General features: G+C 72.8%; 38 protein-coding genes, 6 tRNA genes and 1 riboswitch (1 of these 45 running past the window's edge). Of the genes, 20 read left to right on the top strand and 24 right to left on the bottom strand.

Translation table 11 applies throughout. The annotated features are described in order from the left end of the window. Positions 1-427 precede the first annotated feature (427 nt). Positions 428-985, bottom strand: coding sequence for a MarR family winged helix-turn-helix transcriptional regulator (locus ACFYW1_RS32225; RefSeq protein ID WP_389001236.1), 558 nt, complete (start codon positions 983-985; stop codon positions 428-430). A gap of 154 nt (positions 986-1,139) precedes the next feature. On the opposite strand from ACFYW1_RS32225, the gene ACFYW1_RS32230 reads away from it, so the two are divergent. Then, positions 1,140-2,429 carry an MFS transporter gene (locus ACFYW1_RS32230; RefSeq protein ID WP_389001433.1) on the top strand — a complete coding sequence of 430 codons (1,290 nt, stop codon included), beginning with the start codon at positions 1,140-1,142 and terminating at the stop codon, positions 2,427-2,429. A gap of 115 nt (positions 2,430-2,544) precedes the next feature. Here ACFYW1_RS32230 and ACFYW1_RS32235 read toward each other — a convergent pair whose 3' ends face one another. Beyond that, complete coding sequence (locus ACFYW1_RS32235) at positions 2,545-4,296, bottom strand: SpoIIE family protein phosphatase (RefSeq protein WP_389001239.1); 1,752 nt, start codon at positions 4,294-4,296, stop codon at positions 2,545-2,547. Between the two features lie 186 nt (positions 4,297-4,482). Continuing rightward, positions 4,483-5,961 (bottom strand): NAD(P)/FAD-dependent oxidoreductase, encoded by a 1,479-nt coding sequence (locus ACFYW1_RS32240; RefSeq protein ID WP_389001242.1) that lies wholly within the window; start codon positions 5,959-5,961, stop codon positions 4,483-4,485. A gap of 339 nt (positions 5,962-6,300) precedes the next feature. On the opposite strand from ACFYW1_RS32240, the gene ACFYW1_RS32245 reads away from it, so the two are divergent. Together ACFYW1_RS32245 and ACFYW1_RS32250 are read left to right on the top strand one after the other, a co-directional pair. Next, positions 6,301-7,188 (top strand): TetR/AcrR family transcriptional regulator, encoded by an 888-nt coding sequence (locus ACFYW1_RS32245; RefSeq protein ID WP_389001245.1) that lies wholly within the window; start codon positions 6,301-6,303, stop codon positions 7,186-7,188. Between the two features lie 885 nt (positions 7,189-8,073). Next, the gene (locus ACFYW1_RS32250) at positions 8,074-10,044 is read left to right on the top strand and encodes a sigma-70 family RNA polymerase sigma factor (RefSeq protein ID WP_389001248.1); all 1,971 of its coding nucleotides are present in this window, start codon (positions 8,074-8,076) and stop codon (positions 10,042-10,044) included. On the opposite strand, the gene ACFYW1_RS32255 is transcribed toward ACFYW1_RS32250, so the two are convergent. Next, positions 10,031-13,510, bottom strand: coding sequence for a BTAD domain-containing putative transcriptional regulator (locus ACFYW1_RS32255; RefSeq protein WP_389001251.1), 3,480 nt, complete (start codon positions 13,508-13,510; stop codon positions 10,031-10,033). The genes ACFYW1_RS32250 and ACFYW1_RS32255 overlap by 14 nt on opposite strands. A gap of 127 nt (positions 13,511-13,637) precedes the next feature. Further along, complete coding sequence (locus ACFYW1_RS32260) at positions 13,638-15,749, bottom strand: asparagine synthase-related protein (protein ID WP_389001254.1); 2,112 nt, start codon at positions 15,747-15,749, stop codon at positions 13,638-13,640. A 1,372-nt stretch (positions 15,750-17,121) separates the two neighbouring features. Between ACFYW1_RS32260 and ACFYW1_RS32265 the strand changes: the two genes are divergently transcribed. From ACFYW1_RS32265 to ACFYW1_RS32280, 4 genes are all read left to right on the top strand, one after another. Beyond that, positions 17,122-18,927: a sporulation protein gene (locus tag ACFYW1_RS32265; RefSeq protein ID WP_389001257.1), complete on the top strand. Its 1,806-nt coding sequence runs from the start codon at positions 17,122-17,124 to the stop codon at positions 18,925-18,927. Positions 18,928-19,090: 163 nt separating this feature from the next. Continuing rightward, positions 19,091-20,347, top strand: coding sequence for an L-2-hydroxyglutarate oxidase (lhgO, locus tag ACFYW1_RS32270; protein WP_389001260.1), 1,257 nt, complete (start codon positions 19,091-19,093; stop codon positions 20,345-20,347). 4 nt (positions 20,348-20,351) lie between these two features. Next, positions 20,352-21,272: a tRNA (guanosine(46)-N7)-methyltransferase TrmB gene (gene trmB / locus ACFYW1_RS32275; protein ID WP_389001437.1), complete on the top strand. Its 921-nt coding sequence runs from the start codon at positions 20,352-20,354 to the stop codon at positions 21,270-21,272. Between the two features lie 198 nt (positions 21,273-21,470). Beyond that, positions 21,471-22,985 carry a PrsW family intramembrane metalloprotease gene (locus tag ACFYW1_RS32280; protein ID WP_389001440.1) on the top strand — a complete coding sequence of 505 codons (1,515 nt, stop codon included), beginning with the start codon at positions 21,471-21,473 and terminating at the stop codon, positions 22,983-22,985. A gap of 94 nt (positions 22,986-23,079) precedes the next feature. Here ACFYW1_RS32280 and ACFYW1_RS32285 read toward each other — a convergent pair whose 3' ends face one another. The 4 genes from ACFYW1_RS32285 to ACFYW1_RS32300 form a co-directional block, all read right to left on the bottom strand. Continuing rightward, positions 23,080-24,024: an aldo/keto reductase gene (locus ACFYW1_RS32285; RefSeq protein WP_389001263.1), complete on the bottom strand. Its 945-nt coding sequence runs from the start codon at positions 24,022-24,024 to the stop codon at positions 23,080-23,082. Between the two features lie 175 nt (positions 24,025-24,199). Then, positions 24,200-25,282, bottom strand: coding sequence for a M23 family metallopeptidase (locus tag ACFYW1_RS32290; protein WP_389001443.1), 1,083 nt, complete (start codon positions 25,280-25,282; stop codon positions 24,200-24,202). A gap of 122 nt (positions 25,283-25,404) precedes the next feature. After that, a riboswitch (cyclic di-AMP (ydaO/yuaA leader) is annotated at positions 25,405-25,557 on the bottom strand. A 272-nt stretch (positions 25,558-25,829) separates the two neighbouring features. Next, positions 25,830-26,990, bottom strand: coding sequence for a PP2C family protein-serine/threonine phosphatase (locus tag ACFYW1_RS32295; RefSeq protein WP_389001446.1), 1,161 nt, complete (start codon positions 26,988-26,990; stop codon positions 25,830-25,832). Positions 26,991-27,179: 189 nt separating this feature from the next. Beyond that, a tRNA-Met gene (locus ACFYW1_RS32300) sits at positions 27,180-27,253 on the bottom strand. A gap of 237 nt (positions 27,254-27,490) precedes the next feature. On the opposite strand from ACFYW1_RS32300, the gene ACFYW1_RS32305 reads away from it, so the two are divergent. The 3 genes from ACFYW1_RS32305 to ACFYW1_RS32315 all read left to right on the top strand — a co-directional run bounded on the left by ACFYW1_RS32305 (position 27,491) and on the right by ACFYW1_RS32315 (position 30,251). Then, on the top strand, positions 27,491-27,901 hold the full coding sequence (locus ACFYW1_RS32305) for an SHOCT domain-containing protein (protein ID WP_389001266.1): 411 nt from the start codon (positions 27,491-27,493) through the stop codon (positions 27,899-27,901). A gap of 234 nt (positions 27,902-28,135) precedes the next feature. Continuing rightward, positions 28,136-29,602 (top strand): FAD-binding oxidoreductase, encoded by a 1,467-nt coding sequence (locus ACFYW1_RS32310; RefSeq protein WP_389001269.1) that lies wholly within the window; start codon positions 28,136-28,138, stop codon positions 29,600-29,602. A 97-nt stretch (positions 29,603-29,699) separates the two neighbouring features. Then, positions 29,700-30,251: a heme-binding protein gene (locus ACFYW1_RS32315; protein ID WP_389001272.1), complete on the top strand. Its 552-nt coding sequence runs from the start codon at positions 29,700-29,702 to the stop codon at positions 30,249-30,251. A gap of 118 nt (positions 30,252-30,369) precedes the next feature. On the opposite strand, the gene ACFYW1_RS32320 is transcribed toward ACFYW1_RS32315, so the two are convergent. Next, complete coding sequence (locus ACFYW1_RS32320; protein ID WP_389001275.1) at positions 30,370-32,178, bottom strand: helix-turn-helix domain-containing protein; 1,809 nt, start codon at positions 32,176-32,178, stop codon at positions 30,370-30,372. A gap of 242 nt (positions 32,179-32,420) precedes the next feature. Here ACFYW1_RS32320 and ACFYW1_RS32325 point away from each other — a divergent pair, with 242 nt between their 5' ends. After that, positions 32,421-33,392, top strand: coding sequence for an ArsR/SmtB family transcription factor (locus tag ACFYW1_RS32325; RefSeq protein ID WP_389001278.1), 972 nt, complete (start codon positions 32,421-32,423; stop codon positions 33,390-33,392). A 98-nt stretch (positions 33,393-33,490) separates the two neighbouring features. Here ACFYW1_RS32325 and ACFYW1_RS32330 read toward each other — a convergent pair. The 5 genes from ACFYW1_RS32330 to ACFYW1_RS32350 all read right to left on the bottom strand — a co-directional run bounded on the left by ACFYW1_RS32330 (position 33,491) and on the right by ACFYW1_RS32350 (position 39,692). Then, positions 33,491-33,563 (bottom strand) — tRNA-Lys (locus ACFYW1_RS32330). A gap of 147 nt (positions 33,564-33,710) precedes the next feature. Next, a complete protein-coding gene (locus tag ACFYW1_RS32335; RefSeq protein WP_389001281.1) occupies positions 33,711-35,849 on the bottom strand; it encodes an FG-GAP repeat domain-containing protein in 2,139 nt (712 codons plus the stop codon). Positions 35,850-36,106: 257 nt separating this feature from the next. Then, entirely contained in the window at positions 36,107-38,281 is a 2,175-nt protein-coding gene (locus tag ACFYW1_RS32340; RefSeq protein ID WP_389001284.1) for a DEAD/DEAH box helicase, read from the bottom strand. A 239-nt stretch (positions 38,282-38,520) separates the two neighbouring features. Then, the gene (locus ACFYW1_RS32345; RefSeq protein ID WP_389001287.1) at positions 38,521-39,045 is read right to left on the bottom strand and encodes a hypothetical protein; all 525 of its coding nucleotides are present in this window, start codon (positions 39,043-39,045) and stop codon (positions 38,521-38,523) included. 296 nt (positions 39,046-39,341) lie between these two features. After that, on the bottom strand, positions 39,342-39,692 hold the full coding sequence (locus ACFYW1_RS32350; RefSeq protein ID WP_187438680.1) for a metallopeptidase family protein: 351 nt from the start codon (positions 39,690-39,692) through the stop codon (positions 39,342-39,344). A gap of 279 nt (positions 39,693-39,971) precedes the next feature. Here ACFYW1_RS32350 and ACFYW1_RS32355 point away from each other — a divergent pair. The 3 genes from ACFYW1_RS32355 to ACFYW1_RS32365 all read left to right on the top strand — a co-directional run bounded on the left by ACFYW1_RS32355 (position 39,972) and on the right by ACFYW1_RS32365 (position 40,256). Continuing rightward, positions 39,972-40,044: transfer RNA gene (locus ACFYW1_RS32355), tRNA-Glu, on the top strand. A gap of 38 nt (positions 40,045-40,082) precedes the next feature. Next, positions 40,083-40,157 (top strand) — tRNA-Asp (locus tag ACFYW1_RS32360). 22 nt (positions 40,158-40,179) lie between these two features. Beyond that, positions 40,180-40,256: transfer RNA gene (locus ACFYW1_RS32365), tRNA-Phe, on the top strand. Positions 40,257-40,294: 38 nt separating this feature from the next. On the opposite strand, the gene ACFYW1_RS32370 is transcribed toward ACFYW1_RS32365, so the two are convergent. The 3 genes from ACFYW1_RS32370 to ACFYW1_RS32380 form a co-directional block, all read right to left on the bottom strand. Beyond that, positions 40,295-41,146 (bottom strand): cytochrome c biogenesis CcdA family protein, encoded by an 852-nt coding sequence (locus ACFYW1_RS32370; protein WP_389001291.1) that lies wholly within the window; start codon positions 41,144-41,146, stop codon positions 40,295-40,297. Continuing rightward, the gene (locus ACFYW1_RS32375; RefSeq protein WP_389001294.1) at positions 41,143-41,994 is read right to left on the bottom strand and encodes a DsbA family protein; all 852 of its coding nucleotides are present in this window, start codon (positions 41,992-41,994) and stop codon (positions 41,143-41,145) included. The genes ACFYW1_RS32370 and ACFYW1_RS32375 overlap by 4 nt, the downstream gene beginning before the upstream one ends. Before the next feature lie 68 nt (positions 41,995-42,062). Then, positions 42,063-42,473: a hypothetical protein gene (locus ACFYW1_RS32380; protein ID WP_389001297.1), complete on the bottom strand. Its 411-nt coding sequence runs from the start codon at positions 42,471-42,473 to the stop codon at positions 42,063-42,065. A 244-nt stretch (positions 42,474-42,717) separates the two neighbouring features. Between ACFYW1_RS32380 and hrpA the strand changes: the two genes are divergently transcribed. From hrpA to ACFYW1_RS32395, 3 genes are all read left to right on the top strand, one after another. Then, complete coding sequence (hrpA, locus tag ACFYW1_RS32385) at positions 42,718-46,638, top strand: ATP-dependent RNA helicase HrpA (protein WP_389001300.1); 3,921 nt, start codon at positions 42,718-42,720, stop codon at positions 46,636-46,638. Positions 46,639-46,765: 127 nt separating this feature from the next. Then, positions 46,766-46,840, top strand: a tRNA-Asp gene (locus ACFYW1_RS32390). Positions 46,841-47,583: 743 nt separating this feature from the next. Beyond that, positions 47,584-47,712, top strand: coding sequence for a hypothetical protein (locus ACFYW1_RS32395; RefSeq protein WP_389001303.1), 129 nt, complete (start codon positions 47,584-47,586; stop codon positions 47,710-47,712). A gap of 122 nt (positions 47,713-47,834) precedes the next feature. Here ACFYW1_RS32395 and bldC read toward each other — a convergent pair whose 3' ends face one another. Together bldC and ACFYW1_RS32405 are read right to left on the bottom strand one after the other, a co-directional pair. Next, positions 47,835-48,041 carry a developmental transcriptional regulator BldC gene (gene bldC, locus ACFYW1_RS32400; RefSeq protein WP_003949541.1) on the bottom strand — a complete coding sequence of 69 codons (207 nt, stop codon included), beginning with the start codon at positions 48,039-48,041 and terminating at the stop codon, positions 47,835-47,837. A 551-nt stretch (positions 48,042-48,592) separates the two neighbouring features. After that, complete coding sequence (locus tag ACFYW1_RS32405; protein WP_389001306.1) at positions 48,593-49,435, bottom strand: hypothetical protein; 843 nt, start codon at positions 49,433-49,435, stop codon at positions 48,593-48,595. Positions 49,436-49,610: 175 nt separating this feature from the next. Here ACFYW1_RS32405 and ACFYW1_RS32410 point away from each other — a divergent pair, with 175 nt between their 5' ends. Next, a complete protein-coding gene (locus tag ACFYW1_RS32410; RefSeq protein ID WP_389001309.1) occupies positions 49,611-50,702 on the top strand; it encodes a Leu/Phe/Val dehydrogenase in 1,092 nt (363 codons plus the stop codon). A gap of 316 nt (positions 50,703-51,018) precedes the next feature. Continuing rightward, complete coding sequence (locus tag ACFYW1_RS32415) at positions 51,019-51,273, top strand: DUF3073 domain-containing protein (RefSeq protein ID WP_356930207.1); 255 nt, start codon at positions 51,019-51,021, stop codon at positions 51,271-51,273. A gap of 244 nt (positions 51,274-51,517) precedes the next feature. Here the strand turns inward: ACFYW1_RS32415 and purM are convergent, their stop codons facing one another. The 4 genes from purM to ACFYW1_RS32435 form a co-directional block, all read right to left on the bottom strand. Next, positions 51,518-52,591, bottom strand: coding sequence for a phosphoribosylformylglycinamidine cyclo-ligase (purM, locus tag ACFYW1_RS32420; RefSeq protein ID WP_389001313.1), 1,074 nt, complete (start codon positions 52,589-52,591; stop codon positions 51,518-51,520). Between the two features lie 60 nt (positions 52,592-52,651). Beyond that, complete coding sequence (purF, locus tag ACFYW1_RS32425; RefSeq protein WP_389001316.1) at positions 52,652-54,178, bottom strand: amidophosphoribosyltransferase; 1,527 nt, start codon at positions 54,176-54,178, stop codon at positions 52,652-52,654. A gap of 492 nt (positions 54,179-54,670) precedes the next feature. Then, a complete protein-coding gene (locus ACFYW1_RS32430; RefSeq protein ID WP_389001319.1) occupies positions 54,671-55,471 on the bottom strand; it encodes a sterol carrier family protein in 801 nt (266 codons plus the stop codon). A 101-nt stretch (positions 55,472-55,572) separates the two neighbouring features. After that, the gene (locus ACFYW1_RS32435) at positions 55,573-56,211 is read right to left on the bottom strand and encodes a TetR/AcrR family transcriptional regulator (protein WP_389001322.1); all 639 of its coding nucleotides are present in this window, start codon (positions 56,209-56,211) and stop codon (positions 55,573-55,575) included. Positions 56,212-56,331: 120 nt separating this feature from the next. Here ACFYW1_RS32435 and ACFYW1_RS32440 point away from each other — a divergent pair, with 120 nt between their 5' ends. Then, positions 56,332-57,671: the 5' portion of an MFS transporter gene (locus ACFYW1_RS32440; RefSeq protein ID WP_389001325.1), read on the top strand. It continues 181 nt past the right edge of the window; 1,340 of the gene's 1,521 nt are visible here — the first part of the coding sequence; it begins with the start codon at positions 56,332-56,334; its stop codon lies off the right edge, out of view.

Consider the following 57,671-nt stretch of genomic DNA (forward strand, 5'->3'; position numbering starts at 1 on the left):
AGATCCTTCCGGACCCGATTCCCGGTCAGCGGGATTCGCCTTCCAGGTCCTCCGCTTCCGCGTTTTCCCTTTCCGGCCCTTCCGACTCTACCAGATCCTTTCGGGCCTGATTCCCAGTCAGCGGGTTTTGTCTTCCCGGCCGTTGGGCCGTTCCGACGTCCAAAACTCTAGCGGATTTTCCCGGCGACTCATAATCGAGTCCTCGAAATGAATTTCGGCATGCCGAAATTGCCCCGAGTGGGAGATCGTGCAGAGTTTTGGTTGCCGCGTTCGCGGCGGGATCGGCTGTCGCAGAACCGTTCCGGCCCCGTGACAACTCGAAGTACCTTACGGACCGGTGGAGGGCGTGTCAACCCGCCAGGTCAAGCCCTTTTCTCAGGTGCCGGACACCGGTTCGGGCCGGGCCGGGACCGGGCCCGGCCCACGGTCAGTCCAGGTCGGTGAGGCGGCCGCCGGCGTCCGGCTGGGCGTGCTCCACCCGACGCAGGAGGCGGGTGAGCATGTCGCCGAGGACTCCGCGTTCGTCGCCCGTGAGGTCCTGGAGCAGGTCCTCCTCGAAGTCGGTGGCCATGCGCATCGCCTCCAGCCACTTCGTACGGCCCTCGTCGGTCAGCTCGACGATCACGCGCACCCGGTTGTTCTCGTCCCGGTCGCGGGTGACCAGCCCCTCGCCCGCCATGCGGTCGATGCGGTGGGTCATCGCCGCGGGGGTGAGCCCGAGGCGCTTGGCGAGCTCCCCCGGCCCCAGGCGATAGGGGGTGCCGGACAGGACCAGGGTCTTGAGGACCTCCCACTCGGCGTTGCTGATGCCGAGGGCGGCGAGCTGGCGCCCGTACGCCACGTTCATCCGGCGGTTCAGCCGGCCCAGGGCCGAGACGACCTGCTCGACCTGGGGGTCCAGGTCGCGGAACTCGCGCTGGTAGGCGGCGATCTGCTCGTCGAGGCTCGGCTCCTGCGGGCCGGGCTGCTCGGTGGTGTCAGACATGGCGGGCAGTATGGCACGCCCTCCCATACCTTCGAAGTCCTTCGGTTTGAATTGTTGAGCCTCTAACTTTAGTGCTAAAGTCTTCGGGTTCGAGTCGTTCGGATGGCTCGACGAACCATTTCGAGACCTGAGGTAGGTGAGTGTGACCAGGGAGATGGGGGCAGCACTGCGGCGGATCCAGCTGGGGAGCGCGCTGAGCGCGTTCGGGCTGGGCTTCACCGTCCCGTATCTGTACGTCTACGTGGCGCAGGTGAGGGATCTGGGAGCCGGCACGGCGGGAGTCGTGCTGGCGGTCTTCGCCATGGCAGCGCTCGCCGTACTGCCGTTCACCGGGCGTGTCATCGACCGGCGCGGGCCGCTGCCCGTGCTCGTCGTCGCCTCGGCCGTCGCCTCCCTGGGCGCCGTCGCACTCGGCCTGTCGTCGGGGGTGACCGCCTCCGTGCTGTCCGCCGCCGTTCTCGGCGCGGGCACCGCGGTCATGCAGCCGGCCCTGGCCACCATGCTCGTGTGGTGCTCCAGCGCCACCTCCCGTACCCGCGCCTTCGCCATGCAGTTCTTCCTGCAGAACCTCGGGCTGGGCGTCGGCGGGCTCGTCGGCGGGCAGATCGTCGACACGAACCGGCCGGAGACCTTCACCCTGCTGTTCCTCATCGAGGCCGTGATGTTCGTCGTGCTCGGCGTCATCGCCGCCACGATCCGGCTGTCACGGGCGCCGTCCTTCCCGGACGCCCGGCCCACCGACGGGTCCAAGGCCCCCGGCGGGCTGCGGGCGCTGCTCTCGCACCGGGCCATGGTGCAGCTGTGCGTGCTGGGCTTCGTGCTGTTCTTCGCCTGCTACGGCCAGTTCGAGTCCGGGCTCGCGGCGTACGGCACCGAGGCCGCGGGCATCCAGCCCTCGACGCTCGGCATCGCCCTGGCCGCCAACACCGCCGTCATCGTCGTGGCGCAGTTCGTCGTGCTGCGGCTCGTGGAGCGCCGCAGGCGCAGCCGGGTCATCGCCGCGGTCGGTCTGATCTGGGCGTTCGCCTGGATCGTGGCGGGGTACGCGGGTCTCGGGCACGGCAGCCAGACGATGGCGACGGCCGCGATGATCTCCACGTACGCGCTGTTCGGACTCGGTGAGGCGATGCTGTCGCCGACCGTGGCGCCGCTGGTCGCCGATCTGGCGCCGGAGTCGATGGTCGGGCAGTACAACTCCGCGTTCGCCCTGTGCAAGCAGCTCGCGCTGGCGGTCGGCCCGGCCGTGGGCGGTCCGATGGGGGCGACGCTGCACGGCCCGTACATCGTGACGTTCGTACTGTTCTCGCTGGGCATCACGGTGCTGGCGCTGCGGCTCGGCCGGCGGCTCACCCCCGTGCAGGACCAGCCGTCGCTCGCGACGACGCCGTCCCGGGTGGTGGCCGTGTCGCTGCCGGACGCCGAACCGGTGCCCGCCGCCCGCTGAGACGGCGGAAACGGGGCCGGCGAAGAACGGCATCGAAGGCGAACAGGGGACCTGCTTCCGGCAGGTCCCCTGTTCGCCTTCCGTCGTCCCGCCGCCGGAACCACGGCGGCGATGGTCACTGCGGCAGGGCGAATTCGCACCAGACCGACTTGCCGCCGCCCGGTGTGCGGCGGCTGCCCCAGGACGTGGCGATCGTCGCGACGATGGAGATGCCGCGGCCCGCCTCGTCCGCCGGGTCGGCGCGGCGGCGGCGCGGCAGGTGGTCGTCCCCGTCGGTGACCTCGATGATCAGGCGGCGGTCGGTGCGGCGCAGCCCCAGGCGCATCGGCGGGGTGCCGTGCTTGAGGGAGTTCGCGACGAGCTCGCCGGCGGCCAGGACGCCCAGGTCGCAGAGCTCGACCGGGAAGCGCCAGGACGTCAGGACCCCGGTCGCGAAGGCGCGGGCGCGCGGGGCGGCCTCGATGCCGCCGAGGAGGTCGAGCGAGGCGTTGTGGAACAGCTCCGCGTCCGCCCCCTCGCGGGCGGGGTGCTGGACCACCAGTACGGCCACGTCGTCGTCGTGCTCCGCGGTCACGCCGAGGGAGCGGATCAGCCGGTCGCAGACCACCTGTGGGGAACCCTTGGCGCCGGACAGGGCGCGCCCCAGGGCGGCGACGCCCTCGTCGATGTCCTCGCTGCGCCGCTCGACCAGGCCGTCCGTGTAGAGGACCGCGGTGGAGCCGGGCGGCAGCGCGATCGTGCCCGAGGTGTGGATCCAGCCGCCGGTGCCGAGCGGCGGTCCCGTCGGGTCCTCGGCGCGGTGGACTGTGCCGTCCTCGTCGCAGACCAGGATCGGGAGGTGGCCGGCGGAGGCGTAGACGAGGTGCCCCTCGTTCGGGTCGTGGACCGCGTAGGCGCAGGTGGCGATCTGGCTGGCGTCGATCTCGGCGGCCAGGCCGTCGAGGAGCTGGAGCACCTCGTGCGGCGGGAGGTCGAGCCGGGCGTAGGCGCGCACGGCCGTGCGGAGCTGGCCCATGACCGCGGCGGCACGCACCCCGCGGCCCATCACGTCCCCGATGACCAGGGCGGTGCGGCCGGCGCCGAGGGTGATGACGTCGTACCAGTCGCCGCCGACCGCGGCGTCCGTGCCGCCGGGCTGGTAGGTCGCGGCGATACGGAGGTCGTCGGGCTGTTCCAGCTCCTGCGGGAGCAGGGAACGCTGGAGGGTGACGGCCGTCTCGCGGTGCCGGCGCTCGCTCGCGCGGAGCCGCTCGGCCGCTTCGGCGTGGTCGGTGACGTCGGCTGCGTACACGAGCACTCCGCCTTCGCCGCCCCTGTTCCTGCCGTCCTTGCCGTTCCTGGGAGTCCTGTTCTGCTTGCGGTCCGTGCCGTCGGTGCCGTGCACCGGGGTGCAGGTCACGGTGTACGAGTTGCCGCTGCGGACCTTGCGGGACTTGACCGTGCGGGGGGTGCCGCTGCGCAGGACCTGGTCCATCAGCGGCAGCAGGCTGAGCTCGTCGAGCTCGGGCATGGCCTCGGCCGCGGTGGCGCCGATCGGGCGGGGGCCGAAGGCGGCGGTGTAGGCGTCGTTGACGTACGCGATGCGGTGGTCGGGGCCGTGGACCAGGGCGACCAGGGCGGGCAGCCGACCGAGGATGTCCCGGGCGGAGAGGTCCTCCAGGGCGGGGCCGCCCGCGGGGGACCCGCCGTGCGGGTCGGGGCCCGGTCCGTCGTGCGTGTCGCTGTGCGGGTCGCCGTCCGGCGGGTGCGGCCCGGTCTCGGGCTGTGCGTACTCGGCACGGGCCGAGGGCACGGAACTGCGCTCGTCCCGTGCGGCGGCACGGCGCTGCGTTCCGGGTAGGCGGGCGCTCCAGCGCGTGAAGTTCACGGAATTTCTGGCCTCGTGTGTCGGTCTGGTCCGCTCGCGCGGGCTGCTCACTGTCGGTCACTGCCGGCCGGGTCACTCTGTGCAGATGTGGGCCCACCTATGGTCACACGTCCAGTGTGACGGACCGTACTGACAGTTGTCGGCACGGTCCGTCCCGGGCGGGTGCCCGATCGGTTCGACGGGCCGTCAGCCGCCGTTCCTCCGCAGGTCGTCGGGGCCCTGGGGGTCGTCGGGCCCCGGCGGGTCGCCGCGTCCCGGCGGGCCGTCGCCGTTCGGCGGGCCGTCCGGCCGGGGCCGTCTGCCGCCGGCGGCGAGCTCGAACTCCGCGCGCGGGTGCTCCAGCGAGCCGAGGGAGACGATCTCGCGCTTGAAGAGCCCGGCGAGCGTCCACTCGGCGAGGACGCGGGCCTTCCGGTTGAACGTCGGGACGCGGCTGAGGTGGTACGTGCGGTGCATCAGCCAGGCCGGATAGCCCTTGAGCTTGCGGCCGTAGACGTGGGCGACGCCCTTGTGGAGGCCGAGCGAGGCGACGGAGCCCACGTAGGCGTGCCGGTATTCCCTGAGGGGTTCGCCGGCCAGCGACGCGAGGACGTTCCCGGCGAGGACCTTGGCCTGGCGCACCGCGTGCTGGGCGTTGGGGGCGGTCTCCCGGCCCGGTTCCGCGGCGGTCAGGTCGGGGACGGCCGCGGCGTCCCCCGCCGCCCAGGCGTGCTCGACGCCCTCGACGGCGAGTTGCGCCGTGCACCTGAGCCTGCCGCGCCCGTCGAGGGGCAGGTTGGTGGCGGCGAGGACCGGCGCGGGTCTGACGCCCGCCGTCCACACGAGGGTGCGGGTCGGGAAGCGGGAGCCGTCGCTCAGCACGGCGACCCGGTCCTCGCAGGTCACCAGCCGGGTGTCGAGGCGTACGTCGATGTTGCGGCCGCGCAGCTCGCGGATCGCGTAGAGGCCCATCTCGTCGCCGACCTCGGGGAGGATGCGGCCGGACGCCTCGACGAGGATCCACTTCAGGTCCTCGGCCTTGATGTTGTGGTAGTACCGCGAGGCGTAGCGGGCCATGTCCTCCAGCTCGGCGAGGGCCTCGACGCCGGCGTAGCCGCCGCCGACGACGACGAAGGTGAGGGCGGCGTCGCGGACGGCCGGGTCGCGGGTGGACGAGGCGATGTCCATCTGCTCGATGACGTGGTTGCGCAGCCCGATGGCCTCCTCGATGGTCTTGAAGCCGATGCCGTGCTCGGCCAGGCCGGGGACCGGGAGGGTGCGCGAGACGGAGCCGGGGGCCAGGACGAGTTCGTCGTACGGGATCTCCACGGCGCCGGTGCCGTCCTCCGCGGTGGCGAGGGTGGTGACGGTCGCGGTGCGCTTGGCGTGGTCGATGCGCTGCGCCTCGCCGATCACGATGCGGCAGTCCGCCAGGACGCGGCGGAGCGGTACGACGACGTGGCGCGGCGAGATCGAGCCCGCAGCCGCCTCGGGCAGGAACGGCTGGTACGTCATGTAGGGCTCGGGGGTGACGACCACGATCTCGGCCGCACCGCTTCTGATCCGCTGCTTCAGCTTCCGCTGGAGACGCAGCGCCGTGTACATCCCGACGTAACCGCCGCCGACGACGAGGATGCGCGCACCCGGCGGGGGTCCTGGGGGCGTTCCCCCGGATTCTGAGGCCATCACCACCCCATGACGCAACGTGCTCATGGGTTTGTCCACAGCCTCGACAAATTGTGTGACCGGAGCTTCTCCCGGAGGGTTGCGGCCGGGCACCGGGGATGTACGGAAGTTGCGCAGGTCAGGGGTTGCGGTGGGGGTGTCGGACCGGGGGTGAATCAGTGACCAACCGGTCCTTGCTCCGATCGGGGGGCGCTCCATGCGGAACTACCCCCTTCTGAATTGACCCGGGCTCAACTATGTTCGTATGTCGCCGGGGTGTCGGGTTGAGACCATGATCCACTCTCCGGCTCAAACGGCGGGAAGTCTCCGGGGGGAGACGTCATAACCGGGGGAACAGTTATGCAGATTCAGGATTCTCATTGGCAGAATGCTGCGGTTACGCCCCATTCGTCCGAAGGGAACGGACGAAACGGCGCGGTGGGAGCGGTTGCGGTGGCGACAGCCGCCCCGGCCGGTACGGCCACCGCGGTCGGGGTGAACGGAACGGCTGCGGCGCACGGTCGCTCGGCTCCGCTCCGGGTGGACGCGCAGCGCAATCTGGAGCATGTCCTGCGAGCCGCCCGCGAGGTGTTCGGTGAGCTGGGGTACGGGGCTCCGATGGAGGATGTGGCGCGTCGCGCCAGGGTCGGGGTCGGCACGGTGTACCGCCGCTTCCCGAGCAAGGACGTGCTGGTCCGGCGGATAGCGGAGGAGGAGACCTCCCGGCTGACGGATCAGGCGCGCAGCGCGCTCGGCCAGGAGGACGAGCCGTGGTCGGCGCTGTCGCGCTTCCTGCGGACGTCCGTGGCCTCGGGCGCGGGGCGGCTGCTGCCGCCCCAGGTGCTGCGGGTCGGGGTCGATGTCGATTCCGAGGTCGACGGCACGGCGCAGGCCGGGGAGACCGCGGCCGTACCGGGTCCGGTCGACGGGCTGGACGAGGCCCGGGTTCCTCAGCAGCGTCAGGCCGACGGTCAGTCCGAGGCCCGTTCCGCCGAGGGGCACCCCGCCCCGGAGGCCGGGTTCGAGGACGACGACTCCGGGGCCGGGGAGCTGCTGGAGGTCGTGGGCCGACTGGTGGACCGGGCCCGGGCCGCCGGTGAGCTGCGCCGTGACGTGACGGTCGCGGACGTTCTGCTGGTCATAGCGACGGCAGCGCCTTCGCTGCCGGACGCGGCCCAGCAGGCAGCGGCTTCGAGCCGGCTGCTGGACATCCTGCTGGAGGGACTGCGCTCCCGGCCGGCCGCCTGAGCGGAGCACGACCGCCCGGACGGAACGGCGTACGCGGATGACCGGGGTGCCGGGCCCCGGGCCGTACCGGATCGCCGGATCGCCGGGGTGTCGGGGTGTCGACGTAGTGAGGTGCTGGAGTCCGGAGTACTGAACGGGTGCGTGCCCGGCGATGCGTCGCCGGGCACGGCGCCCGGGGTCCGTCCGTGCGGCCGGGGGTCCGTCCCGGCCGCACGGGGACCCGAAGAAAGCGGCCCGAAGGGACCCCGCAGGGGCCGGAGGGCCCGAGGGGGCCGGAGGGCCCGAGGGGGCCGGAGGGCCCGAGGGGTTCGAGGAGCCCGATGTGCACGGCTGCGTTCGGGGTGACGCGTGAGGACACCGTGCAGGCGAGGGGCGAACCCTGTGAGCATGATGAACGCGGTGGGCGCACGGCGTTCAGGGCGAATGGTTGATGTGGCCCGATTTGATGGGGTCTCGATCAACGGCCCGTCGTCGCCCTCTCAAACAACTAATCACCCTTTCGGGCACATCGGGCCCTTTTCCGGGATTCGCACCCTTCGTTCTGCATGGAATGCGGCCGACTGCCGCCGAGAGGTATCGCCCGTGCCGCAACGGAGCCGTGTCGCAGCCCCGTTCCGGCCCGTTCCGGCCTGCTGAAGCCCGGCGGAAGCGTCTCGGGAACCTTCGTGCCGACGGGGCCGGCGGGGAAACCGTTGCGCTCCGTCCGCAGCCCGCTCGCACGGGAAAGCGACCGCCGAGTATTCCCCGAACGGATGGCCGTCGGTACCTGCATTCGAAAAAACGCCCCGGATGAGTGGTTGCGGGGACTGAGGGTTCGGCGTGATTGCGCCATGTGGCACGCTTGCCCGATGTTCGGGTCCGACAGCGCATACGGGGGCTACCGCGATGAGCGGTGACGGGCAGCAGGAAGAGTCGTTCGACGACGTCTCCGCCATAGGCGGTGTCGCGGAAGCCGGTGGGCGGTCCCCCCGGCAGGTACCGAGTCAGGGCGGACCGGGACGGTCGGGCGGTGATGCCGAGGGCGGCACCGTGCTGCCGGGTCCGTGGCCGGCACCGGTGGAGACCGACGGTGAGGCGGCGCCCGAGGCGTCGGTGCCGATGCAGCGGGAGGGCGGCAGCGCCGACACCTCCGACGGGGCCCCGTCCGACGCCGATCTGATCCGGCGGATGCGGGGCGGTGACGACCTCGCGTACGAGGAGCTGTTCCGGCGGCACTCGGACGCGGTGCGGCGCTACGCGCGAAGCTGCTGCCGGGACACCCATACGGCCGACGACCTGACGGCCGAGGTCTTCGCCCGCACGCTGCAGGCGGTACGGCGGGGCAAGGGGCCCGAGGAGGCCGTGCGGGCCTACCTCATGACGGCCGTCAGGCATGTCGGGGCGGCCTGGACCAAGACCGCGAAGCGGGAGCACCTGGTCGACGACTTCGCGGTGTTCGCCGCGCAGGCCGTTCAGTCCTCCCAGGTGTCGGACGCGGACACGCTCGACCTCGGCGCCGACGTACGGGCGATGCACGAGGCCGAGCAGTCGATGGCGATGCAGGCGTTCCGCAGCCTTCCGGAGCGCTGGCAGGCCGTGCTGTGGCACACCACCGTCGAGGAGGAGTCGCCCAGCGAGATCGCACCGCTCTTCGGGCTGACCGCCAACGCCACGGCGGTGCTGGCCAGCCGGGCCCGCGAGGGCCTCAAGCAGGCATACCTCCAGGCGCACGTGAGCCAGGCGCTCACCGCGGGCGGCGACTGCGCGCGCTACGCCGACCGGCTCGGCGCGTATGCCCGGGGCGGACTGCGCATGCGGGCCGAACGCGGGCTGCGGGGACATCTGGACGAGTGCGTGAAGTGCCGGCTCGCCGCGGGTGAGCTCGCCCATGTCAACGCCGGGATTCCCGCGCTGCTGCCGGTCGCTGTCATCGGTTGGTTCGCCGCCGGTTACGCGCTCAAGGCCGCCGGGATCGTCGCCGGGGGCGCGGTGGGTGCCGCCGGAGCGGGTGCCGCCGCGGCGGCGACCGGGGGAGGTTCCACCGGGGGTGCGGCCGGTGGCGCCGCCGCCTCGGAGGGGCTCGGTGCGCCGGCGAAGGCCGGCATCGTGGCGGCGGTCGTCGTGGCCGCCGCGGCCGGGCTGGTCTGGGCCATGGCCGGCGACGACCAGCCGAAGCCCGAGGCCCGGCACCAGCCGAAGCCCGCGGTCGTGGCTCCCCCGGCGCCGACCCCGCCGCCGAAGCCGACGCCGCCCCCGAAACCCGCGCCCCCGGCGCCCCCCGCCCCGCCGGCTCCGAAGCCGACGCCCACCCCCACACCCACCCCGACGCCCACTCCGACCCCGCCCCCGAAACCGGCGCCGAAGCCCACCCCTCCGGCGCCGAAGCCGCCCGCCCCGGAGCCGAGGCCCACCCCGACGCCGACGCCACCGCCGCCCGCGCCGGAGGTGTACCAGGTCAACGAGCTGAACTACTCGGTCCTGGGCGACCACACCGAGCCGGAGGTGGTGATGGGCGAGAGCAGCTGGGTCTGGCAGCGGTCCGACGTGTCGATCGGGGGCACCACGTACGCGCACGGGGTGACCGTGCACAGCAAGTCCTCGGTCACCATCCAGCTGAACAAGCAGTGCACGCGTTACGAGGCGATGGTCGGGATCGACGACATGATGATGGGCCTCGGGGCGGTGCGCTTCTCCGTCTTCAACGGTGACGGGGCGCGGCTGTGGCAGTCCCCGGTGATGAACGGCGGCGATCCGGCGGTGCCCGTACGGGTCGGCATCACGGGTCAGAAGAGCATCCGGCTCGTCGTCGAACGCGCCCGGAACGGCGGCGGCGTGGCGCTCGCCGACTGGGCGGATTCGAGAATCAGCTGCCGGTGAGCCGGTCCGGGGTCCCGGGGACGCCCGGGGCTCCTGGGGCTTCCGGGACTCCCGGGGCCGGTGCGGGCCGAGCCGTCGCGGGCCGAGCCGTCGTGGGTTGTTCCGGGGCGGGAAGGTCAGCGGTGATGCGGGTCAGCAGGTCGATGACGTCGTCCACGGTCAGTGCGCGGCCCTCGGCTCGCTCCGACTCGTACCGCCGGGGCCCGAGTTCCTCGCGCGCCCGCCGGGCGGCCCCGTCCACCTCGGCCTGCTCGGCCCTCGACCTCGGGACGGCGGGGCGCCAGCTGTCGGCCGCCGCCAGGATCCGTGCAGCGGTCCCGGACAGGCCCAGTTCCGGCAGCATGGCCGCCGCGCCCTCCGCCAGCTGACCGGTGATGATCTCGGAGCACCGCGCGTCCCTCGCCCCGCGCAGGGCGGCCGTCAGCCCCCGGGCGCCGGCGGCCGGGCCGCGGCCGGGACCCGGCTCGCGCGCCGTGATCCGGGCGGCCAGGCCCTGCACGATCGCGGTGAAGTGCGAGGGCGGGATGCCGTGCCCGGTCTCCCCCTCCACCTCGGTGACCAGCCGTCGCGCCTCCGCGAGGTCGCCCCGGTCGAAGGCCGCGGTGGCGCGCAGGAAACAGCCGTAGGCGTGGGCGTCGTGAACCTGGTAACGGTCCGCCTCGCTCTCCGACTCGGCCATGTGCCGTTCGAAGGCCGCCGTGTCACCGGTGCGGTGGGCGATCTCCGCGAGGCGCGCCAGGATGAACGGCGCCTCGGCGTGCGCCCCCACCTCACGGGCGAGCAGCAGTGCCTCCTCGTACGCCTCGCGCGCCTGCGCGTACTGTCCGCGCATCGCGCCCGCCTCCGCGGTGGCGCTCGCGACCTGCGCGAGGATCCAGCGGTCGCCGACGCGGCGGCTCAGCTCGCGCAGTTCCGCGAGGTCGTCGTCGACCCCGGGCATGCCGCCGGGCATGTCGACGATCATGTGGGTGCGGAACATCAGCGCGACGCAGTACTCCCAGTCGCCGCCGTGGACACGGGTGTTGGCGACCACCTGCTCGATCCTGGCCTGCGCCTCCTCCGTGGGACGGTTCCCGAACAGGGTCATCGGCCAGAGCAGTCCCGGGAAGCGGGCCGACTCCGGTCCCGGGACCATGAAGGCATCGGCCACCCGGGTCATCAGGGCCTGGTACCGCTCGTCGCCGTGGATGTCGTCGGCCGTGCGGCTCTCGATGGCGAGGAAGTACAGCAGCATCTCCAGATGCATGCGCGGCCAGTGGCGGGGGTCGCCGGCACCGTCCGGTTCCGGTCCCAGCGCCATGGCCCGCTCGGTCCAGGCGAGGCCCTCGGCGCGGAAGTCGCGCAGCCACCAGAACCACCCCATGCCGAGGACCAGGCGGATGGCCTCCGGTTCGAGGGCGCGGGTGACGACGGTGCGGTGGAGGGCGGCCCGGATGTTGTCGAGATCGGCCTCCAGCCGCTCGATCCAGAGCAGCTGGTCGCCGGAGCGCAGCCGGGGGTCGGCCTCCTCGACCAGGGCGACGAAGTACGCGGTGTGCGCGTCCTCGGCGGCGGCGCGCACGTCCGGGGTCTCGGCGGCGCGTTCGACGGCGTACTCGTGGATGGTCTCCAGGAGGCGGTAGCGCATGTCGCCGGAGCCGGTCGGGGTGGCGACGACGAGTGACTTGTCGACGAGGGCGCCGATCAGGTCGGCGACCGGGGTCCGGTCCCGGCCGGTCGTGACGACGGCCTCCGCGGCCACCAGCTCCCAGCCGCCCGCGAAGACGGAGACCTGGCGCAGGGCGGTGCGTTCGGCCTCGTCGAGGAGGTCCCAGGACCAGTCGACGACGGCCCGCAGGGTCTGCTGCCGCGGCAGCACGGTGCGGCTCCCGCCGGTCAGCAGGCGGAACCGGTCGTCGAGCCGGTCCGCGATCTGCCGGGGGCTGAGCATCCGCAGCCTGGCCGCGGCGAGTTCGATGGCGAGCGGCTGGCCGTCGAGCCGCCGGCAGATCTCGGCGACGGCGTCCGGATCGTGCGCCGCCTCCTGCGCGGGGTCGAAGTCGGGGCGTACGGCGCGGGCGCGTTCGGCGAACAGCCGGTGGGCGGGATCGGCCGGGAGCGGACCGACCGGGCGCACGGATTCGCCGGGGACGCCGAGGGGTTCCCGGCTGGTGGCGAGGACGCGCAGCCGCGGACAGTGGGTGAGCAGGGTCTCGGCGAGGGCGGCGGCCGCGCCGACGACGTGCTCGCAGTTGTCCAGGATGAGCAGGACCGGGCGGACGCGGGAGCAGTGCGCCAGGTGCTCGACGAGGAGGTCGGTCGGGTCGGTGCGGGACGGCTGGACGTCGCGGTTGTCGCGCAGGAGGGCGGTCTCGCGCAGCCCGAGAGCGGAGAGCACGGCTCCGGGTACGTCGGCGGGGTCCTCCACCGAGGCGAGTTCGGCTATCCACGCCTCCGTGAAGGACGACCCGGTCCGGTCCCCGCGGGCCGCCGCCTCCTCGGCGAGCCGGGTCTTCCCGGAGCCGCCGGGGCCGGTGAGGGTGACCAGGCGGGAACGGGTCAGGTCCGCTCCGATGGACCGCAGTTCGGGTTCCCGGCCGACGAACGAGTTGAGCCGGGGACGGAGGTTGCCCCGCACGGCGGACGGTCCTGTTGTCGTGGCCGGTCCTGCCGGTGCGGGAGTGGTACGGGGTGGGGCGGGAGCGGCACGGGGCGGGGCGAGCAACTCGCGGTGGAGTGCGGTCAGTTCCGGTCCGGGGTCGGTCCCGAGGCCGTCGGCGAGGGTACGGCGGGCGTCCTCGTAGGCGGCCAGCGCGTCGGCCCGGCGGCCCTCGGCCCGAAGGGCGCGGATCAGCTGGGACCGGAAGCGCTCGTCGTACGGATGGGCCGCGGCCAGTTCCTCCAGTTCCGGTACGAGGGTGCGCGGGCCGGAGCCGGGGCCGGTCCACGCGTCCGTACCCGTGCCCGTGGCCGTGTCTTCCGCGGCGCTCCGCAGGTCCGCCTCGATGCGGCGTTCCAGCGCGGTCAGGCGGTGGGCCTCCGGGCGCAGGCCGTGCCCGTGGTCCCGGCCCGGCAGATCGGCCAGGGCGGGGCCGCGCCACAGGGCGAGCGCGGTGCGGAGCGTGCGGGCGGCCGTCACGGGGTCGCCCGCGTCGAGTTCCCCGGCCCCCTGCCGGGCCAGCCGCTCGAACACGTGCAGGTCGACCTCGCCGGGCCCGGCCTCCAGGCGGTAACCGCCCTGGGTGCTCGCGATCGCGTCCCGGCCCAGCGCGCGGCGCAGCCGGCCCACGAGCGCCTGGAGCGCGGCGGGCGCGTCGTGCGGCGGCTCGTCGGCCCAGACGTCGTCGACCAGATCGGCGACGGGGACGGGGCGCCCCGCGCGCAGGGCGAGGGCCGCGAGGAGCGCGCGCAGGCGCGGGCCGCCCACGGGCAGGGCACCGCCGTTCTCGTCTCGCGCCTCGGTGACGCCCAGGATCAGGTACCGCACCCGGCCATTGTGTCCCGCGGCCCGGCCGTCGGCCGTCGGCCCACCGACCACCGCCCCTCACCGGGTCATCGGCTCACCGGTCGTCGTCGGCCCCACCCGCCGCCCGGCCCGGTCCGAACGAAGGACCCTAGCGCTGCAACGTCCGCCTGGCCGGGACGACTCCGCCCGCGACCGCGCGCTGGCGGGGCGCCGCCGTGCCCGTCCAGCAGGTGCCGCGGCGCGACACCAGGCGGCGGAGCCAGAGTTCGGTGGACGCCAGATGGGCGAGACCCTCCAGCGGGAGCGGTTCGCCGTCGGCGGCCGCGCGCAGGGCCTTCCGTACGACGCGGGCCTCGACCAGGCCCGCGTCGGCGAGCAGCGGGGCGTCGAAGAGGGCGATCAGTTCGGGCAGCGCGGCGCGCAGACCGGTGCGGGCGGTCGCGTTCGAGGTGGCGAGCGAGGGGGTGCCCCAGCCCGGCGGCAGTTCGTGGATGCCCGCGCCCGCGAGGACCCGGCGCAGGACCGCGGCGCGGGCGCCCGGCTGGACCCGGAGCGATTCGGGGAGCGCGCGGGCGGCGCGTACGACCTGGTTGTCGAGGAACGGGGCGTGCAGACGCTGGCTGCGGTTCTCCGCGGCCTGCTCCAGGATGCGGTGGTCGGCGGCGTACCGGGCCAGGGCCGCCCTGGCCCGTGCCTCGCCGGGGCGTTGGACGGAGACGGGGCGGATCGCCGCCTCCTGGAGCCGGACCGCCACCTCGGCGAGCGCCTCCCCCGTGAGCCAGCGGGCGGCGGGCCCGGGCCGTGACCAGGCGAGGGCGGCGAGCGAGGCGTCGGCGGGGGTGTCGAGGTCGGGGGCGTTCCGGTTGGCGTCCGGCAGCCGGTCGGCCGCCGCTTCCAGGCCGCTGCGGTACGAGGTGCGGGAGAGCCGGCGGGCCGCGCGGTAGACGGTCAGCGGGACGAACAGGGACTGGGCGCTCGGGCCCTCCGCCTTGGCGAGCGCGGCCACCGGGCGCAGCAGATGGCGTCGGCGACGGTCCATCAGCAGGTCCGCGAGGCGGGCCGGGTGGGCGTCGATGACCTGCCGGGCGCCGCCGCCGACGAAGTGGTCGGCGCTGCCCGCGGCGAGGCGGCGGCGGTGGCGCTCGGCGACGACCAGGGTCGGGGCGGGTTCGTCGGTGAGCGGGCCGCCGCCCAGATCGGCGTAGGGCAGGGCCTCCTCCCCGGCCGCGACGACGACGTGGTGCAGGCGGGGGTCGGCGGCGATGACCCGGGCGCGTTCGAGTTCGTCCTCGTGGCCGTGCGCGGTCAGGTCGTTGAGCGTGACGGCGAGCAGCCGCTCCCCCGCGCCCGTGCCGTGGCCGAGGAGGGTGCCGGGCAGGCCGGGCAGGCCCGCGGCGAGCAGGGCGAGGGTGGCGGAGGCGCTGCCTCCGGAGAGGTCGGCGCCGATGCCGGGCACCGGGGCGCCCCGGGCGGCACGCCGGTCGGCGGGGCCCATGCCGGGGACCGGGCCGGGGTCGGGCGGCAGGGTCTCGGGGGCGTGGCGGGGAGCGAGGAGCCTGGCGCGCACGGCGTCGACCAGGGCGTCGCGCACCCCCTCGACGGCGCTGACCGGGTCGAGCTGGGGCGCGGCGACGGCGAGGGAGGCCACCGCCTCGTACCCGGTGACCTCGCGCGAGCCCTCGCGGAGGATGAGCGCGTGGCCCGGCGGGATGCGCTTCACCCCCATGTACGGGGTGCCGTCGCGCAGCGCCTCCGGGGTCTCGGGGCAGGCGAGCAGGGCGGCCAGGTGGCCGATGTCGAGCTGGGCCTCGATGAGGTCGGCGAGCGGGAGGGCGGCGGTGGCGTACGCCGTGCCGCCCGCCCAGGGGGTGTGGAAGACGGGGCGGGCCCCGGCGAGGTCCCCGATGACGGTGATCCGGCGGCCGATCCGGACGACCGTCGTGTAGCTGCCGGGCCAGGAGGTGAGGTGGCGCAAGGCCCCGCCGCGGGCGGCGAGGAGACCGGCGCGCAGCTGTTCGTCGGTGGCGCTGCAACAGCCGAGGACGGCCATGCGCGCGGTGGGGGTGCCGTCGGCGGCCTCGACCGTGCTGATGCGGATCTCGTCGGGGCGCCAGTCGCCGACGGCCCACAGCGGATCGGGGTCGCCCCACAGCAGCTGCGAGCCCACCGGGTGCACCGTGCGCCCCTCGTCGTCGGACCCGACCGCGCCCGCCGTGCCGAAGCGTGCGGCGATACTGCTCCACCCCACCAACCAACGCATCGCCGCCTCCACAGGCTGTGGACAAAACGGCGCAGCAGGGAAGCAACGGGAGAACTCCGGTGGCACGCGGCGCCGTTGCGAACATGCTGCCACGACAACGGCGCACAGGAGGGGCTCCGGAGGGCGCACGTCGGATGCGCATGCGCCCCTGGCAAACGCCGTACCGGACGCCCTCGCTCCGGTCCGGACGCCCCGCTCCGGCCGCGGCCCCGGCGCCCGGCCCCGGCAGGGACTCCGGACCCCGCGACCCCCGATTTCCGTACGTACAGGGCGAGTTGCCCGACTCCTTCATCGCCTCCGCGCGGCGCCGACGGCGCTCCCGGCGGGGTCCCACCCTCCCGAACCGGCCGTGGAGGGGCGGCGGAGGCTCACCGGGCGATCGACGAAATGTCCACGAAACGGGCACCCCAACCCTGCTTGGACGATAATATTCAGCCAATTTCAGGGCGTGTTGAAACCTGGCGGCAGGGGGCCCGTCACATCAGAAGCCCTTTTTCGCCCCACTTCATTCCCCGAATCTTCTCGATCCCCCTGGATTCCTCCGACGCCTCCGGCGGCCCGCCGTCCGGGTCGCCCGTGCCCTTCGCCCCTCCTCGGAACGACCCCCCGGAACGGCCCCCGGGCCGCTCTCGGAGCGACCCGGAAACCCGTTCCGCTTCCCGCCCCGCACCCGGCCGGCGCACCGGCCCACGCACGGTCCGGGAGGCGGTGCTCGCCCCCCGGACCGGTCCGCCGCCTGCGGGGAATGAGGCGGCAGTGTCCCCCAGCCCACTGACGTTCCGTCGCAGCGGGCCGACCCACGCAGCACCCATGCAAGCGCTCCCGAAACAGCCCGACGAGAGCGCACGGCCGGGCGCACGGCCACACATGAGGAGCACGTGCGGAGCTCGTCGAACGGCGCCGCCCGCGCATGTGAAAGGTGCTCCCGGAAGGCGCCCGGAAAGCTCCCCGAGGACGCCCGCACCTGCCGTCGGACAGGCCCGCGAACCCGGCCGGAGCAGCCCCTGCCCGGCGCCCGGACGCGTGCCCGGACCTGCGACCGCGCCCCGTCCGAGCCTCCTCCCGAGCCCTCCGCCGGACCCGCTTCCGCCCCTCCCCCGGCCGTCGGCCGGGACCCCCGGGGCGCCGCCGCCGGTCCCCCGGAACCCGACGGACAACAATCCCGCCATACGGACGTCTGCCCCTTAACGGTAGGGATGCGGCGAACTACGCTGGGTTTACTGAAGGTTCTCTGCTGGAGGCATATTCCTCGGGGCTCGGCCAGATGCGTGTGCGGCTGGAGTGCCGGGGGACGTCGCTGGGGAGGACACGGTACGAATGCCGCGCGCCGCAACGGTGTCGCGGCGGCTGTCTGTGTGTCGAGGGGTGGCGCATGTCCAGGGAGCAACGAGGACCGAACGAGAAGCTCGGAACCGTTCTCGCCCTCGCGGGAATCAGCAACGCCGGGCTCGCCCGGCGGGTCAACGACCTCGGGGCGCAGCGCGGTCTGACACTTCGGTACGACAAGACCTCGGTGGCCCGGTGGGTCTCCAAGGGCATGGTGCCGCAGGGCGCCGCGCCCCATCTCATCGCGGCGGCGATCGGCGCCAAGCTCGGCCGGCCGGTCCCGCTGCACGAGATCGGGCTCGCGGACGCCGACCCGGCGCCCGAGGTCGGACTGGCCTTCCCTCGCGACGTGGCCGAGGCGGTCCGTTCGGCCACCGAGCTGTACCGGCTGGATCTGGCCGGACGGCGGGCGGGCAGCGGCGGCATCTGGCAGTCGCTCGCGGGCTCGTTCTCGGTGAGCGCGTACGCGACGCCCGCGTCCCGCTGGCTGATATGTCCCGCCGACGCGACGGTGGAACGCGACGCCGCGGCGGCGGCCGCCCAGGGCGCACGGGGCGCACGCACGGGTGCAGGGGCGCAGGGGCCGCGGGGGAAGACGGCGAAGGACGCCGAACCGGCGCCGGGCACCGCCGCGACGACCGGCGCCCGTCCTCCGGGCGCCCGGACCCCCGAACCGCCGCCCTCCGGTGCCCGGCCCCCCGGGACGTCGCCCGCGTCCGGCGTGCAGCCGAGACCCGGGACGCACGCGGCGCTGAACGCCCAGGCGGCCCAGGCGGCGCTCGGCACGCTCGGGGCGCTGGGGACCCGGCAGGCCCCGGCCATCCCCGCCCAGCCGCGCCCGGACACGGCGCCCGGCACCACCGCCCCGTCCATACCCGGCGCCGCCCCGGCATCCGCCGGGACCGTCACCGGTGCCACCAGCGACATCTCCCCGCTGCGGGTCGGCCACAGCGACGTGTCCAAGCTGCGCGAGGCGGCCCAGGACGCGCGCCGCTGGGACTCCAAGTACGGCGGCGGCGACTGGCGCTCCTCGATGGTCCCCGAGTGCTTACGGGTCGACGCCGCACCCCTGCTGCTCGGTTCGTACACCGACGAGGTGGGCCGCGCGCTCTTCGGCGCGGCGGCCGAACTGACCAGGCTCGCCGGGTGGATGGCCTTCGACACCGGCCAGCAGGAGGCCGCGCAGCGCTACTACATCCAGGCCCTGCGGCTCGCCCGGGCCGCGGCCGACGTGCCCCTCGGCGGCTACGTCCTCGCGTCGATGTCGTTGCAGGCGACCTACCGCGGCTTCGCCGACGAGGGGGTCGACCTCGCCCAGGCCGCCGTCGAGCGCAACCGGGGGCTCGCCACGGCCCGCACCATGAGTTTCTTCCGCCTGGTGGAGGCGCGCGCCCACGCCAAGGCGAACGACGCCGCCGCCGCGGGCTCCGCGCTGAAGGCGGCCGAGAGCTGGCTGGAGCGCTCCAGGGACGGCGACGCCGATCCGTCCTGGCTGGGCTTCTACTCGTACGACCGGTTCGCGGCCGACGCCGCGGAGTGCCACCTCGATCTGAAGGCGCCCCGGCAGGTGCGGCGCTTCACCGAGCAGGCGCTGTCCCGGCCCACCGAGGAGTTCGTCCGCTCGCACGGGCTGCGGCTCGTGGTGTCGGCGGTGGCCGAGCTGGAGTCGGGGAACCTGGACGCGGCCTGCGCGGCGGGCACCCGGGCGGTGGAGGTGGCGGGCCGGATCTCCTCGGCGCGGACCACGGAGTACGTACGGGACCTGCTGCACCGGCTCGAACCGTACGGGCACGAGCCGCGCGTCGCCGAGCTGCGCGAGCGGGCCCGGCCGCTCCTGGTGGCACCCGCGTAACCCGCGCGAACAGCCCGTACGGGCACCCGCACGACCTGCGCGGGAGGGGCGGGCCGCCCTCTCGGCCCGTCCTCTCGCACGCCCGGCCGGCAGCACGGCGGCCCCATCGGGTTTGAGCACGTTGTCAGTGGGTCAGTGCACTATCGGGGTGGGAGGTGGCGCGATGATGACGCACGCGGCGTACGACTGCGACGTGCTGGTGATCGGTGGCGGGATCGTCGGCCTGTCGACGGCGTACGCGATCACGCGCGCCGCTCCGGGCACCCGGGTGACGGTGCTGGAGAAGGAGTGGGGCCCCGCCCGTCACCAGACCGGGCGCAACAGCGGGGTGATCCACAGCGGCATCTACTACCGTCCCGGCTCGCTCAAGGCCCGCTACGCGGTGCGGGGCGCCGCCGAGATGGCCGACTTCTGCGCCGAGCACGGCATCGCGCACGCGGTGACCGGCAAGCTCATCGTCGCCACCGACCGGTCCGAGCTGCCCCGGCTGCACGCCCTGGTCCAGCGCGGCAGACAGCACGGGCTGCCGGTGCGCGAGCTGGGCCCCGCCCAGATCGCCGAGCACGAACCCCATGTGAGCGGCCTCGCCGCGATCCGGGTCGGGACGACCGGGGTGTGCGACTTCGGCGCGGTCGCCGCCCGGTTCGCCGCCGAGGTGAGCGGGGCCGGCGGAGTCGTCCGGTACGGGGCGGAGGTCACCGCGATCGACCGGCGCCCCTGGGGCGCGGCGGTGCGCACGGCGGACGGCGTGGTGGTGCGGGCCCGGGTGCTGGTGAACTGCGCGGGGCTGCACTGCGACCGGGTGGCCCGGCTCGCGGGCGACGACCCGGGAGTGCGGATCGTGCCCTTCCGGGGGGAGTACTACGAGCTGGCGCGGCCGGAGCTGGTGCGCGGCCTGGTCTACCCGGTGCCCGATCCGGCGTTCCCGTTCCTCGGGGTCCACCTGACCCGGGGCCACGACGGCGGCGTCCACGTCGGACCGAACGCGGTCCCGGCGCTGGCCCGCGAGGGGTACGGCTGGCCGGTCGTGCGCCCGCGCGAGCTGGCGGACACCCTGACCTGGCCCGGCACCTGGCAGATCGCCCGCAGACACTGGCGGTACGGGGCGGGCGAGGTGCGGCGTTCGCTGTCGAAGCACGCGTTCACCGAGGCCGTGCGGCGGTTGCTGCCCGAGGTGACGGAGGACGACCTGCGCCCCTCCCCGGCCGGGGTCAGGGCCCAGGCCGTGCTGCGCGACGGCACCCTGGTGGACGACTTCCTGATCCGCGAGGCCCCGCGCACCGTCCACGTGCTGAACGCCCCGTCGCCCGCCGCGACCGCCTCGCTGCCCATCGGGCGGGAAGTGGCGCGCAGGGCGCTGCTGAGGGCACGGGAAACGGGATGGAGGCCGCCCGCCGTAGAATCAGGGCATTGTGTCTGAGCCCATGAACCCCTCCGAGAGCCCGGCCGGGAGCACCGCAGCGGACCTTCCGGCGAGCCCTTCCGCGAGCCGTGCCGCGAGTCCCGACGCCGGTCCCGCCGTGCCCGACACCGGTTCCGCCGGTCCCGCGGAGCCCGGCCCCGCCGCCGGTATCCCGGACGAACTGCGGGCCGCCTCCTTCGAGCGGCAGCGCAGGCTGCGCCAGGAACCGCGCTTCCCCGGCGGACCCGCCGTCGATCCGGCCGGTTCGCACCACGAGCGCCGGATCCGCAGCTTCCAGCCCCGCCGCAGCCGGGTCACGCCCGGCCAGGAGGACGCCCTGCTGAGGCTCTGGCCCAAGTGGGGCCTGGACATCGACGGGCAGCGCGTCCTGGACCTGCCCGAGCTGTTCGACGGGCTCCCGGTGGTACTGGAGATCGGCTTCGGGATGGGCGAGGCCACCGCGCAGATGGCCGCCGACGACCCGGGCACGGGCATTCTCGCCGTCGACGTGCACACCCCGGGCCAGGGCAATCTCCTCGGCCTCGCGGACCGCAACGGCCTGTCCAACATCCGGGTGGCCAACGGCGACGCGATCATCCTGCTGCGCGAGATGCTCGAGCCGGAGTCGCTGGACGGGCTGCGGGTGTACTTCCCCGACCCGTGGCCCAAGAAGCGCCACCACAAGCGGCGGCTGATCCAGCCCGAGTTCCTGGACCTGGCGGCGCAGCGGCTGAAGCCGGGGGCCGTGATCCACTGCGCGACCGACTGGGAGCCGTACGCCGAGCAGATGCTGGACGTGCTGACCGCGCACCCCCGGTACGAGAACACGCAGGCGGACGGCGGCTACGCGCCCCGGCCCGCGTACCGGCCGCTGACCCGGTTCGAGGGCCAGGGGCTGGACAAGGGCCACGTCGTGCACGACCTGCTCTTCGCCCGCCGCTGAGCCCGGCCGGTCCGCCGAGTCCTGCCACCGGGACCGGTCCGCCGAGTCCTGCCCGCTGAACCTGCGGGCCGGGAGCCCTGCCCGCTGCCGGGTCCTGCACACTGCCGGGCCCTGCCCGCCGCCGCGCCCGGCCGGGGCCGCGTCCGCGTCCTCGCCCCATGGCCAGGTGTCGGTGCTGCTCGTTAGGGTCGTCGGGTGGTGTTCGACGGGTCTGTCCAGCAGCGGCAGTCACAGCCGGCCGTACCGCTCCTCGAGGAGAAGCGGGTCGGTGAGATCCTCGCTGCCGTTCCCGGGCGCGGGCACTGGCGCTACCGGCCGCGCCGGGTCGGCATGGTGTGGCGCAGCCGGGCGTTCCGCGTCACGGCCGTGTTCACGGTGCTCGCGCTCTGCGGGCTGGCGATCCTGGCCCTGGTCCGCGACCAGACGGGCACCGAGGGGTTCCTCGTCGGGCTGGGGCTCGCCGTGCTGCCCGTGCCGCTGCTGATGACGGCGTTCCGCTGGCTGGACCGGGTCGAGCCGGCCCCCTGGCGGAACCTGCTGTTCGCCTTCGCCTGGGGCGCGTTCGCCGCCGCCCTGGTCGCGATCCTCGCGAACTCGTTCGCGACCCGCTGGATAGCCACGGCCACCGCCGACCCGGCGGACGCCGACACCCTCGGTGCCACGGTCATAGCGCCGGTCGTCGAGGAGAGCGCCAAGGCCGCCGCGATACTGCTGGTCTTCCTGTTCCGGAGGCGCGACTTCAACGGGATCGTCGACGGCGTCGTGACCGCCGGGTTCACCGCGAGCGGCTTCGCCTTCACCGAGAACATCCTCTACCTGGGCAACGCCTTCGGCGAGGACCAGCAGGCGGGCACCGCCGGTGCCGTGTCGGTGACGGCCGCGACGTTCTTCGTACGGGTGGTGATGTCACCGTTCGCGCACCCGCTCTTCACGGTACTGACCGGCATCGGCTTCGGGATCGCGGCGACGGCCCGGCGCCGGCGCGCCCGCCGGGTGGTGCTGCCGCTGCTGGGCCTCGTCCTCGCCATGGGCATGCACGCGCTGTGGAACGGGTCGGCGACCTTCGGCCCGTACGGCTTCTACGCCGTGTACGGGCTGTTCATGGTCCCGGCCTTCGGCCTGGTGACCTGGCTGGCGATCTGGTCGCGCCAACGCGAGCTGCGCACGCTCTGCGCCGAGCTGCCCGCCTACGCGGCGGCCGGCTGGCTGACTCCGGCGGAGCCGCTCGCCCTCTCCTCGATGCGGGCCCGCGGCCTGGCCCGTGACGAGGCCCGCCGCCGGCACGCCATCGCGGCGCGGGGGCCCGTCCCGTACGGGGCGGGGTGGCCGGGCCACGGGCCGGTCGCCGCTCCCGCCCCGACGGCCGGGGACCTGGCGCGGGCCACGGCCCACGGCAAGGCGGCCGCCCGTACCGTCGCCGAGTACGAGTCCTTCGCCACGTCGCTGGCGTCGCTGCGGCTGCGGGCCCGGCGCGGGGCGGCCGAACCGGACTTCGCGGCCCGGGAGCTGGAGCTGCTGCACCACCTCTGGCAGCGCAGGGAGGTGGCCGTGCCCGCCCTCACGTACGCGGCGCAGGCCACGGGCCGGCTGCGTCCCCACCATCCGGCGCCGCCCCCGTACGCCGGGCCGTTCCCCGCGCACCCCGGGTACGGCGGGCACCACAACGGTCCCGGCCCGGGGACGGGCCACAACCCCTACCTGCCCCCGCGGTAGCACCGCGGCACACCGTTCGCCCCGTCGACGGCGCGGACGAACGGCCGTGGACGGGGCGAACGGGGGCGGTGCTCCGGACGGCCGGGGCCGTGCGTCAGGCGGACGCCTCGGTGAGTACGGCCAGGTCCTGCTCGGTCAGCGCGAGGTCCGCGACGGCCACCAGCGCGGGCAGCTGCTCGACCGTACGGGCCGAGGCGATCGGCGCGGCGACGGTCGGCCGGGACGCGAGCCAGGCCAGCGCGACGGTCGCGATCTGCGCGTCGTGCGCCTGGGCGACCTTGTCCAGCGCGGCCAGGACCTTCTGCCCCCGCTCCGACTCCAGGTACTGGCCGGCGCTCTGCGCCCGCGCGCTGTCCACCGCGGCGCCCGGGCGGTACTTGCCGGTGAGGAAGCCGGAGGCCAGGGCGTAGTACGGCACGGCGGCGAGCCCGGCGCGGGCGGCCGTGTCCTGGAGTTCGCCCTCGTAGGTGTCGCGGGAGACCAGGTTGTAGTGCGGCTGGAGGGCGACGTAGCGTGCCAGGCCCTCGCGCTCCGAGAAGTCCAGGGAGGCCCGGAGCCGCTCGGCGCTGATGTTGGAGGCGGCGATCTCCCGGACCTTGCCCTCCTTCACCAGCTGGTCCAGGGCGGTGATGATCTCCTCGACCGGCACGGTCTCGTCGTCGAAGTGCGTGTAGTAGAGATCGATGTGGTCGGTGCCGAGCCGGCGCAGCGACTCCTCGGCGGCGGCCTTGATGGTGGCGGCGGCAAGCCCCTTGTACTCGGGGTGGGCGCCGCCCTTCGTGGCGACGACGACGTCGGACCGGTTGCCGCGCGCGGCGAGCCACTTGCCGAGGACGGTCTCGGACTCACCGCCCTCGTTGCCCGGGACCCAGGCCGAGTACACGTCGGCGGTGTCGATGAAGTTGCCCCCGGCCTCGGCGTAGGCGTCCAGCACGGCGAACGACTGCGCCTCGTCGGCGGTCCAGCCGAAGACGTTGCCACCGAGTGCGAGCGGGAAGACCTGGAGGTCGGAGGAGCCCAGCTTACGAAGAGAAGTCATAAGTGGATCAACGAGTTCCGACGGGCCCGCTATTCCGGCGGGCCCGTTCTTTCCGGCGGCCCGCGGGCGTGCCGGCCCGGTACCTCCCACGAAAAACCGGCAGTCCTGACGTCGGGGGGGAGCGTCAGGACTGCCGGGGTTCATGGGCCGGTGGACCGGGCCGGGCCGGGTCGCCTCAGATGTTGAGGCCCTTGCCGCGGAGCCAGGCCATCGGGTCGACACCCGTGCCGTCGGGGGTGTGGATCTCCAGGTGGAGGTGCGGTCCGGTCACGTTGCCGGTCGCGCCGACGCGGCCGATGGTCTCGCCGGTGGCGACCTTCTGGCCGACGCTGACACCGATCGAGGACTGGTGGCAGTACCAGACCTCCGTGCCGTCCTCCAGCTCCAGCACCGTGCGGTAGCCGTACGAGCCGGACCAGCCCGCCGACTTGATGGTGCCGCCGTGCACGGCCTTGACCGGGGTGCCGGTCGGGGCGGCGAAGTCGAGGCCGGTGTGGTGGCCGGAGGACCACATCGAACCGGCCTGGCCGTAGGTCGAGGTGATCGTGTACGAGGAGGTCGGGACGGCGTAGCTGGCGGCGAGCTTGGCGAGCCGGAGGGCCTCCGCCTTCTTCTTGGCCTCCTCCTCCGCCTTCTTCTTCTCGGCGGCGGCCTTGGCCTCGGCCTCGTCCTGCTGCTTCTTCGCCTCGGCGGCGGCCTTCTCCGCGGCGGCCGCCTCCTCCGCGGCCTTGGCCTCGGCGGCGGCCGCGTCCTGCTGCTGCTCGGCCTGCTGGAGGATGCGGGCGCGGAGCGCCTCGCCGGCATCCGTCCTGCCCTGCTCGGCCTCGGCGGCGGTGATGCCGGCGGAGGTCAGCGGGGTGGTGGCGGTGACGTCCTCGGACGCGTCCTTGTCCGAGTCGTCGGAGAACAGAGCACCCACGCCGGGAAGTGACGCGGCGTCGGGGAGGTTCTCCGTGATGGAGTCGGGGACGGAGATGGAGACCGGCGGCTTGCTCTGCGCGGTGGCCATGCCGCCCGCGCCGACCGCCGCGATGACGCCGACGCCCAGCACCGTGGAGCTGCGGGCGAGTCCGCTGCGCTGCTTGGCGACGCGGTGCCGGCCGCGCACGGGGCGGACGGACTCCTCGGTGGGGTTCCACTCCTCCAGGCTGCGCGCGGGCTCGCCGCCGTTGCCCTCGGTGCGGAAGTCGCCGCCGTAGCCGTCGCTGAAGTCACCGTTGAACCCGGCGTCGTGGTCGCTGCCGTATGCCGTCGTCACCGTCCCGGTGGCCGCCGTGTCGGAACCGCGCTGTGCGGGGAAGTCGGCACCGAAGCCGTAGTCGGGGGTGAACCGGGACGGGGCCTCGGGGGCAGGCTTGTTGGACGCCACGGGGGCGCACTCCTTTCCTTCCTTCTCGCCTACCGGGTTAGCTGACGGGTTCGGAGCAGGAAGGTCTCCTACGGGCCCCTCTGCCTCTCACGAGACACAGGCGTCCGATTCACCCCATATAGGTGGTTCCCCGGTTCCCTTGCGGAATTCGGCGCTCGCGCACGGTGCCGCCACTGGCGGCGGCTGGGACGACCGCGCTGCGTTATCGAACGTTAATAGACACCGGGGTCGCATTCCAAGCCGTTCCCACTGATCGTTCACGTCTTTGGCCTGGACTTTACGGGACATAATCCAATGAAAACGTGCGAGTTGACCGCACCTCAGCCACTACCCCGTTTCTGACGTTGCGTCAAATGTTATGCGGAGCGGCGCCCTTCGATCACGCACCGTGGCGCCGGGAGCGGAAGGAACGGAACCCGGCCCCCGGGCCCGCCCGTCACCCTTCCTCCCGGCCGACGATCCGCACGGTCCTGCGCCGGTCCGGCTCCCCCTCCGCCGGGCGCATGACCGCGAGCAGCGCCATGTCGTCGGTCGTCTCGCCGCCCGTGTGCAGGCGCACGTCGTCGGTCAGCGCGGACAGCAGCTCCTCGGGCCCCGGGAAGATCCGCCCGCGCAGCCGGTCCGCCGGGTCGTAGAAGACCCCTTCGGCGTTCCGTGCCTCGGAGAGGCCGTCCGTGTACAGGAGCAGGGTCGTCCCGGCCGGCAGCTCCCACTCGTCCGTCCGCTGCGGCCACGCGCCCAGGTCCATCCCGAGCGGCAGCGCGGGCTCGGTGGGCCTCAGCACCTCCAGCGCCCCGTCGGGATGCAGCAGGATCGGTTCGGGGTGGCCGCGGTTGACGACGCGCACCCGGGCCGGCCCGGACGGGATCTCGGCCAGCACGGCGGTGATGAACCCCTCCAGCACGTCGAGCCCGCCCCGCCTCGCCTCCTCCCGCGCCAGCGCCCGTTCCAGCCGCCACGCCACGCCCTCCAGCGAGTGCTCCTGCTCGGCCGCCTCGCGGAACGCCCCGATGACCACCGCCACCGTCCCCACGGCTTCGAGGCCCTTGCCCCGCACGTCCCCGACCACCAGCCGCACCCCGTACGGGGTGTCCGTCACGGCGAACAGGTCGCCGCCGACGAACTCGTCCGCCTGCGCCGCCACGTACCGCGCCGCCACGCGCAGTCCGCCGATCCGCTCGGACGGCTTCGGCAGCACCGCGCGCATGGCGGTCTCCGCGATGACCCGCGCGGAGGCCAGCTGCTCGTTGCCGCGCCGCACCACCCCGTTGATCACGACCGCGAGGACCGAGACGGTGGCCAGGGTCAGCAGCTCGATCAGCGGCACCACTTCGGGCAGCGTGCTGCTGGACAGCCGCAGCGCGATGACGGCCAGCATCGAGGCGATGCCGGTGCTGACGGTGCGGGAGAGCGAGAAGAACGGGGCGGCGATCAGCGGCGCCGCCACGAACAGCGGGATGGCGGTGAAGGTCGGCGGCGTGAAGATGTCGAACACCAGCCCGCCGACGATCATCAAGGCGGGCATCGCCCGTACGAACCGCCGGGTGCCGACGCCGCCGTCGACGTGCCCGCCGCGCCGCTGCTCCCGCTTCCACACCACCCGTTGGTCTCCTGCCCGGTACGTCCGCGGCTGCGGACGGAACCGCGCCCCGCCCCCAGACTCCCCGGAACGCGACGGCGCGGCGACCGCTCATCGGCCAATGGGGGGACGGGGCGTGGGGCGGGACGGGAGAACGAAACGAGTCAGGCCCGGCACGCTGCATGCGTGCCGGGCCTGACTCTTCAGTAGCGGGGACAGGATTTGAACCTGCGACCTCTGGGTTATGAGCCCAGCGAGCTACCGAGCTGCTCCACCCCGCGTCGGTGAACACAACTCTACGCCATTCCCGGCGCACTCATGACCACTCGGGTTCCCCGGGGCTTCACCCGGACCGCCTCCGGCCCACGGACCGCACCGGCGATCCGGACCCGGGACCCCGCCCGGGCCCTGTCCGGACCTGACCTCGGACGGCGCGCGCGTACCGATATGCGGTGATATGACTGATTTCATCGACCGGCCGACCGACGCGACGACATCGCACTGATCGGGAGCGAACCGTGGACGACTACTCGTTGCTCGACCTCTTCTGGACCATGCTCTGGTTCTTCCTCTGGGTCATGTGGCTGTTCCTGCTCTTCAAGGTCATCACGGACATCTTCCGCAGCCACGACCTCAGCGGCTGGGGCAAGGCGGCCTGGCTGGTCCTGACGCTGCTGCTGCCGTACATCGGGGTGCTGGTGTACGTGATCGTGCGCGGCAAGTCCATGAGCAGACGGGACATCAAGGAGGCCCAGGACCGGGACGCGGCCTTCAAGGCGTACGTACGGGAGGCGGCGGGCACCTCGGGCGGGGACGGCCCGAAACACGGCAGCCACGTCGACGACCTGGCCAGGCTCGCCGACCTCAGGGACCGGGGCGCCCTCACGGACGAGGAGTACCAGCGCGCGAAGACGAGACTCCTCGTCTGAGCCGGGACGCCCCGGGCCCGCACCGCACCGTCCGCCGTCCCGGGCGCGCATGTCTCCCTCCGCCCGGCCCCGCGGGCTGGCGGGGTCGCGGGGCCGGGCGGAGGCTTGAGGCATCAGCCCACGGCGGCCTCCCCGTCCGCGGCTCCGGACCCCGGGGCCCCGGCCTCCCCCGCCGGGTGCCGGGCGGGGCGCGACCGCCATCCCGACCTCGACGCACGAGGGGGTGGCCAGGCCATGAACGGCACCGCACCCGTACCCCTGGACGCGATGCGGACCGCGTTGCGCGGCCCCGTCATCGGCCCGCAGGACCCGGAGTACCGCCCGGCCGGCACGATCTACAACGCCATGATCGACAGGCGTCCCGCGGCGGTGGTCCGGTGCGCCGACACGGCGGACGTCATGGCCGCGGTCGACTTCGTCCGCGACGAGGGACTCGTGGCCGCCGTCCGCGGCGGCGGCCACAGCGGGGCGGGCCTCTGCCTGGTGGACGACGGCGTCACCATCGACCTCTCGCCCATGCGCTGGGCGCACATCGACCCCGGGGCGCGCACGGCCACGGTCGGCGGCGGCAGCACTCTCGGCGACCTCGACCACGCGGCCCACGCCTTCGGGCTGGCCACCCCGTCCGGCATCCTCTCGACCACCGGCGTCGGCGGCCTCACCCTGGGCGGCGGCCACGGCCACCTCACCCGCAGGTACGGCCTGACGATCGACAACCTGCTGGCCGCGGAGGTCGTCCTGGCCGACGGGACCCCGGTGACGGCGAGCGCCACCTCCCACCCCGACCTCTTCTGGGCGCTGCGCGGCGGCGGCGGGAACTTCGGCGTCGTCACCTCCTTCACCTTTCGGATGCACCCGGTGGACACCGTGGGCGTCGCCGTCACGCTCTGGCCCGCCGACCGGATCCACGACGTGCTGCGCTGGTACCGCGACTTCCTGCCCCGGGCCACCGAGGACCTCAACGGCTTCTTCGCCTCGCTCACCGTGCCGCCGGGGCCACCGTTCCCGGAGGAGATCCACGGCCGGCGGATGTGCGCCGTCGTGTGGTGCTGGACGGGCGACCCCAAGCTGCTGGAAACCACCCTCGAGCCCGTCGAGGACCCCGCGACGCCCGCCTTCCGCTTCACGGCGCCGATGCCCTACCCAGCCCTGCAGTCCATGTTCGACGCGCTGCTTCCTCCCGGCCTCCAGTGGTACTGGCGCGGCAACTTCTTCGACCGGATCACCGACGAGGCCGTCGACGTGCACGCCGAGTACGCCGAGCGCCTCCCCACCGACCTGTCGACCATGCACCTGTACCCGGTCGACGGCGCCGCCCACCGGGTCGGCCCCGACGACACGGCCTGGGCCTACCGGGACGCCGTCTGGTCCGGCGTCATCGCGGGCATCGACCCCGATCCGGACAACGCCGGAAGGCTCCGGCAGTGGTGCGTGGACTACTGGGAGGCGCTGCACCCGCACTCCATGGGCGGCACGTACGTGAACTTCATCGGTGCGGGCGAGACCCCGGACCGGGTACGGGCCACCTACCGCGACCACTACGACCGCCTCGCGGCCGTCAAGCGGACCTACGATCCGCACAACTTCTTCCACGCCAACCAGAACATCGAGCCGGCGGCCCGACCTGCGGAAACGGTGTCGGCATCGTCCGATCGGCCGACCCGGGCGTCATCCGTCGGGGGCCGGGACGAAAGCCCGTAGGGCGACCGGTGCGGGGCGGGTCCGGCCGGAGGATGGATCTCGAAGCGGGAACGCAGAGATTCCCGAGCCCCTGGCCGAACCCGAGGAGTCGTTGACCATGAAGAAGCTGTCGCTGCGCACCCGCGTCCTGACCGGCACCGTCGCCGCCGCCGCCATCGCGGGCACGTTCGGAGTCGTCTCCGCCAACGCCGCGGCCCCCGCCGCCGCGCCCGCCGCCGTCAAGGCCGACGCCGCCAACAAGAACCTCACGCGGTCCACGCACCTGACGATCGAGGCGGCGACGAAGGCCGCGCGGGCGACGCTGGAGGCCGCGGAGAAGGAGAACCAGCGGGTCTCGGTCGCCGTCGTCGACCGCAACGGCAACACCGTCGTCACCCTGCGCGGCGACGGCGCCGGCCCGCAGTCCTACGAGTCGGCCGTGAAGAAGGCGTACACCGCCGTCTCCTGGAACGCCCCCACCTCCGAGCTGGTCAAGCGCCTGCAGAACGCCCCCACGCTGAAGGACATCCCCGGCACCCTCTTCCTCGGCGGCGGCGCCCCCGTCACCGCCAAGGGCGCCCCGATCGCGGGCATCGGCGTCGCCGGCGCCCCCTCCGGCGACCTGGACGAGAAGTTCGCCCGGGCCGGCGTGGCCGCCCTCGGCCGGTAACGGCTCCCCGAACTCCGGCGGCACCCGCTTCCCCCGTACGGGTGTCGCCGGTCCCTCCGCGCACGGCTCTCCCGGGCGGATGCCCCGGCCGGGAGAGCCGTGCGCTCCGGCCCCGGTCTCAGCTCTCGCGGTACTCGACCAGCACCGGCTCCTCGCCGAAACCGATCCGGTCACCGGCCCGGAGCGGAACGGTCCGGCCGTCCATGCGGCGCAGCAGGCGCTCCCCCTCGGCCACGGGCACGTCGACACGCCCCTTCGTCGTCCAGCGGACGAGGAAGGGAGTGCCGCCCCGTTCGAAGCGGCAGGTGTACGCGCCCTCGGGCAGGCCCAGTTGCCCGCCCTGCCCGCACGCGGAGATCCGGGCGCCGTCCAGCCACTGCCGCAGCCGCCCCATGCGCAGCCCGGCCTCCGTGGGCCGCCCGCCGACGGGCTGCACCACGAGCGGCACACCGGTGCTCCCCCAGGAGTAGAAGTACATCCGCCTCACCCCGTAGTGCCGGCTGTAGAGCCCCGCCAGATAGAAGCGCACCGCGTAGTCGCGGGCCCGGCGGGCGTCCAGCGGCGGGGTGACCGCGACGTCCCGGTCCGGCCCGGTGTTCCACACCGGGATCTGCCCCACGCCCTCCTCGTACAGGACGTCGCGCACGTTCCGGGCGAGGTCGATGATCTCCTCCGGCGGCGAATCGGCCCTGCGCGGCGGCAGTTTCAGCGCCGCCGCGTGGCAGTTCCCGTACGCGCCGGTACGCGCGAACCGGCGCAGCAGCTCACGGCCCCGCTCCTCCCACAGCCCCCCGAAGGACGGGCAGGCCACCAGCGCCCCGGAATCGACGCGGCGGATGATCCGGGCCGCCCGCCCGACCATCTCCGCGAGGACGGCGACGCTTCCGGCGTAGTGCAGCGGATGGCTGGGGTAGTCCCAGAGCTCGTACGCCTCGATGCGGCCGCGGTAGCGCGTGGCCACCTTCTCCACGAAGCGGTCCCAGTCCGCCAGGTCGGCCGGGGGCACGGGGCGCGAATCGGCGTAGGCGGATCTGCGTCCGTCCGGCGCCGCCCACAGGGGCGTGCCGGAGAGGGTGAGCAGGACCGGCAGCCCGCGCCGTTCGGCGGCGTCGACCGACCGTTCCAGGACCGACCAGTCGTACCGGTCGCGCCGGGGCTCGATGGCGCCCCAGCGGGTCCCGCTGTCCCACAGCCGCACGGCCCCGGTGCGGAACCCGGGCATCTCTCCCGTGTCGGTGTTCATCGTCAGGCCGAAGAACTCCGGCGGCACCCGGCGCGGCGCGACGGACCAGAGCGGTCCGTCGAACCGCTGGACGGCGGTGGTGGTGCCCTCCCGTCCGGTGCCCGGGCCGGCGGGCGGGCCGCCGCTGCCGGGCCCGTCGCCGCCGGGCAGCTGCGTGCTGGCGGCCGGGACGAGGAGGAGGACGAGGACCAGGGCCATCACGCGCAGCGGGAGGAGCCCCCGCCACGGCGACGGCCGTGCCTCCCCCGGCTCCCCGCCCCGTCCCACCACCGCTGCCGCCGCGGGCCTTTGGCCCGCCCCGGCGTCCGGGGGCCCACCGTGCGCGCCGTGCTCGTCCGGGCGTCCTCCCGCGCCGCCCGGACCTGCCACGTCATCCCCCGGAACCCTCATGTCACCGGCCGGAACCACCACGTCGTCGGCCCGGTCCTGCGCGGCGGTCGTCCGCGACCAGACCCGGTACAGCCGGTCCAGCTCCGCCGGACTCGCCCCGCAGACCCGTGCCACCCGTTCCACCGCCCCGAAGCTGCCGGGGACGGTCGTGCCCCGGCAGTAGCGGTGGAGCGTGGACCGGCTGAGGCCGGTGCGGTGGGCCAGCGCCGTGTAGCTGCGCCCGCTGCGCCGTTTCAGTTCCTCCAGCAAATCGGCCAGTTCGGCCGGTCCCACCACTTTCCTGTTGGACGTCATCGCCCTCCTGTTGTTCCGGTCCTCCCCTCCCCGGGGAAGACGGGACGCGTCCCACGCCGTCCCATTCGGCCCGAGAACCGCAGCTGAGGCCCCCTCGGGCGTCCCGTTGTCCCACCTTCCCCGTTCCTTCTTGCCTCAGCACACACCGCTGTCACAAGGTCACAACACCGACGTCACCAGAACGTGGCGACGCCGGCGCCGCTCGGGGGGAGCGGTGAACGCGTCTCGCACCGGGGAAACACATGCTGCGCATCCACTTCTCGGCCGGGGACCTGACCCGTACCCGTGTCGCCGACCATCCCGACCCGCTCTGGGAATCCGTACTGAGCCTGCACCAGTTGCGGGAACGGCAGTCGGACCCCGCCATGCTCCACTGGCAGAAACACGTCATCAGAAACGGCCGGAGCCCGCTGCGCCTGCTGCTGCCCCTGGTCCCGGCCCGTGGCTACTTCCCGGACTTCCTCACCCCGGTCGAGAGCGCCGAGGGGTTCGAGGCGGGACTCGACGCCCTGCTGTCGACACCACGGCCCCAACTGCACCTCCAGCTCACCCGGTTGGCGAAGGACAAGCCGCCCGACCCCTGGCTCCGGGCGGTCGCGGAGGGCGGCTCGCCGGCGCTCCACCGCCTCGGCGAGGCACTGCGCTCCTACCGGCACCACGCCCTCGGCGGGATGTGGCAGCACATCCGCGACCGGGTCGAGGCCGACCGCGCCTGGCGGACGCGCACCCAGTTCCTCGGAGGCACCGACGCGATGCTGCGCACGTTCGGCCCCGCCCTGCGCTGGCGCCCGCCGGTCCTGGAGGCCGACTACCCGGTCGAGGCGGACATCTGCCTGGACGGCCGGGGGCTGCTCCTGATCCCGTCGTACTTCTGCCACCGGGCGCCGGTCGCCCTGGCCGACCCCGCCCTGCCGCCGACCCTCGTCTATCCCGCGCGGCCCGTGGCCCCGGCGACGACGCCCCCGGCCGAACCGGCGGGTCCGCACCTCGCCCGGCTCCTGGGCCACACCAGGGCCGCGGTCCTGGAGACCCTCGGCGGCGAGTGCACCACGAGCGAACTGGCCCGGCGCGTCGGGATCTCCCTCTCCTCCGCCAGCGAGCACACCACCGTGCTGCGGAACGCCGGCCTGGTCTCCAGCAACCGGCTGCGCAACTCCGTGCGCCACAGTCTCACCCCGGTGGGCCTCGCCCTGCTCGGCACCGGCCCGCGATGAGACGACGGGACCGCACACGACGAACGCCCCGACCGGGCGGAACCGGTCGGGGCGTCGGAGTACGGGTGGGAGGGACGAACCGCTCCCCCCGCCGTCGGTAGGCCGTGTGGGACTCGAACCCACAACCAACGGATTAAAAGTCCGCTGCTCTGCCAATTGAGCTAACGGCCCTCGGCGCATCACCCCTGAGCATAGCCCGCCGGAACCCGGCCGCCGATCGGGTATCGGTTACCGGGCCCCGTCATGGCGGAAACCTGATGCTCCGAAGGGGCTCCCGGGGCACGGGGCACGGCCGCCGGGCGCCGGGAGCCCCTCGCGTCAGAAGATCCCCTTGTAGCCCTGCCATCCGGTGGCGATCTTCGTGCGCGAGCCGAACGATCCCTTGCCGTTGCCGTTGTTGCGGAAGAGGTTGCCCGAGCCGTCCCGCTCGACGATGTCGGCCCTCCCGTCGCCGGTGATGTCCCCGACCCCGACGATGACGTCGTACGACCTCCCCCACGCGGCGAAGACCTTCACCCGCTCCTTCAGCCGGCCGCTCGCGGTGCCGTCGTAGCGGTGGAGCGTGCCGTCCTTCTTGTCGTGGGCGAGCACGTCTCCGTACCCGTCGCCATTGAGGTCTCCGGCGCCCACGACCTTCGAGTAGCCGTTCCAGGCCGAGCGGATCTTCACCCCGGGCTTCAGCCTGCCGTGCCCGTCGTCGGCGAAGAGGTGGATGTCGCCGGTCGACGCCTTGCGCGCGAGCAGGTCGGGGCGTCCGTCACCGGTCAGGTCGCCGGGCACGGTCAGGACGTTGTACGCGTTCCAGCCGGTGCCCAGCGAGGTGTGGCCGCTGCCCGGCGTGTACGAGTTGCCGCACTTGCCGTTGTACCGGCGCAGTTCCCCGTTCGGGATCCGTACGAGCATCTCGGCGCACCGGTCGCCGCCCATGTCCCCGAACGGAACCGCGACCGTGCCCTTGGGCCGGCCGGCACCGGAGCGCTTCCAGTCGAACTTCCCCCTGCCCTCGGTGTAGTGCAGGGTCGGTCCGCCGACGGAGTTGAGCGTGACCAGTTCGCCGAAGTCCTGGCCGCCCTGGTCGTGGTGGCCCTGGAGGCCGCCGCCGACCGAGATCTTCCCGCTGGTGGTGTACGTGCCGCCGCCCTTGACGGCCCTGGCGGTCAGCGTCCAGGTGTGGAGCTCGTTGAAGGCGTGGGTGCCCTTGTCCATCCGGCCGTTCCAGTTGACCTCGATCTCGGCGCCGGGGCCGCCGGAAATGGTGCGGACGGTGCGTCCTCGCAGGTCCTTCGCCACGAAGGTCCAGGTCGCGGGCGCGTTGAGCTGCCAGCTGCTCTCCCAGCGCCGGCCACCCGAGGTGTTCTTGAGGTCGATGTACCCGTCGTCGACGTCCGACTCGATCTTCGCGAGCGGCTGCGTGGGCACCCCGCTCGGCACGATCCGGATCGCCCTGTCCGGGCCGACGTACGCGATGTCGCCGCCGAACTTGTCCACGGCCCAGGTCAGCCGTCGCTGGTCGACGGTGTCGCCCGCGGGCAGGTCCGCGATCTCCCTGGGCGGTGCGACCGTTCCGGTGTGGAAGTCGGTGAGCAGCAGCTTTCCGGCGGTGCGGTCGTGCCGGACGAGGTAGCCGTCGCCGACGAGCGCGGCGCCGGACGGCACGGTGACGCTCTTCTTCGCCGTGCGGTCGTACACCCCGGCGGCGCCGTCCGGGCCGCAGTTCCAGTAGATCCAGCGGCCGACGGTCCGGAGTTCCCCGATCACGCACGGGGCGCCGGTGGCGACGGTCTGGACGACCTTCTTCTGTTCGAGGTCGGTCGCGGTGACCACCCCGGCGGTGGGGGCGGCCGTCCACAGCGCCGACCCCCAGATCGAGGCGGCGGTGATGGGCCGCGTCGTCCGCACGTCCGACCAGCGGACCCCGACGGCGTCGATGTACTGCTTGCCGGTCGACGCCGCCTCGTGGACGAAGTAGCGTCCGGTCGCGTCCACGAACCGGCCACCGGTCACCGCGGGTTCCTCGGAGCCGTGGTACGTGTCCGCCGTCGTCCAGACCTGGGCGCGTTCCTTGCCGCCGTCGACGAAGAAGCGGCCCAGGTGGCCGTTGCCGGTGGCGTACAGGGGCACGCAGGAACCCGCGTCGCACGGCACGCGCTTCGTGTGCGCGCCGGTCGCGTAGGCGTCCACGTATCCCATCGAGGTGGGGGCGCCCACCGTCGCCCCGCCCGGGGAGACCTGGCGGGCGTACGCGAACTGCGCTCCGCTCGGGGCGAGTTCCACCGTGTTCAGTACTCCGCCGGCGAAGTCGATGCCCCAGACGCCGCTCGTCGCGATGGGCGCCGACGCGTCCGCTGCAACGGCACCCGGCATCGTGCCGAGACCGGCCGCGGCCGCGGTGAGGGCGGCCAGTGTCGCGATACGGCGCCGGGCGCCACGGGCGCGTGGAGAAGCAGGGCGAGTCAAAAGGGTCAGTCCTCCCCGAAATGCCCGAGGGCATGAAGACACGAAGACACGAAGGGCACGGGTGATCAACGGCGGCCCGCAGCAAAGGAATTGCGCAGAGCTCGCAGAGTCCCCCGGTCCCGCCCCCGTGCAAGTCGCCGGATGCCAGCAGCGGCCAGTTGTGTGAGGGAAGTGAAAAGGAAAGCGGGCCCGCTCGTGAAGAGCGGGCCCGCTTTCCGCAGACCGTCGGGCGGACCCCCAGGGGTCCTCACGGTGTGTCAGCCGTTGCGCTTCCAGCGCGGCTTGTCGTCGCGGCGGCCGAAGGAGCCGGTGCCGCCGCCGCGGTGGTCGTCACGACGGCCGGTCGGACGGTCGCCGCCGCCGGAGCGGAAGCCACCCGAGGGGCGGTCGTCGCGACGGTCGCGGTTGAACGGACGGTCGCTGCCGCCGGAGCGGAAGCCACCCGAGGGGCGGTCGTCGCGACGGTCGCGGTTGAACGACGGACGGTCGTTGTCGCGACGGTCGAAGGAGCGGCCACCGCGGTCGTCCCGGCGGTCGTAGGAGCGGAAGCCGCCCGACGGACGGTCGTCACGACGGTCCCGGTTGAACGAGGGACGGTCGTTGTCACGGCGGTCGCGGTTGAACGACGGGCGGTCGTCACGGCGCTGGAAGCCCCGGTCGCCACCGCGGTCGTCACGACGGTCCCGGTTGAACGAGGGACGGTCGTTGTCACGGCGGTCGCGGTTGAACGACGGGCGGTCGTCACGGCGCTGGAAGCCCCGGTCGCCACCGCGGTCGTCACGACGGTCCCGGTTGAACGACGGACGGTCGTTGTCACGGCGGTCGTGCCCGCGGTTGTCCCGGCGCTCGAAGTTGCCGCGCTCGTCACGACGGTCGTCACGGGCGGGCTGCTCCGGCACGGAGACGGCGGCCTCGACGGCGGCCTCCGCCTCGGCGGTGGCCTCGGCCACTGCGGCCTCGGGGTCCTCGCCCCGCTCGCGCGCGGCACGGGCGACGAGGCGGTCGGCCTCCTCGCGCAGCTCACCGGCGCGGCGCTGGACGCGCTCCAGCTGCTTGGTCAGCTCGGCGACCTCGCGCTCGGCCTGCTTGGCAGCGTTGCTCGCGGAGTCGGCCTGCACCTCGGTCAGCGAACGGGCGCCGGTGATCTCGGCGACCTCCGGGTCGAAGGCGCCGGCGCCGCCGACGATGTGGCGCGAGGCGTCGACGCCCGCGTCCTCCATCAGGCGGAAGATCTGGCGGCGCTGGTGCGGCAGCGCCAGCGACACGACGACACCGGACTTGCCGGCCCGCGCGGTACGGCCCGAGCGGTGCAGGTAGTCCTTGTGGTCACCGGCCGGGTCCACGTTCAGGACCAGGTCGATGCCGTCGACGTGGATGCCGCGGGCGGCGACGTCGGTCGCGACGAGCGCGTTGACGTAGCCGTCCTTGAAGTCGGCGAGCACCCGGGTGCGGGCGCCCTGCGTCATGCCGCCGTGCAGCGCGTCCGCCTTGACGCCCGCCTCGACGAGCTGCTCGGCGATGCGGTCGGCGCCCAGCTGGGTGCGGACGAAGATGATGGTGCGGCCCTTGCGGGCGGCGATGGCGGAGGTGACCGGCGCCTTGTCCTTCGGCTTCACGACGAGGACGTGGTGCGTCATGGTCGTGACGTTGCCCTGGGCGCTGTCGACCTCGTGGCTCACCGGGTTGTCCAGGTAGCGCTTGACCAGCGTGCCGATCTCGTTCTCCATCGTGGCGGAGAAGAGCATCCGCTGGCCGCCGGCCGGAACCTGGTCGAGCAGCTCGGTGACCTCGGGCAGGAAGCCCAGGTCGGACATCTGGTCGGCCTCGTCGAGGACGGCGACCTGGACGTTCTCCAGGGAGCAGGCGCCCCGGTTGATGATGTCGCGCAGCCGGCCCGGGGTGGCGACGAGGATGTCGACGCCGCGCTCCAGGGCGTAGATCTGGTTGCCCATCGACGTACCGCCGCAGACGACCTTCATCTTCAGGCCGAGCACGTCGCCGTACGGCTGGAGGGCGTCCGCGACCTGCATCGCGAGCTCGCGGGTCGGGGTCAGGATGACCGCGCGGGGCTTCTTCTTCTCGGTGTGACCGCCGGCCAGCGCGGCCAGGGTCGGCAGACCGAAGGAGAGGGTCTTGCCGGAGCCGGTGCGGCCGCGGCCCAGGATGTCCTTGCCGGCCAGGGCGTCCGGGATGGTCGCGGCCTGGATCGGGAAGGGCTCCGTCACACCGTTCTGCGCGAGCTTGCGGACGATGCCCTCGGGCAGGCCCAGGTCGGCGAAGGTGATGGTCGGCTCGGCGTCCGCCTCGTCGGCGGCGGCGTCGGTGTCGGCCTGCTCGGCCCGGGGGACGTCCGCCTCGATGGAGTCGGCGGTCTCGGCGACGACGGCCTCGGCGGCCTCGACGAGCTCGTCGTTCTCGATGCTCTCGGGCATGACGGTGCGGTCAGAACTGGAAATTGACATGCGAAATGCGAAACCTTCCGGAGTCTCGGCACGCGCCCGTAACTCCGTGATTCGCAATTTCGACCGCCTCAATGCGGTCCAGCCACGGCAAGGGAGAGTACGCGCCACACGGCGCGCTTCTGTTTCGGCGCCGGGCAATGGGATCAAACGATCTACTACCATACGCACTCCCACCCACATTGCGCAAACCGACCTCCTCCGGCCCCCCGCTACACCGGCCTCACCTGCGGCGATGCCTCCGGGGTGCGCAGCACCGCCGGGCCGTACGGCGCGGCCATCGCCTCGCCGCGGAACCGGGCGGCCGGTGAGGCGGACGGCGGCGACGACGGGGGCGGCTCGGAGGGCTGCGGCTCGACGGGGGCCGACGGCCCGGTGGTCGCGGGCGCGGACGGCGTGGGGGAGCCCGGGGGCTGCGGCGCCCCGGGACCGGGGGACGAGGCCGGGGGCGTCGGCGCCCCGCCGCCCCGCGTCGGCTCCGGACCGCCCGGCCCCGCTCCGGGACGCCCGCCGCCGGGAGCGGCCGGGGACGCGGTGGAGGCGCTGGGCTCCGGCGACCCGGCGGCCTCCCGCTCGGAGTCGGAGTGCGCCTCGGCCCGCCCTCCCCCGGCCCGGACGCGGCCGGTGCCCGCCACGGTGCCGCCGTCCGGCTGCGCCGCGCTCCCCTCCGTCCCGGAGGACCGCGACGGCGAGGGCGCGGGCTTCGTGCCGCTCCCCTCGTCGTCACCGACGCTCATACAGCCTGCGGACGCGGCGACCGTCGCTGCGATGACGGTCGCCCATCGGACGGGGGCGGGGAACTGGCGCACGGGAGGCACCTCCGGGAGCACGAAGGGGACGGAGCGGTACGGAAGGAGCGGACGGGCTTCCGTGCCCAACTCCCCTTCCCCCGCCGGGGACACGCCCGCTTCCCGGCCCGCACTCCGCCCCGTGTCCGAAAACACGCGGGTTCCCGGACAAACCGTGCGTGCGGGGCCGTGCGCGACCGCCCCGCCGGGAGCCCGTACGCGCCCCCGTACGGGGCCGGTCCGGCTCACCCGTAGCCGAGCGCGTGCAGCCTCTCGTCGTCGATGCCGAAGTGGTGGGCGATCTCGTGCACGACGGTGATCTCGGTCTCGGCGACGACGTCGTCGCGGGACTCGCACATCCGGAGCGTCGGCCCGCGGTAGATGGTGATCCGGTCCGGCAGCACCCCGGCGTACCACTCGCCGCGCTCGGTCAGCGGGGTGCCCTCGTACAGCCCGAGCAGCTCCGGATCGCTCGGGTCCGGTTCGTCCTCGACGAACACCGCGACGTTGTCCATCAGCCGCGCCAGCTCCGGCGGGATCAGGTCCAGCGCCTCGGCGACCAGTTCCTCGAACTCTTCGCGCGTCATCTCCAGCACCCGGCCATTGTCCCGTACGCCCCGCCCGTGCGCCCCGGCCCGGAGCGGCTCCACCCGCCCGCCGGGCGCCGGCCCGGCGCGGGCGCGGCCCCGGCCGTCCCGGACGGCGACGGCCGAGGTCAGCCCCCGTCCGCCGGTGGAGCACCCGCCCGGCGCACCCCCGTCACCTATTCGGTTTGGCTGACCCCGAAACGCCGTAGTACAGTCTCCGACGTGCCCAAGGGCGCCGGTCAGAACTCGACCGTCCCGAAACCTCCGGGTTGAAGGAGAAACAGTTCTGCCCTCATCGTCTAGTGGCCCAGGACGCCGCCCTTTCAAGGCGGTAGCACGGGTTCGAATCCCGTTGGGGGCACGCACAACCTTGTGCGACACTTAGTCGCACAACAGCTTGGTCCTGTGGAGCAGTTTGGAGTGCTCGCCACCCTGTCAAGGTGGAGGCCGCGGGTTCAAATCCCGTCAGGACCGCTGCAGCCCTGTTGAGCTGCGTGGCTGGGTAGCTCAGTTGGTACGAGCGATCGCCTGAAAAGCGATAGGTCGCCGGTTCGATCCCGGCCCCAGCCACCATTCGAAGGCCCCGTCCGATGGACGGGGCCTTCGTCGTGTCAGGCCTCTTCCCGCTCGGCCTGGTTCACACCGGTACGGCCGCGCCACGCCCGTACCGCCAGGAACAGCAGCACCACCGCGACCACGGCGACCAGGGCCATGGCGTCCGGCACGCGCCCGCCCATCCGCTGGGCCCACTGCTCGACGGCGAACGAATCGTCCACGTCCAGCAGTCCGGGCAGCGCCGTCGTGCCGTCGAAGACCAGGAACAACGCGCCCAGGCCGATGAAGAACAGCCCGGACAGCAGGCTCGTGGTGTGCGCCTCGAAACGGCCGATCCGGAAGGCGCGGCCGCGCAGCCAGGCGCGGCGCCCCAGGTCGAAGCGTTCCCAGAGCAGGGCGAGCAGGAAGAGCGGGACCGCCATGCCCAGGGCGTACACGGCGAGCAGCAGTCCGCCGTAGACCGGGCTGCCGCTGACCGCCGCCACGGTGAGGACGCTGCCGAGGATCGGGCCCGCGCAGAATCCGGCCAGCCCGTAGACGGCGCCCAGCGCGTAGACGGACAGGGCGGTGGTGGGGCGGATCCGGCCGCTGAGGGCGGCGATCCGGCGCGAGGCGAAGCCCAGGCCCACGATCTGCGCGACACCGAGCGCGATGATCAGCCAGCCCGCGCCCAGGACGAGCGCGTCACGGTGGCCGTAGAAGAGCCGTCCGGCGTACGAGCCCGCGGCGCCGAGCGGGACCAGGGTGGTGGCCAGGCCGGCGTAGAAGATGCCGGTGCGGGCCAGGAGCCGCGAGGCCGAGTCGACGGAGTACGCGAAGAAGGCGGGCAGCAGGAGGGCGCTGCACGGGCTGACCAGGGCGAGCAGCCCGCCGAGGAAGGCGGCGAAGTAGCCGATGTCGGCCGTCACTTCGCGCGCTCCGCGCCGTCCTCGCCGCTCCCGGCTTCCTTGCCGGCCTTGCCGTCCCCGCCGTCCTTGCCGCCCTTGGCGTCCTCGGTCCCGCGGGCCTGCTTCGCCGCCGCCTCGATGACCTCGGTGAAGGTCTCCAGGGGCTGGGCCCCGGCGATCGGGCGGCCGTTGATCAGGAACGAGGGGGTGGAGGTCGCGCCGATCCCGTACCCCTGCTCCTGGTCCTTGCCCACCGCGGCCGAGGCGGCGGAGCTGTCCACGTCGCGCGCGAACCGGGCGAGGTCCGCGACGCCGGCCTGCCGGGCGAGCCCCTTCAGCCGGTCCTCGCCGAAGCCCTTCTCCTTGGCCCCCTCCGCGTACGCGGCGGCGTGGAACTGCCAGAAGCGGCCCTGCTGACCGGCGGCCCACGCGGCGCGCGCGGCGGCCTCGGACTCGGCGCCGAAGATCGGGAAGTTGCGCCACTCGATGCGCAGGGTGCCGTTCTCGACGTACTTCTTCACCAGGGCGGGTTCGGTGTCGCGGGCGAACTTGCCGCAGTAGCCGCACTTGAAGTCGGCGTACTCGATGAGGACCACGGGGGCGTCCGCCCGGCCCTGCGCGAGCTTGTCGCCGGCGTCGCGCCGGGCCAGCTTCGCCAGCTCCGGGTAGACGCCGGCGTCCGGCTCGGCAGTGACGTCGGCGGCCGGGGAGGAGGCGGTGGAACCCGTGGAATCGGGGGCGGTGGCCCGGTAGGAGGCGTAGCCGAGCAGCGCGGCGGCCAGGACGACCCCGGCGCCGTAGAGCACCGGCTTCCTGGACCGCGAGGCGCGGGCGGGCGGGCGGGAGGGCGTGGACGTGGGCTTAGACATGCGGAACTCCGTGCTGGACGAGTGGAAGAGGGAAGAGGAGAGAAGGGACCGCCGGGCGGGCCGGTCCTCTACACCCTCAGCACGGAGAGTTCGACGGGAGTGGGGGCGGCGGGCTCCGGTCCGCGCAGCCCGATCCACGCGGGCGGACGGACGGGCTCCGGACCGATCGCCGCGGGCAGGCCCCACTCGGCGAGACCGGGGGCCTGGTCGTACGAGGCGCGGGCCCGGCCCGGGAGGGAGGGCCCGTTGCCGTCGCGCTTCTTGCCCCTGCCGCATCCGGGCACCTGCTGCCGCTCGTCGGCCGCCACCACCGCCGGACCGGAGCCGGGCCCGAGCTCGGCCTGTGTGACCGTCGGCACCGCCGCGGTCACGGACGTACCGCCGCCGAAGCCGCCCGGGCCGGTCGCGACCGGCCCGCAGAACAACCCCAGCACCACCGCGACCACCGCCATCAGGCAGCACCACTGCGTACGGGACACGGCGACCGGCCTTTCCGGGCGGGAGCGAGGGGACACGGAGCTACGTACTCGGCTGCCCGAAATGGTACGTGCTGCCTTTCCGCGCCTCCCCGCCCTGCCTCGGACCCGCGGGCGCGCCGGCACGTCGGCACATCGGTGTGCGGGCGCGTCGATGTGCCGATGCGGTGACGCGGCGGCACGGTGACCGGGGCCGCACGAAATGCGTTCGCCGTTCATCGGGCCCGGGTGAGATCCTGGACTCCGTATGTCTACTTCCTTCGCCGATCTCCAGTCCCAGCTCGGAGAGATCTCGCTCCGCGACGCGCACCGGCTCGGCCGCCGTCTCGAAGGTGCCCGCCGCATCCGCAAGCCCGAGGCCCGGCAGTCCGTGCTGGACGAGATCGCCGCCGAGGCCGCCAAGGCGGCCGAGCGGCTCTCGCTGCGTGCCGCCCGGGTACCCGCCGTGTCCTACCCGGACCAGCTCCCGGTCAGCCAGAAGAAGGACGAGATCCTGGAGGCGATACGCGACCACCAGGTCGTGATCGTCGCCGGGGAGACCGGCTCCGGCAAGACCACGCAGATCCCCAAGATCTGCATGGAGCTGGGGCGCGGCGTCCGGGGCATGATCGGGCACACCCAGCCGCGCCGGATCGCGGCCCGCACGGTCGCCGAGCGCGTCGCCGAGGAGCTGAGGACGCCGCTGGGCGAGGCGGTCGGCTGGAAGGTCCGCTTCACCGACCAGGTGAACCCCGACGCGACGTTCGTGAAGCTGATGACGGACGGCATCCTGCTCGCCGAGATCCAGACGGACCGCGAGCTGCGCGCCTACGACACGATCATCATCGACGAGGCCCACGAGCGGTCGCTGAACATCGACTTCCTGCTCGGCTACCTGGCCAGGCTGCTGCCCAGGCGCCCGGACCTGAAGGTCGTCATCACCTCCGCGACGATCGACCCCGAACGGTTCGCACGCCACTTCGGCAAGGCCCCGATCGTCGAGGTCAGCGGGCGCACGTACCCGGTCGAGGTGCGCTACCGCCCCCTCCTCGAGGAGGAGGGGGACGACTCCGACCGCGACCAGATCACCGCGATCTGCGACGCCGTCGACGAGCTCCAGACCGAGGGCCCCGGCGACATCCTGGTCTTCCTCTCCGGGGAGCGGGAGATCCGCGACACCGCGGACGCGCTGAACAAGCGCAACCTCCGCCACACCGAGGTGCTCCCCCTCTACGCCCGGCTCTCGCACGCCGAGCAGCACCGCGTGTTCCAGCGCCACACGGGCCGCCGCATCGTGCTCGCGACCAACGTCGCCGAGACCTCGCTGACCGTGCCCGGCATCAAGTACGTGATCGACCCGGGCAACGCCCGGATCTCGCGCTACAGCCACCGCACCAAGGTCCAGCGGCTGCCGATCGAGCGGATCTCGCAGGCCAGCGCCAACCAGCGCAAGGGCCGCTGCGGCCGTACGTCGGACGGCATCTGCATCCGGCTGTACTCCGAGGACGACTTCCTGACCCGTCCCGAGTTCACCGACCCCGAGATCCTGCGCACCAACCTCGCCTCCGTCATCCTCCAGATGACCGCGGCCGGCCTCGGCGACATCGAGAAGTTCCCCTTCATCGACCCGCCGGACCACCGCAACATCCGCGACGGCATCCAGCTGCTCCAGGAACTGGGCGCGCTGGATCCGGACGAGAAGGATCCGAAGAAGCGGCTCACCCAGCTCGGCCGGAAGCTCTCGCAGCTGCCCGTCGACCCGCGGCTGGCCCGCATGGTGATCGAGGCCGAGCGCAACGGCTGCACCCGCGAGGTCATGGTGATCGCGGCGGCGCTCTCCATCCAGGACCCGCGCGAACGGCCCGCGGAGAAGCAGACCCAGGCCGACCAGCAGCACGCCCGGTTCAAGGACGAGACCTCCGACTTCCTGGCCTTCCTCAACCTGTGGCGGTACGTCCGCGAGCAGCAGAAGGAACGCGGCTCCTCCAGCTTCCGCCGGATGTGCAAGCAGGAGTACCTGAACTTCCTGCGCATCCGCGAATGGCAGGACATCTACACGCAGCTGCGCACGGTCGCCAAGCAGATGGGCATCCACCTCAACGAGGAGGACGCGCCGGAGCAGTCGGTGCACACCTCGCTGCTGGCCGGGTTGCTGTCGCACATCGGGCTGAAGGACACCGAGAAGAACGAGTACCTGGGCGCCCGCAGCGCCAAGTTCGCGATCTTCCCCGGTTCGGCGCTCTTCAAGAAGCAGCCGCGGTTCGTGATGTCGGCCGAACTCGTCGAGACGTCCCGGCTGTGGGCCCGGGTCAACGCCCGGGTCGAGCCGGAGTGGATCGAACCGCTGGCCCAGCACCTGCTCAAGCGCACCTACAGCGAACCGCACTGGGAGAAGGACCAGGCGGCGGTGATGGCGTACGAGCGGGTCACGCTCTACGGGGTGCCGATCGTCGCCCAGCGCAAGATCAATTTCGGCCGGATCGACGCCGAGACCTCGCGCGACCTGTTCATCCGCAACGCCCTGGTCGAGGGCGACTGGCGGACCCACCACCAGTTCTTCCACGACAACCGCAAGCTGCTCGGCGAGGTCGAGGAGCTGGAGCACCGCGCCCGGCGCCGCGACATCCTGGTCGACGACGAGACTCTCTTCGACTTCTACGACCAGCGGATCCCCGCCCATGTGGTCTCCGGGGCGCACTTCGACTCCTGGTGGAAGCACAAGCGCCGGGACGAGCCGGACGCGCTGGACTTCGAGCGTTCGATGCTCATCAACGAGAAGGCCGGGGCCGTCACCAAGGACGACTACCCGGACTCCTGGCGGCAGGGAAAGCTCAAGTTCAAGGTCACGTACCAGTTCGAGCCGGGTGCGGACGCCGACGGCGTGACCGTCCACGTCCCGCTCCAGGTGCTCAACCAGGTCACCTCCGAGGGCTTCGACTGGCAGATCCCCGGCCTGCGCGAGGAAGTGGTCACCGAGCTGATCCGTTCCCTGCCCAAGCCGATCCGCCGGCACTACGTCCCCGCGCCGAACTACGCGGGCAGGTTCCTCGACCGGGCCGTGCCCCTGCAGGAGCCGCTGACGGTCACGCTCGCCCGTGAGCTCCAGCAGATGGTCGGCGTCCCGGTCACGGCCGACGACTTCGATCTGGGCCGGGTCCCGGACCACCTGAAGATCACTTTCCGGATCGTCGACGAACGGCGCCGCAAGGTGGCCGAGGACAAGGACCTGGAGGCGCTGCGGCTCCGGCTGCGCCCCAAGGCCCGCCAGGCCCTCTCCAAGGCCGCCGCGGCCAGCGCGGGGCCCTCGGGCGAGTCCGTCGAGCGCTCGGGCCTCACCGACTGGACGATCGGCACGCTGAACAAGGTCTTCGAGACCCGCCGGGCCGGCCAGCCGGTGAAGGCGTACCCGGCCCTGGTGGACCAGGGCGACACGGTCGCCGTACGGCTCTTCGACACCGAGGCCGAGCAGCAGCGGGCGATGCGGCTCGGCACCCGGAAGCTGATCATGCTGAACGTGCCGGTGAACCCGGCGAAGTTCGCCTCGGACCAGCTGACGAACCAGCAGAAGCTGGCCCTGGCCCGCAATCCGCACGGCTCCGTCCAGGCGCTCTTCGAGGACTGCGCGACGGCCGCCGCCGACCGGCTGATCGAGGCGCACGGCGGCCCGGCCTGGGACGAGGAGTCGTTCCGGAAGCTGTACGACAAGGTGCGCACGGATCTGGTGGCGCTGACCGAGCACGCGGTCAAGCAGGTCCAGCAGGTGCTGGCCGCCTGGCAGTCCTGCGAACGGCGCCTGAAGGCGACCAACAGCCTGGTCCTGGTCGACAACGTCACCGACGTCCGCGACCAGCTCGCTGCCCTCGTGCCGCCGGGCTTCGTCACGAGGACCGGGCTGCGCAGGCTGCCCGACCTGATGCGCTACCTGGTCGCCGCCGACCGCAGGCTCCAGCAGATGCCGACGGCCGCCCAGCGCGACACCACGCGCATGGAGAAGATCCACGAGATGCAGGACGAGTACGCCTGGCTGCTGGAACAGCTGCCGCAGGGCAGGCCCGTCCCGCAGGAGGTCCTGGAGATCCGCTGGATGATCGAGGAACTCCGGGTCAGCTATTTCGCCCATGCGCTGGGGACCGCCTACCCGATCTCCGACAAGCGCATCGTGAAGGCGATCGACGCGGCGGCGCCGTGAGCGGACCCGTCCACAGGGGCCCCTTCCGCCGTGACGGAGCCGCCACCATCGGTGAGTTCGACCTGACCCTCTGACCTGCTGTACAGTCTGTCTTCGCAGCCAGCCGCAAGGAAGGCAGCGAAAACCTGGTCCTGTGGAGCAGTTTGGAGTGCTCGCCACCCTGTCAAGGTGGAGGCCGCGGGTTCAAATCCCGTCAGGACCGCAGTGAAGAAAGCCCGGATCCCTCGGATCCGGGCTTTCGCGCGTCTTGACTCCACTGGTCGCCGACGAGTAGTCAGGCGTCAGGAGCCGCCCCTTCCTCGGTGCGGGCGGCGATCCACCGGGGGGTGGTCCACATGACGACGCGCGCCCGTACGCCCGCCCGCCTCCCCCGCACCCCTGTCACCCGGCCCCGCCCTCCCGTCCGTACCGGGCCACCACCCGCCCCCGGGTCCGTACCGGACCGCCTTCGAGTCACCACTCGGACCGACCTTCCCCGGCGCCCGTCCGCACCCGCCCGACCTTCCGGTCGACCGCCCCGCGCCGCCACCGATCCGACGACCGGCCCCACCCGCTCCGTGGGCGGGCTCACACGGCCCGCCAGGGGGTCCCTGACGGCCTTTCGGGCCCGTTCCCCTCCCCGGACCGCCCGCGCCCCCACCGAGGCCCTGGAGGCACCCGGAAGAGTCGGGGTGAAAATCCCCGCGCACGGGGAAGCCGGGACGAAAGTCCCCCCACCGGGCGACCAATGGCGAGACGTTCCGCTTCCCGGCGGTGGCAGGCTCGTCAGCAGCGGCACCCCTGGGGTGTGACGGGAGTCACTCAAGGAGTTTTGAGAAGGGGTGACCTTACACCTGCCCTACAACTGCCGAATTTAATATGTGCAATTGCACCACCTGGACGAGAGTCCCGTGGGACCATCCGGGCCCGCCCCGCCCCGGCCTCCTCGGACGACCCGGCCCGGTCGTGCGCGGCCCCACCGCGGAACAGGCCCGGCAACGCGCGGGCGCGTACGGGCTCGCACAGGGACGCGCGGGCGCGTACGGGCACAAAAAGATCGCGCTGGACCCGGCGGAGTCCAGCGCGATCGAATGACGCACCCGCATTTCACAGGTATGGCGCCCGTTGGGGCGGGCGCCCGTCATTTGGAGCTATGGGATGGGCCGTACGGGTTGGGGGACCCGGAAGCCCGGTTGTTGCGCGACGCAGGGGGTGTGTCAGGCCTCGCTGCGCTGCTGCGGAATACCCGCAAGCAGTGCGCGGACCTCTGCCTCGCGGTACCGGCGGTGTCCACCGAGCGTACGGATGGACGTGAGCTTGCCGGCCTTTGCCCAGCGGGTAACCGTCTTCGGGTCCACGCGGAACATCGTGGCAACCTCAGCCGGGGTCAGCAGCGGCTCGGCATCAGGGGTGCGAGCAGTCATGAGCGGCCTCCTCGGGAGAACCGAACCATCTCGGTTCTTTCCTCTAAATTCTGCACCTTGACCCGCGTTGCCCGAAATGGCGGACGCGGGCCGAGTCGGTTATAGGACGAACGGCTTGTCCTCGGCACTACAACTACACCATCCGTCCAGCCACGTCGGCCAAACCGATGGAATTGCCCTCCCAGGTGTTCATCAGCGACGGAAGCCGATGGACCATGCCATAGCGGACAGTCACACAGCCGTGACGATCAGTCACAGAGCGATCAGGAGTCGCCAGACCCCCCATAGCGTGCAATGCAGAGCAATCCGCCCTTAGTTGGGCGGAAGGAGCCCTCCCCGGACTCCTTGTCCTATTTTGGCACGAGGAGTAGGGAACGGCGCAAGGGCCCAGTTAGTGCTATCCATCACGCTTGAGGCAAAGGCCCGGTTCGGGACGTAGGTCCCGGACAAACTTCCGCCTCCACGTCCCCACGTGCCGCACGGGTCACCGGTTCACCCCGGATCGGATTCACATCGCGCCGGAACGGGAACCGGGCACGGAGCGCGCCCGGTCAGTTCGCGAACTGACGGTCCTTCACCGCTCGCCAGCGTTCCGCCAGCCGCCCGTACGCCGCGCTCGCCCCCTCGGTGTCACCGGCCCGCAGCGCCTCGATGCCCTCGGTCACGTCGGCGGCCGACCGGTCCCCGGCGAGCTGCCCCGCCGGCAGGGCGTGCACCAGGCCCGCGTAGTCCAGCTCGACCAGCGCACGCGGATGGAACTCCTCCAGCCAGCGCCCCACGTCCACGAGCCCCTCGATCAGCGGGCCCTCCTCCACCGCCTCCCGCATCGTCCGCAGCGCCCGTGCCAGCCGGCGCCGGGCCTGCACCATGGGCGTCCGATACCGCAGCACGGGCGCCGCGCCGTCGCCCCCCGCCGCGTACTCCCGCTCCTCGTCGGAGAAGAGCACGAACCAGCGCACCGGCACCTGCCACACCGAGGTGCGGATCCACGGCCTGGCGTCCGGATTCCGCTCCGCCCACCGCTCGTGGTCCGCGACCGCCTGCCCGCGCACCACCGGCGGCAGGACCGCGTCGAGCACCGGGGCGGGGAACATCTCCGCCAGCTCCTCCAGGGCCAGCCAGCCGCGCAGCCTGGTCCGCCACGGGCAGACGCACACCACCCCGTCCGTCTCGACGACGAACGCGTCCCCGCTCTCGTGCGCGGGCATCCCGACCGGCGGCGTGGCCGCCAAGTCGGCCAGCGAGCGGCGCAGTTCGTCCTGGGCCGTGGGGCGCCCGGAGCGCTCCGCGTACCGGGCCCAGTGGCTCCGTTCGGGCTCCGGGAAGGCGGCCAGCGGCTCGTACACCCGGAGGTAGGACGCGTAGGGAACGAGCACCGAAGACACCACCGACATGCAGCAGATCGTGTCATGCCCGTACTCCGCCGGGGGGTGATCCCGGCACCGGAACAGATCTACGTGCGCGTAGGACTTACGCTCTTGCCCAGTCGGACCTGCCACGTCGGCCGGTCCGCGGCCCTCCCCACCTTCAGGAGGGTCCTCCGCCGCTTCGTACTTGGGAGTCACCACAGTGACCGATGTGACCGGCGCGCCTGCTGATGTACTGCACACCCTGTTCCGCTCGGAGCAGGGGGGCCACGAGCAAGTCGTGCTCTGCCAGGATCGCGCCACCGGCCTCAAGGCCGTCATCGCCATCCACTCCACCGCCCTGGGCCCGGCCCTCGGCGGCACCCGCTTCTATCCGTACGCCTCCGAGGGGGAGGCCGTCGCGGACGCGCTGAACCTCGCGCGCGGCATGTCGTACAAGAACGCCATGGCCGGTCTCGACCACGGCGGCGGCAAGGCCGTCATCATCGGCGACCCGGAGAAGATCAAGACGGAGGAGCTGCTGCTGGCCTACGGCCGGTTCGTGGCCTCGCTCGGCGGGCGCTACGTGACCGCCTGCGACGTCGGCACCTACGTCACCGACATGGACGTCGTCGCCCGCGAGTGCCGCTGGACCACCGGCCGCTCCCCCGAGAACGGCGGCGCCGGCGACTCCTCGGTGCTCACCTCCTTCGGCGTCTTCCAGGGCATGCGGGCCTCGGCCCAGCACCTCTGGGGCGACCCGACGCTGCGTGGCCGAAAAGTGGGGGTCGCCGGAGTCGGCAAGGTCGGCCACCACCTGGTCGAGCACCTGCTCTCGGACGGGGCGGAGGTCGTGATCACGGACGTCCGGGAGGAATCCGTGCGCCGGATCACCGAGCGGCACCCCGAGGTCTCCGTCGCGGCGGACACCGACGCGCTGATCCGCACCGAGGGCCTCGACATCTACGCCCCGTGCGCGCTCGGCGGCGCCCTGAACGACGAGACCGTCCCGGTGCTCACCGCCAAGGTCGTGTGCGGTGCGGCCAACAACCAGCTCGCGCACCCCGGCGTCGAGAAGGACCTGTCGGACCGCGCCATCCTGTACGCACCCGACTACGTGGTGAACGCGGGCGGTGTCATCCAGGTCGCCGACGAGCTGCACGGCTTCGACTTCGACCGGTGCAAGGCGAAGGCGACCAAGATCTTCGACACGACGCTGGCCATATTCGCACGTGCGAAGGCCGACGGCATCCCGCCGGCCGCGGCGGCCGACCGGATCGCCGAGCAGCGGATGGCCGAAGCGCGCGGTAACTGAACGTCGCCGATCCGTCGCCCTGCGCGCATGGCGGCGGGTCGGGGCGGACGACCCGCCGACCGACGAGACGAGACTCACGCCGGTCGGCGGGTCGCCTGCCCAGAAGAGGTTAAAATCGCAGTTGACCAGCGAGGACGGGGCTCCTCACAGGTCTCCTTCCGAGGTGCGTGATGCGGGCGGCGTACCGTATGGCCGCGGAAGCAGGTACCGTTGAAGCCCTACGGGCACGGTCTCTCCATGCGAGAGTCCGTCCTGAAACATGAACGCGTGTCAAGACTCTGGGGCCGTCGAGCCCCGTCACCGAGGGGGTCGAGCCATGGGGCGCGGCCGGGCAAAGGCCAAGCAGACCAAGGTCGCCCGCCAGCTGAAGTACAGCACCGGCGGGACTGACCTGTCGCGTCTGGCCAATGAGCTGGGCGCATCGCCTTCGAGTCAGCCACCGAACGCGGAGCCGTTCGAGGACGACGAGGAGGATGACCCGTACGCACAGTACGCGGATCTGTACAACGACGACGAGGACGAGGACGAGGACGAAAAGTCCGGTCCGTCGTCACAGCGCCGCGGCGCTTGACCTCGCGCTGACACATCAACCCGGTCCGGGCCTGCCCCGGGCCGGGTTCTGTGCTGCCCCGGCCCGGTTCCTCCCCGCACACCCCGTGCACGAAAACCGGTGTCCATGATGTGCTCCCGCCTCCCTGACCTGCCGGGATTCCGGCGGTCGGGGATGTCGGGGGCTCCGTGCACACCGGGCGGTCCCGGTGTGCACGTCCGGCTCGTCCATGTCGCACCAGGTCGGCCCGGTGTCCCATCGATGCCTAGCGGGCGTACTCGCCGACGAGCTCCGCACCCGAGGTGTGCGCCCCGCGTCCGATGATCTCGCCCGCGACCCAGGAGTCGACCCCGCGATCGGCCAGCGTCGTCAGTGCCGCGTCCACGGACTCGGCCGGAACGATCGCGATCATGCCGACGCCCATGTTCAGCGTCTTCTCCAGCTCCAGCCGCTCGACCTGTCCCGTCCGGCCGACCACGTCGAAGACCGCGCCGGGAGTCCAGGTGGAACGGTCGACCCTGGCGTGCAGTCCGTCCGGGATGACCCGGGCCAGGTTGTTGGCCAGGCCGCCGCCGGTGACGTGGCTGAAGCCGTGGACCTCGGTCGTACGGGTGAGGGCCAGGCAGTCCAGCGAGTAGATCCGGGTGGGCTCCAGGAGCTCCTCGCCGAGGGTCCGGCCGAACTCCTCGACCTGGCGGTCCAGCGACCAGCCGGCCCGGTCGAAGACGACGTGGCGGACGAGCGAGTACCCGTTGGAGTGAAGACCGGACGACGCCATGGCGATCACCACGTCGCCCTCGCGGATGCGGTCCGGGCCCAGCAGCCGGTCGGCCTCGACCACGCCCGTACCGGCGCCGGCGACGTCGAAGTCGTCCGGGCCGAGGAGGCCGGGGTGCTCGGCCGTCTCGCCGCCGACCAGGGCACAGCCCGCCAGGACGCAGCCCTCGGCGATGCCCTTCACGATGGACGCGACCCGCTCGGGGTGGACCTTGCCGACGCAGATGTAGTCGGTCATGAACAGCGGCTCGGCACCACAGACGACCAGGTCGTCGACGACCATGCCGACGAGGTCGTGGCCGATGGTGTCGTACACGCCCATCTTGCGGGCGAGGTCGACCTTCGTGCCGACGCCGTCGGTCGCGGAGGCCAGCAACGGACGCTCGTAGCGCTTGAGGGCCGAGGCGTCGAAGAGGCCGGCGAAGCCGCCGAGGCCGCCGAGGCCCGCGACCTCGGGGCGCTGCGTCTTCTTCACCCACTCCTTCATCAGCTCGACGGCGCGGTCGCCGGCCTCGATGTCGACGCCCGCTGCCGCGTAGGAAGCACCTGTTGTCTCAGACATTGCCTGGGATCTTTCGTGTGGAGATACGGGGCTGGTGGCCGGGGGTGGACGGCCGGGCCGTCACGGGCGGCGCAGCGCGTCGGTCGCGGCGGTCGCCGCCGGGCCTGCCGCCAGCTCGGTCTCCAGCAGCTGCTTGCCGAGCAGCTCCGGGTCCGGGAGCTCCATGGGGTACTCGCCGTCGAAGCAGGCGCGGCACAGGTTGGGCTTGGCGATCGTGGTCGCCTCGATCATCGCGTCGAGCGAGATGTAGGCGAGCGAGTCCGCCCCCATCGACGTGCCGATCTCCTCGACCGACATGCCGTTGGCGATCAGCTCGGCGCGGGTGGCGAAGTCGATGCCGAAGAAGCACGGCCACTTGACCGGCGGGGACGAGATCCGGATGTGGATCTCGGCGGCGCCGGCCTCGCGGAGCATCCGGACCAGTGCGCGCTGGGTGTTGCCGCGGACGATCGAGTCGTCGACGACCACCAGGCGCTTGCCCTTGATGACTTCCTTGAGCGGGTTCAGCTTGAGCCGGATGCCGAGCTGGCGGATGGTCTGGGAGGGCTGGATGAAGGTCCGGCCGACGTAGGCGTTCTTCACCAGTCCGGCGCCGAACGGGATGCCGCTGGCCTCGGCGTAACCGATCGCGGCGGGGGTGCCGGACTCCGGCGTCGCTATGACGAGGTCGGCCTCGACCGGCGCCTCGGCGGCCAGCCTGCGGCCCATCTCCACCCGGGAGAGGTAGACGTTGCGCCCGGCGATGTCGGTGTCGGGGCGGGCCAGGTAGACGTACTCGAAGACACAGCCCTTGGGCTTCGCTTCCGCGAAGCGGGAGGTGCGCAGGCCGTTCTCGTCGATGGCGACGAGCTCGCCCGGCTCGATCTCGCGGACGAAGCTGGCGCCGCAGATGTCGAGGGCGGCGGACTCGGAGGCCACCACCCAGCCGCGTTCCAGCCGGCCGAGGACCAGCGGGCGGATGCCCTGCGGGTCGCGGGCCGCGTAGAGGGTGTGCTCGTCCATGAAGACGAGGGAGAAGGCGCCCTTCACCTCGGGAAGCACCTTCGCGGCGGCCTCCTCGATGGTGAGCGGCTTGCCGTCGTCGTCGGTCTGGCCGGCGAGCAGGGCGGTCACCAGGTCGGTGTCGTTCGTCGCGGCGACCTGGGTGGCGCGGCCGTCCTTGCGGGGAAGGTCGGCGACCATCTCGGCGAGCTGGGCCGTGTTGACCAGGTTGCCGTTGTGACCCAGGGCGATCGAGCCGTGCGCGGTGGCACGGAACGTCGGCTGCGCGTTCTCCCACACCGAGGCACCGGTGGTGGAGTAGCGGGCATGACCGACCGCGATATGGCCCTGGAGGGATCCCAGAGACGTTTCGTCGAAGACCTGCGAGACCAGTCCCATGTCCTTGAAGACCAGGATCTGGGACCCGTTGCTCACTGCGATGCCCGCGGACTCCTGTCCACGGTGCTGCAGGGCATACAGTCCGAAATAGGTGAGCTTGGCGACCTCTTCGCCCGGAGCCCAGACACCGAAGACGCCGCAAGCGTCCTGGGGGCCCTTCTCTCCGGGGAGCAGGTCGTGGTTGAGTCGTCCATCACCACGAGGCACGCCACCGAGTGTAGGCGAGGTCGACCACTGGTCCGAATTCGGGACACCGTGCAGGACCACCGGGGAAGCGCTCCCGGGAGGGGTGCGGAACCCCTTCCGGGTGATCACTCGGAGTGACCACCCGCGGGGGCCGACGGGCGCGGGAGACGGGGCGCGGACCGGCCACAGGGCGGCGGCTGCGCGGATCAGCGCCCCTGGGACCGTCGAGTTCCGGCCATTCGGTGCAGGGGTGTGCCGAGTCCGATGGTGGCGCTCGGTGAACCGGTCGACGGGCGGTCACGGAACCCGGCCGAACGTGCGTTTCGTGGCGAGCCTCACATCGAACTCGGCCCTACTCGCCGGTTCGCGGATCGTGTCGCCGGATCCGCGGGCCGCGCCGCCGGAACCGTGCGTCATACGGTCCTACCGGCTGCTGCCCGTGGTTTTGTCGGCCGCGGTCCGTCGGCGGGGTTCCCGGAGCGTCCCGGACCGGTCTCGTCGGTACGGGGCCGCTCAGCCCATCAGGGGCAGGAGGGCGTCGAGGTCGGCCCGTTCGCCGCTCGCGGAGACCTTGGCGTCGTCGAGGGCCCGCGCCCACCGCGTACGGCCGGTGGCGAGTCCGATCCAGGTGAGCGGGTCGGTCTCGACGACGTTGGGCGGCGTACCGCGGGTGTGCTTGGGACCCTGCACGCACTGGACCACGGCGAACGGCGGGACGCGCACCTCGACCGAGCCGCCCGGCGCCTTCTCCGCGAGGGCGTCGGCGAGCAGCCGGGTGCAGGCGGCGAGCGCCTGGCGGTCGTACGGGACGTCGAGGCCGGTCGCCTCGTTCAGGTCGTCGGTGTGCACGACGAGCTCGACGGTGCGGGTGACGAGGAAGTCGGCCAGCCGCATCGTTCCCGCCGGGACCGACAGCAGCCGGTCGTCGGGGACCTCGGGCACCAGCTCCTCGAACCGCCCGGTGACCTCCTCGTACAGCGCGTCCAGGTCCGGGGTCGCGGCGGCGAGCTCCCTGGTGCCGTCGGCGATGGGGGCGGCCCGGTCCGCGGTCGAGAACGGCCAGTCGAGGAGTTCCAGATCGGGGCCGGCCGCGGCGGGCGGCGGCAGCTCCAGGTTCCGGGTGAGGTGCGAGAGCCCCATGGTCAGGTGCACGGCCAGTTCGCGCACGGTCCAGTCGCCGAGCCGGGTCGGCCGTGCGAGCTGCTCGGGCGTCAGGGTGCGGACGGCCCCGCGGACGTGGGCGAACTGCGCCAGGACCGCGCTGCGGGTCCGGGCCGGGTCGTAGTGGCGGGAGCGTTTCCGGGACGGCGGCATGACCGGGAGCCTACGGCCTGCCCGGCGCCCCGGTCGGCGGTTGGCGGCAGGTGGACGATTGTCGTCGGTCGGCCGCGAGCCGTCGGTCGTCGGCCGCCGGCTCAGTTCCGGATCGCGAAGTCGCCCAGTCCGCCGGCCAGGAGCCCGAAGCCGCGTTCGGCGAGTTCGGCGGCGTCCGGGGCGATCGTGTCGGCCCGGTCGCCCGCCAGCAGCCGCAGCTGGTTCGCCTGTATCAGCGAGTTGCGGGTGCCGATCAGCTGGGCCGCCGCGATCCGGGCGATCGGCGGCTCCTGCCCCTCCTCGACCAGGACCTCGGCGAGCAGATCGAAGGAGCGCATGGAGAACGAGTGGGCCCTGATCAGCAGCGCCGGGGTCTCCTGGATCAGCCGGCGCACCTCCAGCACCATCGGCAGATCACTCATCCCGACCGAGGGGTCCCGGCGCTCCAGCGCGTCCAGGAACTGGGCGCGCACCGCGGCCAGCGCGGACTCGCCGGGCGCCCGGTCCCGCACCACCCGCGCGACGTCGCCGACGTGCTCCTCCATCGGCGAGAGGACCAGGTCCTCCTTGCTCGCGAAGTAGTTGAAGACCGTCATCTTCGAGACCTCGGCGGCCTCGGCGATCTCGGCGACCGAGACCTGATCGAAGCCGCGCCCGGCGAAGAGTTCGGTGGCCGCGGCCAGCAGGCGGTGGCGCGTCTGGAGCTTCTTGCGCTCGCGCAGGCTCATCCCCTCGGTCATGGCATCACTGTACCAGGATGAAAGTTGAGCCCGGATTAATTCTTGACCGGATACATTTTCATGGGTCATGGTGGTGCCGGACCACGGCGGCGTCCGGCCGCCAGGGAGGGGAAATCCGCCATGCCCGCAGCCATGACCGACCGTCAGCGTCTGATCGGCTTCCTGCTCTGCATCGCCACGATCCTGCTGGCCGTGCTCGACACGAACATCGTTTCGTCGGCGACGGTGCCGATCGTCCGCGACCTCGATCCGGCGCACGGCGTCGACAAGATCCCCTGGCTGATCGCCGCGTACCAGCTCGCCGCGACCGCGGCCCTGCCGCTCTACGGGAAGCTCTGCGACGTACTCGGCGCCAAGAAGGTCTTCATCGGGGCCGTCGCCGCCTTCCTCACCGGCTCGGTGCTGTGCGGAATGGCCGGGTCCATGGGCGAGCTGATCGCCGCCCGCGCGCTCCAGGGCATCGGCGGCGGCGGTCTGATGAGCGTCACCATGGTCGTGCTGCGCGAGCTCAAGGGCCCCGAGGAGGGCGACGGCGGCAAGGGCGGCGGCGTCGGCGGGCTCGTCGGGGGCACCGGGATGGCGCTCGGGCCGTGGCTCGGCGGACTGCTCGCCGACCACGCCGACTGGCGGTGGATCTTCTACATCAACCTCCCCGTCGGCCTCGCCGTGCTGGTCGCCGCGGTCTGCGTGCTCAGGCTGCCCGCGCGCACCGCCCGCCGCACGATCGACTTCCTGGGCGCCGGCCTCGCGGCCGCCTTCTCCACCGCGCTGCTGCTGGTCACCCAGTGGGGCGGCAAGGACTACGCCTGGTCGTCCCCGCAGATCGTGGGGCTGATCACCGGTGGCGCCGTCCTGCTCGTCCTCTTCCTGCGCCGCCAGGTCACCGCGGCCGAACCGGTGCTCCCGCTCACCATGTTCAAGATCCGCGAGCTCCGGTACGGCTTCGCCGTCCAGGGCCTGGTCGGCGCCGCCATGATGGGCTCGCTGATCTACGTGATGATCTACCTCCAGGTGGTGCGGGACATCGACGCCTCCTCCGCCGGGCTCTTCCTGATCCCGATGGCGATCGGCATGACCGTCGTCGGACTGTTCTCCGGCAGGCTCGCCTCGGCCGGCTGGTCGCAGCGGACCTTCGTCATCAGCGGAAGCGCCTGTGCCTGTGCCGCCCTGGCCCTGCTCGCCACGCTCACCGCGGACACCGGACTCTGGGCGGTCCGCGCCATGATGCTGCTGATGGGCGTCGGCTTCGGGCAGCTCGTCGGCCAGCTGATCCAGCTGGTCCAGGACACCGCGCCGGCCGGTCAGCTGGGCGTGGCCACCACCGGTGTCCGGTTCTTCCAGACCCTCGGCGGCGCCCTGGGCGCGGCCGTCTTCGGCACCGTGCTCAGCCGGGTGTACGCGGCCCGCGGCCCCGGCGGCACGACCAGCACCATCGGCGGGCTGACCGGACCCGCCCACCA

This window comes from Streptomyces sp. NPDC002669 (assembly GCF_042889165.1).
Lineage (GTDB): Bacteria > Actinomycetota > Actinomycetes > Streptomycetales > Streptomycetaceae > Streptomyces.

What these genes read in the sequence shown, in the direction of transcription:
- ACFYW1_RS32225 (WP_389001236.1), bottom strand. Translation starts at nt 985, where the DNA reads ATGTCTGACACCACCGAGCAGCCCGGCCCGCAGGAGCCGAGCCTCGAC.
- ACFYW1_RS32230 (WP_389001433.1), top strand. Translation starts at nt 1,140, where the DNA reads ATGGGGGCAGCACTGCGGCGGATCCAGCTGGGGAGCGCGCTGAGCGCG.
- ACFYW1_RS32240 (WP_389001242.1), bottom strand. Translation starts at nt 5,961, where the DNA reads ATGGCCTCAGAATCCGGGGGAACGCCCCCAGGACCCCCGCCGGGTGCG.
- ACFYW1_RS32245 (WP_389001245.1), top strand. Translation starts at nt 6,301, where the DNA reads ATGCAGATTCAGGATTCTCATTGGCAGAATGCTGCGGTTACGCCCCAT.
- ACFYW1_RS32250 (WP_389001248.1), top strand. Translation starts at nt 8,074, where the DNA reads ATGAGCGGTGACGGGCAGCAGGAAGAGTCGTTCGACGACGTCTCCGCC.
- ACFYW1_RS32260 (WP_389001254.1), bottom strand. Translation starts at nt 15,749, where the DNA reads ATGCGTTGGTTGGTGGGGTGGAGCAGTATCGCCGCACGCTTCGGCACG.
- ACFYW1_RS32265 (WP_389001257.1), top strand. Translation starts at nt 17,122, where the DNA reads ATGTCCAGGGAGCAACGAGGACCGAACGAGAAGCTCGGAACCGTTCTC.
- lhgO (WP_389001260.1), top strand. Translation starts at nt 19,091, where the DNA reads ATGATGACGCACGCGGCGTACGACTGCGACGTGCTGGTGATCGGTGGC.
- trmB (WP_389001437.1), top strand. Translation starts at nt 20,352, where the DNA reads ATGAACCCCTCCGAGAGCCCGGCCGGGAGCACCGCAGCGGACCTTCCG.
- ACFYW1_RS32285 (WP_389001263.1), bottom strand. Translation starts at nt 24,024, where the DNA reads ATGACTTCTCTTCGTAAGCTGGGCTCCTCCGACCTCCAGGTCTTCCCG.
- ACFYW1_RS32310 (WP_389001269.1), top strand. Translation starts at nt 28,136, where the DNA reads ATGAACGGCACCGCACCCGTACCCCTGGACGCGATGCGGACCGCGTTG.
- ACFYW1_RS32315 (WP_389001272.1), top strand. Translation starts at nt 29,700, where the DNA reads ATGAAGAAGCTGTCGCTGCGCACCCGCGTCCTGACCGGCACCGTCGCC.
- ACFYW1_RS32320 (WP_389001275.1), bottom strand. Translation starts at nt 32,178, where the DNA reads ATGACGTCCAACAGGAAAGTGGTGGGACCGGCCGAACTGGCCGATTTG.
- ACFYW1_RS32325 (WP_389001278.1), top strand. Translation starts at nt 32,421, where the DNA reads ATGCTGCGCATCCACTTCTCGGCCGGGGACCTGACCCGTACCCGTGTC.
- ACFYW1_RS32340 (WP_389001284.1), bottom strand. Translation starts at nt 38,281, where the DNA reads ATGCCCGAGAGCATCGAGAACGACGAGCTCGTCGAGGCCGCCGAGGCC.
- ACFYW1_RS32345 (WP_389001287.1), bottom strand. Translation starts at nt 39,045, where the DNA reads ATGAGCGTCGGTGACGACGAGGGGAGCGGCACGAAGCCCGCGCCCTCG.
- ACFYW1_RS32375 (WP_389001294.1), bottom strand. Translation starts at nt 41,994, where the DNA reads ATGTCTAAGCCCACGTCCACGCCCTCCCGCCCGCCCGCCCGCGCCTCG.
- hrpA (WP_389001300.1), top strand. Translation starts at nt 42,718, where the DNA reads ATGTCTACTTCCTTCGCCGATCTCCAGTCCCAGCTCGGAGAGATCTCG.
- bldC (WP_003949541.1), bottom strand. Translation starts at nt 48,041, where the DNA reads ATGACTGCTCGCACCCCTGATGCCGAGCCGCTGCTGACCCCGGCTGAG.
- ACFYW1_RS32405 (WP_389001306.1), bottom strand. Translation starts at nt 49,435, where the DNA reads ATGTCGGTGGTGTCTTCGGTGCTCGTTCCCTACGCGTCCTACCTCCGG.
- ACFYW1_RS32415 (WP_356930207.1), top strand. Translation starts at nt 51,019, where the DNA reads ATGGGGCGCGGCCGGGCAAAGGCCAAGCAGACCAAGGTCGCCCGCCAG.
- purM (WP_389001313.1), bottom strand. Translation starts at nt 52,591, where the DNA reads ATGTCTGAGACAACAGGTGCTTCCTACGCGGCAGCGGGCGTCGACATC.
- ACFYW1_RS32430 (WP_389001319.1), bottom strand. Translation starts at nt 55,471, where the DNA reads ATGCCGCCGTCCCGGAAACGCTCCCGCCACTACGACCCGGCCCGGACC.
- ACFYW1_RS32435 (WP_389001322.1), bottom strand. Translation starts at nt 56,211, where the DNA reads ATGACCGAGGGGATGAGCCTGCGCGAGCGCAAGAAGCTCCAGACGCGC.